Raw genomic sequence first — 55,030 nt, 5'->3', positions numbered from 1 at the left:
CCGGACCAGCAGGGAGGCCTGCAGGGCGAGGGCCATCCGCTCGACCAGCCGGCGGGCGCCCACCTGGTCGGTTTCGGCCAACTGCTGCCTGAGCGAGGCCACCGCCGCGTCCAGGCGGGCGTCCGCCCCGCGCGCGAGGGCGAGTTCGGCGAACAGGGCCTCGGCGGTGTCCGGCTCCCGGCCGAGGGCGCGCAACACGTCGAGCGCGTTGACGTTCCCTGAGCCCTCCCAGATGGACAGCAGGGGAGCCTCCCGGTAATGGCGGGGCATGCCGGAGTCCTCGACGTACCCGTTGCCGCCCAGGCATTCCAAGGCCTCCGCGGTGAACGCCGGGCCCCGCTTGGTGATCCAGTACTTGCCGACGGCGGTGGCGATCCGCCTGAAGGCCCTCTCCCCGGCGTCCCCGCGCACCGCCCGGTCCGCCGCCCCGGCCAGCCGCAGGGTGAGCGTCGTCGCCGCCTCCGACTCCAGCGCCAGGTCGGCCAGGACGTTGCGCATCAGCGGCTGGTCGAACAGCCGGGCGCCGAACGCGCTGCGGTGGCGCGCGTGGTGGCCCGCCTCGACGAGCGTCTTGCGCATCAGGGTCGCCGAGGACATCACGCAGTCCAGGCGGGTGCAGTTGACCATCTCGATGATCGTCTTGACCCCGCGCCCCTCGGGCCCGACCCGCCAGGCCACCGTCCGGTCGAACTCCGGCTCGGAGGAGGCGTTGGACCGGTTGCCGAGCTTGTCCTTCAGCCGCTGGATGCGGAAGGTGTTGCGGCTGCCGTCCGGCAGGATCCGAGGCACGAGGAAGCAGGTCAGGCCCCCCGGCGCCTGCGCCAGCACCAGGAAGACGTCGCACATGGGCGCCGATGTGAACCACTTGTGCCCGCGCAGCGTGTACACACCGGGCTCGCCGGTGGGCGTGGCCGTGGTGGTGTTCGTCCGGACGTCGGAGCCGCCCTGCTTCTCGGTCATGCCCATCCCCGCGAGCAGGCCGGGCTTCTCGGTGGGCACTCGCAACTCGGGGTCGTAGACGCGGCTGGTGAGCAGCGGCTCGTAGACCTTGGCGAGATCCGGCTCGGCGCGCAGCGCGGGCACCGCGGCGTACGTCATCGACGTCGGGCAGCCGTGCCCGGCCTCGGTGTGCCCCCACACCAGCCCGCCGGCGGTGCGGGCCACATGGGCGCCAGGCCGGTCGTCCGCCCACGGTGTGCCGGCCAGGCCCTCGGCGACCGCCGTCCGCATCAGGTGGTGCCAGCTGGGATGGAAGGCGACCTCGTCGATCCGGTGGCCGTAGCGGTCGTGGGTGCGCAGCTCCGGCTCGTGCCGGTTCGCCTGCTCGCCCCACTCCTGGGCCTCCTCGCTGCCGGCGTGGAGGCCCAGCCGCCGGATGTCGTCCTCGGCCCAGCCGGCACCCTCCCGGCCCAGCCCCTCCAGCAGGGCACGGTCTTCGGAGGCGTCGTAGGGGGCCAGGGGCGGGGCCTGGTTGGTGACGTCGTGGGTGGCGGACTGCGACGGCGACTGCGCGGGAATCGAGACCATACGGCCATGTTGCACTCTTCCTGCGGCTGTAGCAATGATGCAACAACGAGTGGCACGTACAGTACGGGGCCATGCGCATGAACGTGTCGGCCGAGCCGGGCGGAGTAGGGCTGCGTCCCCTGTCCGCGCGGTCGGTCGTACTGAGCCTGCTGCTGGGCGTGCATCCGCCCGAGCTGCCGGTGAAGGACCTGGTCCGGCTGGTGGAGCCGTTCGGTGTCGGCGGTTCCACGCTCCGGGCCGCGCTGAGCCGGATGGTGGCCGCTGGTGACCTCAGGCGCACGGACGCGGTGTACCGGCTCAGCGACCGGCTGCTGGCCCGCCAGCGTCGCCAGGACGACGCACTGCATCCGCGCACGCGCGCGTGGCGCGGCGACTGGGAGATGGTGGTGATCACCGCGACGGGCCGCGGCGCCGCCGAACGCGCCGAGCTGCGCGCCCGGCTGACCGCCCTGCGCCTGGCCGAACTCCGCGAGGGCGTGTGGCTGCGCCCGGCCAGCCTCGGCCGCTCCCTGCCCGGCGACCTCGCGCGCGTGGCCCTCTCGTACACCGCGCGCCCCGACGGTTCCCCGCAGGACCTGGTCGCGCGCTTGTGGCCGCTGGACACCTGGGCGGCCACCGCGCGCAGCCTCCTCACCCGGGCGGCCGATGCCCGCCACCCGGCCGACCGCCTCACCGCCTTCGCCGCGGTCGTGCGCCACTTGCTCACCGACCCCGTGCTGCCCCCCGAACTGCTGCCCGCGGACTGGCCGGGGGAGACCCTGCGGACGGCCTACGCCGGATACCGGCGGGAGCTGACCGCCTCCATGGGACGCCTGGAATGACCTCGGCGGCCCCGGGCGACGCCTCGCCGTGTCGGTGGGCCGTCGTCCGCAGCGGACGACGGCCCGTGGTGCTCACTTGTAGGTGATGTCCGAGGACGCGTACTTGCAGTACGTCCCGTCGGGCCCCGAGCCGTTCTTGGTCGGTTCCTTGCCGGTGTTGTTGCCGGTGTACTTCTGGCAGGGGACGATCTTCTTGCCGCTGTCGCCCACGATGGTGATATTCCGCAGTGTCACGCTGCCGCCGTAGTTGGTGTTGATGCCGACGATCGCGGTGCCCTTGTAGGTCGCCTCGATGGAGTTGAGGTTGATCGTGCGCACACGTTGGACGACGAGGATGCCAACAGTGACTCCGAGGGCGGTCAGGCCGCCCGGCAGGGCGCGTGAGGGTGCTCGTGAAGTCATGTCCCGAATGCCTTCTTCCGAGTGGGGGGTCAGATCTTTCCGGTGCCGGCCCCGGCCGTCACCGAGGCGACGACGCCGGACGCGGGCTCGGCGGTGTAGCTGTAGGGCGGGCTCGTGAAGGTGCCGGCCTGCGAGATCTCGGTCGCGGCTCCGCCGAGGTCGTTGCCGCGCAGGTTGGCGTAGCCGTCCCGGTCGCTGTCCCGGCTGGTGGTGACCGCGACCTGGGTGTCGCGGAAGACGTCGTTCTCCACCAGCATCTGGGCGCCCATGCGCGCATGCACGGCCGTCTCGGCGCCGACGGCGTAGTTGTCGTAGAAGTGCCCGGTGCCGAAACGCAGGCTCGGGATGCGGGAGTTGACGTTGTCGAACCAGTTGTGGTGGTACGTCACCCGCAGATGCCCGGTGTCCTCTCTCGCGTTGCTGTCGCTGTGGCCGGCGAGCGAGCCCTTGTAGTGGTCCTTGAAGGTGTTCCAGGAGACGGTGACGTAGTCGGACGCATGGGTGATGTCGACCAGGCCGTCGTAGTAGTCCTCGCCGTGATCGCGGTCCGAGGGCAGGGAGTTGTGGTCGATCCACACCTTCGTGGAGGCCTGCACGGTGATCGCGTCGGTCTTGACGGTCTTGCTGATGTTCAGGTTGCGCAGGACGACGTTGGTGACCTTCTTCAGGCGCAGTCCGCCGCCGGTGAGACCGGAGGACGAACCGGCGCCCAGCACCGTGGTGTTGGAGCCGATGTCGACCTGACCGCTCAGTGAGATCAGGCCGTTGACCTCGACCACCTTCGCCGTGCTGCCGGCGACGGCCGCCTTGAAGGCGTCCAGGGTGGAGACGGTCACCGCCGTGGCGCTGCCGCCGCCGGTCGTCCCGGCGCCGAACCCGACGGGTGAGGTGTCGGCCGCCCCGGCCGCCTGGGGCAGCGCGAGCACGGCCGTGGCCGCGAGGGCGACGGCGGCGGCCGCCGCACCACTGGAAGGGACGCACCCCCATGCGAACGCAACGACTCACCGGTCGGCGGGGAAGTGGTGTGGGAGCGCTTCCATGGCGTGCATGTCCATGCCACGATGCCGGTTGTTCTCCCCGCACGACGCCGCACGAGCCGCGATCAGAAGGGACGAAGGACGTGCCCCCCACAGTCGGCGCCATCCCCAACCATTCGAGAACACCGCTGCGTCCGGCGTTGGCAGCGCTCCTCGGCGCGCTGCTGCCGCTGCTCGCGGCGCTGACCCTCGCCGCACCCCCGGCCTCGGCCCGCACCGAGGCCGTCCCCACGGCCACCCTCACCGAGGTCACCGGCTTTGGTGACAACCCCAGCAACCTGCAGATGTACGTGTACGTCCCGAACAGCGTCACCGCGCATCCGGCGGTCGTCGTGGCCGTGCACTACTGCACGGGCTCGGGACCGGCGATGTACTCCGGCACCGAATGGGCCTCGCTGGCCGACCGGTACGGGTTCGTCGTCGTGTACCCGTCGGTGACCCGCGCCAGCAAGTGCTTCGACGTCTCCTCGCCGCAGGCGCTGCGGCGCGGCGGCGGCAGCGACCCGGTCGGCATCAAGTCCATGGTCGACTGGGTGACCCGCACCTACGCGGCCGACACCGGCCGGATCTTCGTCACCGGCATCTCCTCCGGCGCGATGATGACGAACGTCCTGCTCGGCGACTACCCGGACGTGTTCGCCGCGGGCGCTGCCTTCTCCGGCGTGCCCTTCGGCTGCTTCGCCACCACCGACGGCTCCGAGTGGAACAGCGCCTGCTCCGGCGGCACCCTCACGCACACCCCCGAGGCTTGGGGCGATCTGGTGCGCGCAGCCTATCCCGGATACACCGGCCCGCGGCCGCGCATGCAGCTGTGGCACGGCACCGCCGACGACACGCTGCGCTACCCCAACTTCGGGGAGGAGATCAAGCAGTGGACGGACGTGCTCGGCACCGGCCGGACCCCGGCCGCCACCGACACGCCCGCGGCGGGCTGGACCCGTACCCGCTACGGCGGCACCGGTGACCGCGCCCCCGTCGAAGCCATCAGCCTCCAGGGCGTCGGGCACAACCTGTACTCCTACGGCATGGCCTCCCGCGCCCTCACCTTCTTCGGCCTGGGCAGCGGCGGCAGCGCACCCCAGCCGCCGGCGGGCGGCTGCACGGTGACCGTCACCACCAACGCCTGGAACACCGGCCTGACCGCCTCCGTCACGGTCACCAACACCGGTACGACGACGGTGAGCGGCTGGAAACTCGGCTTCACCCTGCCCGCCGGCCAGACCATCACCGGCAGCTGGAGCGCCACGTACAGCCCGGCCTCCGGTGGGGTGACGGCGACCAATGTCTCGTACAACGGCACGATCGCGCCGCACGCGAGCGTCTCCTTCGGCTACCAGGCCACCCATACCGGCAACAGTGCGGCACCCGCCGCGTACACGCTCAACGGGACGGCCTGCACAGTCAGTTGACCTGACGGGTGTGCACCGAGCCCTTCCGGTGCACACCCGCCATCGCCCCCCTCCGACGTCAGAAAGGCACCTGTGAAGCCGCCCAGCAGAGCGTCGCTCGCCACCCTGTTCACCACGTGTGTCCTCGTCCTCGCTCTGGTCGTGGCGTCCTCGGCGCTCAGGGCGCTTCTCGACCGGCCCGACCCGGCACCGGCGCGGGCCACTGCACCCACCGAAGCGGGCCGGCACTGGGTCGACACATGGACCGGCATGCCGCAGCTGACCGAGCCGGCGAACCTGCCGCCCGCGCCGTTCACCGGTGAGAAGTCGGTGCTGGCCGACACCACGCTGCGGCAGACCGTGCGCATCACCACGGGCGGCCACCGCATCCGGCTGCGCTTCTCCAACGCTTACGGCGACACCCCGCTGCCGCTGACCGCCGTGACCGTGGCGCTGCCGAGGGGCGGACAGGCCGGGGCCGGGGCGATCACGCCGGGCAGCCTGCGGCGGGTGACGTTCGGCGGGCGAGGGGCGGCGGCGGTCCCGGTCGGCGCCCAAGTCGTCTCCGACCCCCTCGACTTCGGCCTGCCCGCCGGATCCGAGCTGACGGTGACGGCGTACACCGCACAGGGCCAGCCCTCGCTCGCCCTCACCTCGCATCCGGGCTCGCGCACCACCTCGTACCTGCTGCACGGCGACCACACCGGGGACGAGGACCTGCCGGGCGCGACCCCGGTCGACCACTGGTACCTGCTCAGCGACGTCGAGGTGCTCTCGCCCGGCCGCACCGGGGCGGTGGCGGTGGTGGGCGACTCGCTCACCGACGGCCGCGGTTCCACCACCAACGGCAACGACCGCTGGCCGGACCAGTTCTTCGACCGTCTCCAGACCCGCGCCGCCACCTCGGACATCGCCGTCCTCAACCAGGCCGCCGGCGGCAACCGTGTCCTCAACGACGGGCTCGGCCCCAATGTGCTGGCCCGCCTCGACCGCGATGTCCTCTCCCGCAGCGGGGTCTCCTGGCTGATCCTCTTCGAGGGCGTGAACGACATCGGCACCGCCGACGCCACCCCCGGGGCCCAGCGCGCGGTCGGCGACGACCTGATCGCCGGGTACCGGCAGATCGTGGTCCGCGCCCACGCCCAGGGCATCCGCGTCTACGGTGCGACCCTGACGCCGTTCGGGGCAGCGCCCTCTACGACGATGCGGCGGGGGAGCGGGAGGCGTCCCGGCAGCGGGTCAACGCCTGGATCCGCACTCCCGGCCACTTCGACGCGGTGATCGACTTCGACCGGGCGGTACGGGATCCGGCGCAGCCGAGCCGGCTGCTGCCCGGCCTCCAGGACGGGGACTGGCTGCACCTCAACCCCAAGGGGTACGGGGTGCTGGCCGGGGCGGTACCCACGGAGCTGTTCCGCAGGTGATGAGCGGGGCGCGCACAGCGGGGGCCGGTCAGGAGGGCCGGGCCCGGCGAGCCCTTCGGGACGGCTGCTCAGACCGACTTGGAGTACCGGTTCGGAACGCGGACCTCGGCGCCCGACTCCCGTGCCGCGTGCCGGGCCCACGAGGGGTTGCGCAGCAACTCCCGGCCCAGCAGGACCGCGTCGGCCTCACCGTTCGCCACGAGCTTCTGCGCGTGCCCGGCCTCGGTGATCAGGCCCACGGTACCCACCGGCAGCGGCGTCTCGGCCTTTGCCCGGGCGGCGAAGGGGACCTGGTATCCGGGCCCGGTCGGGATGTCGGCGCCGGAGACGTTGCCGCCGGTGGAGACGTCGAGGAGGTCGATGCCGTGGGCGTGCAGATCGCGGGCGAAGCGGACCGTGTCGTCCGGGGTCCAGCCGCCCTCCTCCAGCCAGTCGGTCGCCGAGATGCGGAAGAAGACCGGCTTGTCGTCGGGCCACACCTCCCGTACGGCGTCGACCACCTCGAGGGCGAAGCGGGTGCGGTTCTCGTACGAGCCGCCGTAGGCGTCGGTGCGGTGGTTGGAGTGCGGCGAGAGGAACTCGTTGATCAGATAGCCGTGGGCGCCGTGGATCTCCGTGATCTCGAAACCGGCGGCCAGGGCCCGGCGGGCGGCCTGGGCGAACTGGTCCACCAGAGCCTGGATCTGATCGATGGTCAGTTCGTCGGGAACGGGGTGGTCCTGGTCGAAGGGCACCGGGCTCGGGGCGAGCGGCTGCCAGCCGTACGCATCCGGGCCGACCGGTGCGCCGCCCTTCCAGGGCTGGTCGGTGGAGGCCTTCCGGCCGCCGTGCGCCAGCTGGATCGCCGGCACCGTGCCCTGGGCGGTGAGGAAACGGGTGATCCGGCGGAAGGTCTCCACCTGGGTGTCGTTCCACAGACCGAGGTCGTAGGGGGAGATCCGGCCCTCGGGCGAGACCGCGGTGGCCTCGACGACGATCAGGCCGGTGCCGCCGGTCGCCCGGGCTGGCACATCGGGGACATCCACACCCGGTTCGGGATGGTCACTTCGCGCAGGGTGATGGGCTCGAAGAGCGCGCTCACGACAGACTTCAATCATCACGGGACCGGTGTTCGGCTCGTACGATAACCCTCGTACTATGATGGATGTCAAACTACGAAGTCTCTCGTATAATGTGTCGCGCGGAGCGTTCCGTGACGAAGGGGAGCCGCCATGACCGACGTGACCAGTGCCGCAGCCGGGCGCGATCTTCCCCATCCGGATCGGGAGGAGATCCGGCTGGAGGCCGTGCTGCACGCGCTCTCCGATCCGATGCGGCTCAGGATCGTGCGCGAACTGGCCGCTGACGGCTCGGAGTTGTCCTGTTCCCACTTCGACCTGCCGGTGACCAAGTCCACCACCACGCACCACTTCCGGGTGCTGCGCGAGAGCGGGGTCGTCCGGCAGGTCTACCGGGGCACGGCCAAGATGAACGGCCTGCGCAGGGAGGACCTAGACGACCTCTTCCCGGGACTGCTCGACAGCCTCCTCGCCGCCGCCGGCCGGCAGTACCTGCGGCTCGGTGACCGCGCCTGAACCGGCCCTTGCGGGAAGGTGGTTGAAGAGCAGGTTCAACGCGATCGCGGTCAGACAACCCGCGCTGATGCCGCTGTTCATCACCGTCTGGAACCAGTCCGGGAACTTCGCGTAGACCGTGGGCACACCCACCGGCAGCATGCCGACCGCCACCGAAACGGCCACCACCGTCAGGTTGTTGTTGCCCTTGAAGTCGACGCGGGCCAGCGTGCGCAGCCCGCTCGCCGCGACCGTCCCGAACATCACCAGCCCCGCCCCGCCGAGCACCGGCGCGGGAACCGCCGCGACCACCGCGCCCAGCTTGGGCAGCAGACCGAGCAGCACGAGCAGGCCGCCGGCCGCCGCGACCACCCAGCGGCTGCGCACCCGGGTCATCCCGACCAGACCCACGTTCTGCGCGTACGCCGTGTACGGGAAGGTGTTGAACACCCCGCCGAGGACGGTCGACAGGCCGTCCGCGCGCAGCCCGTCGGCCAGCGAGCGCGGCTCGACCCGGCGGCCGGTCATCTCGCCGACCGCGATCAGGTCACCGGTCGTCTCCGTCATCGTCACCAGGGCCACCACCAGCATGGACACGATCGCGGACGCCTTGAACGCCGGAGCCCCGAAGTGGAACGGCGTGCTGATCCCCACCCAGTCCGCGTCCCCGACCCCGCTGAAATCGGTGAACCCGAAGGGCACGGCCACGGCCAGACCCACCGCGATGCCGATCAGCACGGCGATCCGGCCGAGGAAGACCGGCGCGAACCGCTGCACCCCGAGCACGACCGCCAGCACGAAACCCGCCAGCGCCAGGTTCCTCGGCTCCCCGAAGTCCTTCGCGCCGACGCCGCCCGCGGCCCAGTTGCCCGCGACCGGCAGCAGTGAGACGCCGATGATCAGGATCACCGTGCCGGTGACCAGCGGCGGGAAGAAGCGCAGGAGCCGGCCGAAGACCGGTGCGAGCAGCACGATCGCGAGCCCCGCGACGATCACCGAGCCGTAGATCGCGGGCAGTCCGCCACCCGTCGTCCCGATGAGCACCATCGGCGACACGGCCGCGAACGTACAGCCCTGCATGATCGGCAGCCGTACGCCGAACCGCCAGAACCCGACGCACTGGATCAGCGTGGCGATGCCGCACACCAGCAGGTCGGCGGTGATCAGATACGCCAGGTCGGCGGGCGACAGCTTCATCGCACCGCCCACGATCAGGGGCACGGCGACGGCGCCCGCGTACATCGCGAGCACATGCTGCAGGCCGAAGGCCGCCAGCTGCCGTACCGGTGGTATCTCGTCGACGGGGTGGACGTCTGCGGACGTGGCCATGAGGACTCCAGAGCGGCGGGTGGGGCGTGGCATCCGAACAGCACGAGACCGTAAGGGCCTTGAACAGTTTGTTGATTTCTGGGTTGTTGCCGGTGTGTGTCCTGCCCACCTGGGAGCCGTCGACTCTGCTACGTGGACCGCGCCGCCCCGAGCAGTGCGTCCCAGTCGGCCAGCTTGACCACGCTCCGCCCCAGCCGCGCGCCCAGCTCTGCCTCGGCCCGCTCGATCGCCAGCCAGCCCGCCCACGGCACCGGTTCGACGCCCGCCGCGTGCAGCGCCGCGAGCGGGTCCTTCGGAACTTCCTGGCGTACGAGGGCGGGCGCGTCCGCGAGCAGGGAGGTCGCCGTCTCCTTGGCGTCCGGCCGGTTGGTGCCGATGACGCCGGTCGGACCGCGCTTGATCCATCCGGCGACGTACTCGCCCGGGCAGGCGACGCCGTCGCGCAGTACGCGACCCTCCCGGTGCGGCACGGTGCCGCTCGCCGCATCGAACGGCAGCCCCTCCAGCGGCACTCCGCGATAACCCACCGAGCGCAGCACCAACTGGGCCGCCACGTCCTCGTACCGGCCGGTCCCCGTGACCCCGCCGCGCCCGTCCGGTGCCGTCCGCTCGAAGCGCACGGCACCGACCCGGCCGCCCTTTGCCAGCAGTTCCACGGGCCGCAGGAAGAACCGCAGCCGTATCCTGCGGTCCGCCGGCCGGGGCGGTTCGGCCGCCCAGCCGCGCAGCGCCTCCACGTTGCGGCGCTGCACCGCGGGCAGCGCAGAAGGGTCGGCGTATTCCGGATCGAGCGCCAACTCGCCCGGATCCACCGTCACTTCGGTGCCGGGCAGACCGCCCAGCTCGCGCAGCTCCTTGGTGGTGAAGCGGGCCTGCGAGGGGCCGCGCCGGCCGACCATGTGGACCTCGGCGACCCCGCTCGCCGCCAGCGTGTCCAGCGCCGCCTGCGGCATGTCCGTCGGGCGCAGCTCTCCGGCGCCCCGCACCAGCATCCGCGTGACGTCCACGGCCACGTTGCCCACACCGATGACCACCGCCGACCGGACACCGCGCACGAATCCCGCGTCGGCCGCGTCCGGGTGCGCGCTGTACCAGGACACGAACTCGGTCGCCGACCAGCTGCCCGGCAGCTCCTCGCCGGGGATGCCGAGGTGGCGGTCGGCGGCGGCGCCCACGCAGTACACGACCGCGTGGTACAGCGACCGCAGCCGCTGCACGGGCAGCCCGCCGGGTCCGCCCACCCGGACCCCGCCGAGGAAGCGCACCCGGTCGTGCTCCAGCACGGTGCGCAGGCTGCCCTGCAGGGACTTGATCTTCTCGTGGTCCGGAGCGACGCCGTAGCGCACCAGGCCGTAGGGGCACGGCAGCCGGTCCAGCACGTCCACACACACCTCGGGATCCAGCTGGACCAGGGTCTGGGCGGTGTAACACCCGCTCGGCCCGGAACCGACGACGGCGACACGCAGCACGGCGGTACTCCTTGCTCGAGGGACTCGAAGGGCTCGAAGGAGGAGATGAGTGTGCGGACGGCTCCAGCATGGCACCGCCGGACGCGCGACGGCAGGGGCCGGCGGGGTGACGCGGGCGCGTGTCCGCTCGTATGGAGTGTGATCATGAGGTTACGTTGCGTGTGTGCTAGAAGCATCCTTTCTTAATCTTTCGGACCGGCGTGCCGAAGACGGCGCGGTGTCCGTGCGGCCCGCCTGGAAGGTGCGGGAGCACGGGGGCGCCACGTCCTGGTTCCACGTCCGGCTGGCCTTCCCCGACGGGGCGCGCGTCGACGCCATGGCCGTGGTGACCGAGCGATGCGTGTCCATCGAGGACGTCAAGGCGCAGCCCGCCCTGGCCCTCGCCGACCTGACCGTGCTCGCCGACTGGATCGAGGAGCCGCTGTTCGAGGCGTGCGGGATGGCGGCCGAGGGGTCGTACGACGGCTGCGCAGGAGAGCCGGTCGAGTACGCGGGAGGGCGGCGCGCCCGCCCCGCCTGGCCACGGGGTATCGACGGGTGCCGGCTGGCCGCCCAGAAATACCGTGCGGCCCAGGAGGAGGGCGCCGATCCGGTCCTCGCGGTGATGTGCGCGACCGGGCACAGCCGCCGACGCTCCCTCGGGCTGATCGCCCAGGCACGGGACGCCGGTTTCCTGGCACCTCGTCGGGCCAGGCGGTGAAGGGGAGTTGAGCGACGGCAGGCTCGGGACCCGCTACTCGGCCCGCTCCTCCGTCGCGAAGAACCGGGACAGATCCTGCTCCCGCCCCGCCTCGGAGTCCGTGTCGCTCCCCGGCGGCGTGCCCTGCTCCCAGTCGAGCCCGTAGCGCTTGAACAGCTCGGCACGCAGTACCGGGACGGGCATCGGTACCCCCGGCACCAGCGCCGCGTACACCGCTCCCATCAGCAGGGCGCGCAGCAGGGGATAGTCGGCCGCCACGTCCTCGGAGCCGCACCGGGCGACCGTGTCGCTCAGCAGCTCCGACAGGCGCTGCTGCTCCGGGCACTGCACGAAGCCTTCGGCCTGGAGCAGCCCCGCCATGTGCTGGCGCATGAGCACCGGCCGGTCGCGGGCGAGTCCCAGGATCGCATCGACGGTCCGGGCCAGCCGCTCCCGGCCGTCCTCGGTGTGCGGCTCCCGCTCCAGCGCCTCCTCCAGCGTGCGGTGCATCAACCGGTGCACGGCGGACTGCACCAACTGGCGCTTGCCGGGGAAGTAGTACGACACCAGTCCGCGCGCCGAACCCGCCCGGTCCGCTATGTCGGACAACGTGGTGGCCTCGAACCCGTGCTCGTCGACCAGCTCGACCGCGGCCTGTAGCAGTCGCTCCCGGGAACGCCGCCGCAACTCTTCATTGACCGAGGCGCTGCGCGGGGACATGCTTGACTCCTGCGTTGACTGGCTGCCAGCCAACTATACTCAACGCCGAGGGCACCGCTGTGCGCGGGGTCCGTTCCGAGCTGCCGTCCGTCTGGGGCGACGCGGGGGATCGTCTCAGACGGACGGCGCGGGGAAGCCTGCCCCCGAGCAGGACCGGAGTGCGGGGTCAGCCCACCAGGTCCAGGACCGGCAGCAGCGCGTCGGGCCGCTGCGCCACCGGCAGATGGTCCACGAAGTGCACGCGGCAGCCCAGCGCGGCCGCACCGCCGTCCGCCGCCCTGCTGTCACCGACCATCAGCACCTGCCGCGGATCGGCGCCCAGTTCCGCGCAGGCGGCCGAGAAGAGCCGCGGGTCCGGCTTCTGCACACCGTGTTCGTACGACAGCACATAGGCGTCCACGTACGCGTCGAGCCCGTGCTCGCGGAAGACCGGGCGCAGGTCCCAGCCGATGTTGCTGACCACGGCGACGCCGATCCCGCGCTCGCGCAGCGTGCGCAGCACCTCGGCGGCGTCCGGGTACGGGGACCACGCGTCCGGGGACTTGTGACGGTCGTACAGAACGTCGTGCAGAGCGGGGTCGGGCAGCGGCACGCGCCGGGACAGCCCGGTGTAGGCGGCCCGGTGCAGCTCGGCGCTCTCGTCCCGTACCGCCCACAGACCGGCGAGGTCCTCCGGCAGATCGACCGGGTCCGCCCCGCCCGGCAGCGCACCGGCCGCCTCCAAGGCCTTCGCGGTGTCGGCGAGTTCGGGCTCGGCCAGGGCCAGGCCGGTCTCCTTCAGCGCGGCCCGCAGCCAGGACTCGGTGGACTGGATGCGGAACAGGGTTCCCGAGAAATCGAAGAGCACGGCAGTCATGCGCCGGACCTTACCGGGGCCGGCGTACCGGCGGGCGCGCCCTGCCGCCCCGCGGCCACTCGTACGCCATCACGGCCACCGCCACCACCAGCGCCCCGAACAGCCAGCCGCCCAGCACGTCCGAGGGCCAGTGGACGCCCAGCCACACCCGGGTCAGGCCCACGCCGGCCACGGAGACGGCGGCCACGGCAACGGCCGTACGCCACAGGGCGCGCCCCGCGCCGAAGCGGTGCAGCAGCCACAGCAGGAGCCCGCAGACGACCGTGGCCGTCATGGCGTGGCCGGAGGGGAAGGCCGCGTAGTGCGCACTGTCGACGGGATCCGGCCAGGTTGGGCGGGGCCGGTCGACGGCGGCCTTCGCGGACTGCTGCACGATCGTGGACAGGGCGACGGTGACCGCCAGCCACACTGCCGTCCACCAGGCCGCGCGGCGCCACACCAGCCACACCGCGGCGGCCGCGCACACCAGGCGCATGGTCAGCGGATCCCAGACCCAGTCCGTCAGGATGCGGAAGGTGTGGGTGAGACCGTGTTCGCGGACGGCCCAGCGGTGGGTGGGGCGGGAGACGGCGTCGTCCAGGGCGACCAGCGGATGCCACCGGGCCGCGACGAGCATGACCAGCAGCGCGGAACAGACGGCGAACACGGCCGCTGTGAGGGCCGCGGCGCGGTGCGCCCACGTGCGCGGCGGGGCCCCGGCGGGCTGACGGTACATGCCGCGATCTTCGCCGAGAGGCGGCGCCGGGGCCACTGCCCGGGCCGCGAGGGTCATCAGTCGCCGGTCCGGGGCCCGCCGCCTCGCGGCCGACTCGGGTGCGCGGGGGCGGGCGGCAGGCGGAGCAGGACGCTGAGGGCCCGCGCGCCGCCGTCGAACCGAGCGCCGCGCACATCGGCGGGCGAGCGCGGGCGGAGCCGGTCACTGGGTCTGGTGCCCGCGCGCCGACGTCGGTGGTCGTGGTGTGGGTGTCGGTGGGCGTGGTGCGGGCGTGCGTGGTCGTGGCGTGGGCGTCGGCGGTCATGGTGCGGGTGTCGGTGGTCGTGGTGTGGGCGTCGGCGGTCATGGTGCCGGTGGTCGTGGCGTGGGTGTCGGCGGTCGTGGTGTGGGTGTCGGCGGTCGTGGTGCGGGTGTCGGTGGGTGTGGCGCGGGCGTCGGCGGTCGTGGTGCCGGTGTCCGTGGGCGTGGCGCGGGTGTCGGTGGTCAAGGCGCGGGCGGGCGCTGCCGTGGAGCGCACCGCCGGGCGTACCGGGCTGTCCGGCCGCCGTCCGCAGCGCCTGCGTGCCGCGAGTGTCATCGGTGCCTGGGTGGTGAAGCCCCCGGGTGTGGGCGGCGGTGCCGGGGCTTGTCCCGCGGATCAGGTCGGCTCCGGTCAACGGTGCCTCATCAGTGCAGGTGAGCGGGGCCCGGTGCGTGCAGCAAGGAAGGCCCGGCGGTTCACATCGTGAGCAGCATTGCGACCATTCCTATCCCCATCGACAGCCGGCACGCCCGTGCCAGTTCGGGGCGGTCGCCCCAGCGCGGCGCCACCGCCCCGCCCGCGGGGGCGGCAGCGGGCACCAGACGGGCCCCGGAGACCAGGACGTAGCCGGTGAAGTAGAGCAGGAGTGCGCCGGTCACCAGCGGGACCCCGGCGCCGGTGTGGGAGTGGTGAGGGGAGGCGGGGGAGGCCGCCATGGCGAGGGACATGTAGATCATCGCCGCCGTTCCCACCAGATGGTGCAGATGGTGCGGGCCGCTGCGCGCGGCCCACAGGGCGCGCAGCGCCGCCGCACCGAACACGGCCGCGTACAGCGGCCACGCCCACCCCGGCGGGGTGAACGCCGTGGCGGGCACGGCCATCGCGGCCATGCCGAACCCCATCAGCGCCTCGCCGCCCGCGGCCCGGCGCTGCTCCTCGACCGTGCTGCGCATCCGCAGCAGGCAGTAGGCCCCGGTCGCCGCGCACAGCGTGACCAGCAGCCAGGCCGGCGACGTCGGTCCGTGCACGCGCACCTCCGCAGCTCGACGGTCGGTCGAGGGATGCGATGCCCACGGCATGCGGGGCGCACGCGAGCGCAAGGGTGTACATGGGGAGCATTCGCCGGAGCGCAGCAGGTGAGGGGCGGGCCCGGGTAGGTCTTTTACTGGTAAAACACATGTTAAATTGATGGGTATGAGCAGTGCGACCCTCCACCGTCTTCCCCTCGCCGGCACGCTCCGCCTCGGGCGGCCCTCCGACATCTGGTTCAAGCCCGCGCTGAGCGCGGTGGCCGCGGTCGCCCCGCCCAACCTGACCCTGCTGGCGCTCGGCCGCCTCGACCTCGCCGTTTACACGATGGCCGGATCCCTGTGCGCGCTCTACGGCCACCACCGGCCCTACGCCGCCCGGGCCCGGGCCCTCGCCGGGGTCGTGCTCGGCATGGCCGGCGGCCTCGCCGTCGCTCTGGCCGCCGCCTCGCTCACCGACGACGCCGTCGTGCTGGTCACCGTCGGCGCTCTCCTGGCGGCCGTGCAGAAGACGGTGTGCGACGCCACCCGCACCGGTCCGCCGGGGAACGTGGTTCTCACCTTCATCAGCTCCGCCTGCCTGTTCGTGCCGCAGAGCCTCGGCCAGGTTCCCGGCCACGTCGGACTGGCCCTGGCGGCGGGCGCCTGGGCCTGGCTGATCGCCATGGCACCCGGGCTGCTGCGCCCGCACGGCCCGGAGCGCCGCGCCACCGCCCAGGCCCTGAACGCCGCCGCCGCGTACGCCGATACACGCGGTACCGGCGAAGGCCACGCCCGGGTCCGCGCCGCGAGCGCCGCCGCCGTCCACGCCGCCCGGCAGTCCCTGCCGGCCGCAGGCGCCCGCCCCGACCGCACCCGGCGCGCCCTCGAACGGCTCCTCGTGCGCGCCGAGGTCGCCGTCGCCGCCCCCGCCGACACCGACCCCGAGCGGCTGCGCGCCTGGGCCCGCGACCTGCGCGGCACCGGCCGAGTCCCACGGGTCGAGTCCCCCCGCGACGCGGCCGGTGAACTGCTCGGCGTGGACACCGAACTCGCCTCCCCACGCCCTCCGTTGCGCCACCGGCTCGCGCCGCTCGCCCCCGTCGCCGCCCGCACCGCGATCGGCTGCGCCCTCGCCGGCTACGCCTCCCTCGCGCTCGGCGTCGGCCGCCCGTACTGGGCCCTGGTCACCGCGGCCTCCCTCTACCAGGCGAACGTCACCCTCACCTGGAGCCGGGGCGTTCAGCGTGTCGTCGGCAACCTCGTCGGCGTCCTCGTCTTCGCCGCCGTCGCCCCGCTCGCCCACCTCCACCCGGCCGCCCTGGTGCTGTGCTGCCTCGCCTTCAACTTCGGTGCCGAGGCGCTGATGGGCCGCAACTACTGGCTCGGCAGCATGTGCGTCACGCCGATGGCCCTGCTCGTCACCGAGTTCGCCCGCACCCAGGACCCCGGCCGGCTCATCACCGAGCGGGTCGCGGACACCCTCGTCGGCGCGCTGGTCGGCTTCGCCGCGGCCGTGGCCGTCACCAACCGGCGTGCGGGCGACCGCATCGAGCACGCGCTGACCGCCGTCGAACGCGCCCGCGAACAGGCCGCACGCCTGCTCGCCGAGCCGCACCCGGCACCCCGCGCCCTGGAGACCGCCCGCCGCACCCTCGGCGCCGCCCTGGTCGACCTGCGCGCCACGGCCGACGCCGCCTTGGGCGAATGGTGGCAGCGCGCCCTGCCCGAGGAGCGGGTCGTGCTCGCCGAACAGTCGGGACATCGTACGCTCGCCGCGACGGTACGACGCCAGGGGCTCGCCCCCCTGGAGCAGGACACGGGCAGGACGACGGAGGACATACGGCCATGACGGCGACGAACGGACGGCCGCAGGCCGGGGGCGACGCGGCGAACGGGCGGCCGGGGAACGGGAGCGACGCGGTGCACACGGACACCGTCTCCACCGTCGTCAGGCAGTGGCAGGCCGTGCACCCCGAACTGGACACCGGACCCATGGAGGTCATCGGCCGGATCAACCGCTGCGCCGCCCTCCTCCAGCAGGCCGAGGACGCTCCGCTGCGCCGGGCCGGGCTCAGCCGCCCCGAGTTCGACCTGCTCGGGGCACTGCGCCGTACCGGCCACGAGCTGACCCCGGGGGAGCTGGTCCGGGAGACCTTCTCCTCCGGGGCCGCCGTCACCAAGCGGCTCAAGCAGCTGACCGAACGCGGACTGGTGGAGCGGCGCGGTGACGCCCGGGACCGGCGCGTGGCCCATGTCCGTCTCACCGACGCCGGCCGTGACCTGGTCGACGGCATCCTCCCCGAGCAACTCGCCTACGAGACGACCGTGTTGTCCGCCCTCGCCCCCGAGGGCCAGGGCGAACTGGCCGCACTGCTCGGCGACCTGCTCAGCCGCCTGGAGGGCCGGACGGGTGTCCTGCGCGCCTGAGCGCTAGAGCACGTCGTGCACCGTACGGCGGTAGGTGGAGCGGCGGTCCTCGATCTGCTGCCAGCGGTCCCCGTAGACGTTGCGGGTGATGGGCGGCTCCCGCAGGAAGTCGTGCGGGAAGCCGAGCGGGACCGCGCTCACCTCGTCCAGGCGCGCCACCGCGTCGGCATCGAGACGGACCCCGGTGCTCGCCAGATTGTCGGCCAGCTGCGCCTCCTTGGTCGCCGCGACGATCGGTACGACGTTCCCCGGGCGGCCGCGCAGCCAGGCGAGGGCCACCTGTGCCGGACTCCAGCCGCCTTGCTCCGCGACCTCGGCCACGGCGTCGATGACGTCCTCCTCCCACGCCTCCGGCTCGCCCCCGAGCGTCGCGAGCCGACCCGCCTCCCCGCGCCGGTACTTCCCGGTGAGCTTGCCCGACGCCAGCGGCGCCCAGGCGAACAGGGCCTGGTCGAACGCCCGGGCCTGGGGCAGGAGTTCGCGCTCCGGAGTGCGCTCCAGCAGGCTGTAGCGCAGCTGCGAGCCCGCGAAACAGGTCCAACCGCGCAGCTCCGCAAGGGTGTTGGCCTGCGCGATCTCCCAGGCCGGCCAGTCCGAGACCCCGACGTACAGCACCTTCCCGGAGCGCACGAGGTCGTCCAGGGCCCGCATCACCTCCTCGACCGGGGTGAAGTTGTCGCGGGCGTGCACCCACAGGACGTCGAGCCGGTCCGTGCGCAGCCGCTCCAGGCTCGCCTCGAGCGACTGCACGAGATTCTTGCGGTGGCTGCCCGCGGAGTTGGGGTCCCCCTCGCGCATGCCGCAGGTGTACTTGCTCGCCAGGACGAAGGAGTCGCGCCGCCCGCTCAGCAGTTCGCCGAGGATCCGCTCCGAGCTGCCGAACGTGTAGTTGTTCGCGGTGTCGATGAAGTTGCCGCCCGCGTCGGCATAGGCGTCGACGATCCGGGCGCTGGTCTCCTTGTCCGCGCCCCACCCCCAGTCGTCGCCGATGGTCATCGCGCCGAGGGCCAGCTCGCTGACGCGCAGGCCGGTCCGTCCGAAGAGTGTGTAACGCACGAGTGCTTCCCTTTCCGAGCAGGTGCAGAGCAGGTCCCGGGGCCGTGTGCACGACGCTAGGAGCTGGAGTCCGCTCGAAGGCAAGCCGGCCGGTCAGCCCTCCTGGCCCGCCTGGTGCACGCCGAACGCCGCTCCCTGCGGGTCCCGCAGCACCGCGATGCGCGGGCCGTCCGGCACGTCCGTGGGCGCCATGACGACCGTGCCGCCCGCCTGCCCGGCGACCTGGGCCGTCCCGTCCACGTCGTCCACCGCGAAGTACGGCAGCCAGTGCGCCGGCACCTCGGGCGGGAAGCGGTCGCCCATGTCGGCCATCCCGCCGAAGTCCTCCCCGCCGATGCCCCACTGCGTGTACCACTGCGAGGCGTTGACGCTCCAGCCGAAGACCGTGGTGTAGAAGTCCCGGGCCCGGTCAGGGGCGCGGGTCGTCAGCTCCACCCAGCCGAGGGTGCCGGGCGCGTTGAACAGCCCGGCGCCGGGGAAGGCCCGCGCCTGCCACAGCTGGAACGCCGCGCCCGTCGGGTCGAGGGCCACGGCGAAACGGCCCACGTCGAAGACGTCCATCGGGCCGAGGATCACCGTCCCGCCCGCCTCCTCCACCCGCCGCACCGCCTCGTCCGCGTCCGCCACCGCGAACGACACGTTCCAGGCGACCGGCTGGGACTCCTGGTAGAGCGGGGTGAGCGCGGCGACCGCCGCGTCCCCCAGGTGCGCCACGGTGTACCCGCCCGCCTCCTGCCGCGGATCCGTCTCCGGCCGCCAGCCGAACAGCTCGGTGTAGAACCGCTTCGCCCCCTCCAGGTCGCTGGTCCCCAGCTCGGTCCAGCAGGGGCCGCCGATCACCGGCTTGTCGAACTTCATGGCGGTTCCTTCCGGGCGCGGCCGCACGGGGCAAGGGGCATCCGTGCGCGGGCGGGGTCCTTACCTCGCACGCTAGCCCCGGCCGCGCGGCCCGGCCATCCGGGGCCGATGCCGGTGCGACGGCCCCGCATCCGTCGGGCCTCCCCGGGCGCCCGGTCACCGGTCGTCGGCGGCACGCGTTCCCGGCATCCCGGCGCGGAAATCGCTTGTCCGAGTCCGGCAGGGCAGGCGAGGCTGCGTCCATGGAGACGGATCACGCAGCGGCGGCCGAGGGCCCCGGACTTGCCGAGGAGATCGCGGAGTACTACGAACGGGACCAGGAGGACGGCCGGCTGCGCTCGGGCGCCGGACGCCTGGAGCTGTGGCGCACGCAGGACGTCCTGCGCCGCCTCCTGCCGCCCGCTCCGGCGCGGGTCCTCGACGTGGGCGGCGGCAGCGGCGTCCACGCGCAGTGGCTGGCCGCCGACGGCTACGCGGTGGACCTCGTGGACCCCGTGCCGCTGCACGTCGAACGAGCGGCCCGTCTGCCCGGCGTCACCGCACGCCACGGCGACGCCCGCGCCCTCGCGGCGCCGGACGCGTCCGTGGACGTGGTGCTGCTCCTCGGCCCCCTCTACCACCTGCCCGAGCGGGTGGACCGTGTCCGGGCGCTCGCCGAGGCCCGCCGGGTGCTGCGGCCCGGAGGGCTGGTGGTGGCCGCCACGATCAACCGGTACGCGGCCCTGCACGACAACCTGAGCACGGGGCTGTACTTCGACGCCGAGCACCGTCCGCAGATCGAGGCGGCGATTGGCGACGGGCGGATGCGACCGACCGGCGGGCCGAAGTCCCTCTTCACGACCGCCTACTTCCATGAACCCGCCGACGTCCCGGCCGAGTTCGCCGACGCCGGCCTGACATCCCGCGGCCAGTACGGCGTGGAGGGCGCCGCATGGCTGGTGGGCGACATCTCCGCCTCGCTCGACGACCCCGCACGCCGCGAGCTGGTCCTGCGCGCGCTGCGCCGGACCGAGTCCGTGCCGTCCCTGCTCGGCGTCAGCGGCCACCTGCTCACGGCGGGCCGCCGGCCCTAGATGCCGGGCCGGTACCGCAGCGGATGGTCCGACGGGACTTCCACCAGCACGATCCGGATGCCGTCCGGGTCGGCGATCCACATCTCGATCAGGCCCCACGGCTCCTTCACCGGGGGCCGTACGATCTCGACCCCCTTGGCCAGCAACTCCTCGTGGGCGCCGGTCACATCCTCGACCTGGAGCCACAGCTGTACCGCGGGCGACGCAGGGCTCTGCGCGCGTCCGGAGACCTCCAGGAACCCGCCGCCGAGGAAGTAGACGGTTCCACGCTCCGGACCCGTGCCGAACTCGCGGTAGACGGCCAGGCCCAGCTGCTCCCCGTAGAAGATCCGGGTGCGCTCGGGGTCCACGGGGCGCAGAAGTGTCCGGCTGCTGAGTACGTGCACCATGCATCCGGAGCCTAGGGCCTGTCCGGCGGATCGGGCCGGAGGAAACGCGCAGCGCCTGACCGTCCCTGCGCCCGTGGGCCGTCCTGAGGTGCCACCGGCCGGTCGGCGGCGGAAGTGGCGATCCCGTCCCGGGCTTTGTGGACACGACCCGGCCCACTGGTTGATCAAAGGGGAATGTCACCCGCAGCCGGATGCGGTCGCGGCCAAGCGCCTGCGCCCGCGCGTTGGCCTCCCCGCACTCCAGCACTCCGCCGGTGAGCCCGTCCGCGTGCAGCCGCCGCACGAACGCCTCGTGCAGCAGGCCGAGTCCGCATCGGCCGGCTTCTTCGCCGGCAAGCCACCCGCCGCGCAGTACGCCGTGCGGGTGCGGGTGCGGAGCGCGGCCAGGGCCCGGGCAGACTACGCGGCAAGTCCTGCGACGCGGCCCGCCTCTCCTCGTTCGGCTTGACCTTACCCTCAAGGGCAAGGTTTAGCGTTCTTCGAGGTGAGAGGCATGCGAATCAGTGAGCTGGCCCGTCGGGCGGGCGTGACGACCAAAGCGGTGCGCTACTACGAATCGCTGGGATTGCTCATGCCCGAGCGGCTGGCCAACGGCTACCGGGACTACGACGAGCACGACGTACGACTCACACGCGAGATCCGGGCGCTCGGCAGCCTGGGAATCCCCGTTGAGCGCACCCGGCCGTTCCTGGACTGCCTCACGGCCGGCCATCTACACGCCGACGACTGCCCGGCATCGCTGGCCGGGTACCGGGACGCGATCGACGAGCTCACAGAGCGGATCGAGGGACTCACCGCCCGCCGGGCAGTCCTGAGGGCACACCTGCAGGAGGCCGCCCACCGCAACAGCCGCGTCTCACCGGCCGACGAAGGAGAGGACCTGATGACCGACCACACGAGCCTGCCCGGAGATCTGCCCGTCCCCGAGGACGACGGCGCCGCCACTCATCTGCCCGGCATGACGGTGCCGCACCTGGAACTCCAGGGCACCGGCGGCGCGACGATCCGCCTCGACGCGCTCGGCTCGGGCCGGACGGTGATCTACATCTACCCGCTCACCGGCCGCCCGGGCACCGACCTGCCCGACGGCTGGGACTCGATCCCCGGAGCGCGCGGCTGCACCCCCGAGGCGTGCGGCTTCCGGGACCACCATCAGGACCTGCTCGCCGTCGGCGCGGTCGGCCTGTTCGGCCTGTCGAGCCAGGACACCGACTATCAGCGCGAGGTGGTCGAGCGGCTCCACCTGCCGTTCCAGATGCTCTCCGACCCAACGCGGAGCCTGGCCCGGGCGCTCGATCTGCCCACGTTCGAGACCAGCGGGCTGACGCTGTACAGGCGGCTGACTCTGATCATCCGCGACGACGTGATCGAGCACGCCTTCTACCCGGTCTTCCCGCCGAACGAGCACGCCGAGCAGGTCCTGACCTGGCTACGCGCCAACCCTCGGTAGCGGTCCGCGGTCAGCGGACCAGCGGCGCAAGCGTTCTTTGCGGACACGACAGGTGGCAGGGTTACCCTCAACCTGGCTCAGCCGCGCCCGAGATCGGAGACCGCCCCATGGACACCGCCGCCACCCGACCGACCTTCAAGGACGCCACCGGCGCCGACGTCGACGCGCTGGTCGCGTTGATCGAGTCGGCCTACCGGGGCGATGCCAGCCGGGCTGGATGGACCACCGAGGCGGACATCCTGGAGGGGCAGCGGACCGACCCGGAGGGTGTCCTCCAGGTGATCACGTCGCCCGCCAGCCGGCTGCTGACCGTCGAGCAGGACGGCCGGATAGTCGCCTGCTGCCAGCTCGAACACCGGGGCAACCACGCCTACTTCGGGATGTTCGCGGTCAGTCCTGACCAGCAGGGCGCCGGCCTCGGCAAGGTGATCATGGCGGAGGCGGAGCGCCAGGTCCGTGAGACCTGGGGCGTCACCGAGATGCACATGACCGTGATCTCGGTGCGCGACGACCTGATCGCCTGGTACGAGCGCCGCGGCTACCGCCGTACGGGAAAGATGACCCCGTTCCCGTACGGCGACGAGCGCTTCGGTATCCCGCAGCGCGACGACCTCCAGTTCGAGCTGCTGGTCAAGCCGCTGGTGTGACGTTCGGGCGGGAGATCGCGCGCCGGGTCAGGCGGTGAAGCGGCCGGTGCGCTTGATCTCCGGGTAGTCGGTCGTCGCGCCGTCCAGTTGGAGAGCACGGACCAGCCGCAGGTGGTCCTGCGTGTTGACCACCCAGCCGATGATCTTCAGATCGGCCGCGCGCGCGTGCTCGACGACCTCCAGGGACAGCCGGCGGATGTTGAGACAGACCGTCGCGGCCCCCACCGCGGTGGCGCGCTCCACCACGTCGGTGCCGTATCTGCTCGCGATCAGCGCGGTGCGCACGCCCGGCACCAGCCGGGCGATCTCGGCGATCGCCTCGTCGTGGAACGAGGACACCTCCACCCGGGAGACCAGGTCCCGCCGGTGCATGACCTCGGCCAGCGCCCGGGCGGCCGCCACATCCTTGATCTCGGCCTGCAACGGCGTCTTCACCGCGTCCAGGACCTCCTCGAAGACCGGCACCCGCTCCCCGCGGCCCGCGTCCAGGGCGCGTAGTTCCGCGAGGGTCTTCTCGGCGATCGGGCCGGTGCCGTCGGTCGTGCGGTCCACCTCGGCGTCGTGCATGACGACCAGGGCGCCGTCCTTGCTCAGGTGCAGATCGAGTTCGATCAGGTCGAGGCCGGCCTGCTGGGCGGCGACGAACGAACGGAGGGTGTTCTCGGGCTCGACACCCATGACCCCGCGGTGACCGATGGTAAGGAAGTTCAAGGTTCGACTCGCTTCCGTCGACGGCGGCTCGGCGGCGCGCGGACCGGACGGCGGACGTCACTGTCCACGCGGCAGGGTCGCAGCCTAATGGCCTGGTCCCGCGATGAACCCGCACCTGCGCGGGGGGATCGGGGCGCGTCGCGCGCGGTGCCTGGCTCGTATCCGCCCCTGCCGTCACCCTGGGGTGGGCGAGTCCCCCGAGGCGTTGACCGGCCGGATCTGATCGGTGTCTCAGCCTCCGCGCTCCCTCCACCGCCACGACCAAAGTGAGCGTCGTCACGGTTTACCGCAGGAAAAATGTCGGTGACCATGTGGCTGGACAGAATATTTTCCCGGGCCCCCTCTTGCTGGCGGAAACCGGGTATGCATACGGTGTCCATACGCGAGGTTCTCCCGTGGAGGATGGGAAATGACGGAAATTCTTGTGCAGGCGGGTACGGAGAAGCAGGCTTCTCCGCTGACCAGGGTGGTCGAGCACCCGGCCTGGCCCGTGCTCAAGGATGCCGTGGAGCAGATCCGGCCATGGCAGTCCAAGGACGGATCGATCGACTTCGAGGCCGAGGGCGCCCCGGGCCGGGCCGACGCCGAGGCGGTCGTGGGCCGTGTCGTCGAGGCGGTCGAGCAGCTCTCCGCGCTGCTCCCGCACGACGCCGCCTACCACCAGGCCCTCGTGAAGGACCTGCGCCGCTGGGTCGAGGACGGCTTCCAGGTGCCGGACTTCCTGGACTCGCTGCTGGCCTTCCAGCCCGCCGCGGACCGGGCCGACGGCCTGCAGCACCTGGTCGTCTTCCCGATGTACACGCAGAACGGCAACCCCGACCGCAACCTCGAGGCGGTCGTGCTGCGCATGGTGTGGCCGGAGTGGCTGGCGGAGCTGGAGCGCACCCGCTACGACAACCCGCTGTTCTGCGGCATCACGTTCGAGGACTTCACGTCCGGCTACGACACCAACTCCGCCGTCCTGTTCCCGGAGACGATCGCCGTACGCGAAGCGCCGGAACGTTTCTCCTGGGGTGGCATCTTCTGTGACCGCGAGGCGGCCCGCTTCCGCCGGGTCACCGACGCGGCCGTCGACATCCTGGGCCTCGAGCTGCCTGAGGACATCGCCGCGATGGTCCACGACCAGAAGCGCTGCGAAGAGGCCTTCGTGCTGTGGGACATGGTCCACGACCGCACCCACAGCCACGGCGACCTGCCGTTCGACCCGTTCATGATCAAGCAGCGCCAGCCGTTCTGGATGTACGGCCTGGAGGAGCTGCGCTGTGACCTCACCGCCTTCAAGGAGGCCGTGAAGCTCCAGGCGGACGGCGTCCCGCAGGCCCGTGACGTGCAGTACGCGGTGCTCTTCGACCGCATGTTCCGCTTCCCGGTCACCGGTGACCGGGTGCGCAACTACGACGGCGTCGGCGGCCAGCTGCTCTTCGCCTACCTGCACAAGCACGACGTCATCCGCTGGACCGACAACAAGCTCGCGATCGACTGGGAGCGCGCCCCGCAGGTCACCAACCAGCTGTGCGCCGAGATCGAGAAGCTGTACAAGGACGGCATCGACCGGCCGAAGCTCGTGCACTGGTTCGCCGGCTACGAGCTGGTCTCCACCTACCTCGCCCCGCACCCCGGCTCCAAGTGGGCCAAGGGTCCGGACGCCCTGGATCTGACGCTGCCGCCGCGCAAGCTCGTGGACGACGTGCTTCCGGACGAGTTTCCGCTGAGCATGTTCTATGAGGCCCTGTCCAAGAAGCTGAAGAATGTGATCGCCTCCACCAAGGGCATCACGGCGGACAGCGCCGAGCGGATCGCCGCGTGAGCGACCGCGTCCAGAACACTGCTGCATCAGAGGGGAAGAACGTGGGGAACAACGGGTCTCTCAGCGGTTTGGTGATCGCGGTGGCCGGTGCGGGCGGACCCGCCGGGCACGCGACGCTGGTCCGGCTCGCCGAGGCCGGCGCGGTCGTCGTCGGTGCCGACAACAACCCCGAGCGCCTGGCGGAGGCCGTGGACGCGGCCCGCTACGCGCGCGGCGGTGCCACGGTCACCGGGGAGACGGTGGACCTGCTTGACCTGGAGTCCACCCGGGCCTGGGCCGACCGCATCGAGAAGGACCACGGCCGCATCGACGGCCTGGTCCACCTTGTCGGCGGCTGGCGCGGCAGCGCCACCTTCGCCGAAACCGACCTGGCCGACTGGGACCTGCTGGAGAAGCTGCTTGTCCGCACGGTGCAGCACACCTCCCTGGCCTTCTACGACGGCCTGCAGCGCAGCGACCGCGGCCGGTATGTCCTGATCAGCGCCGCAGGCGCTTCGCAGCCCACGGCGGGCAACGCGGCGTACTCCGCCGCCAAGGCCGCCGCCGAGGCCTGGACACTCGCCATGGCCGACGGCCTCCGCAAGGCCGGCGGCGACGAAGGGCCGCGCTCGGCAGCTGCCATCCTGGTGGTGAAGGCGTTGGTGCACGACGCGATGCGCGCCGAACGCCCCAACGCGAAGTTCGCGGGTTTCACGGACGTCAAGGACCTGGCCGAGGCCATCGAGGGCGTCTGGGGCAAGTCCGCCGCCGAAGTGAACGGAAACCGTCTGTGGCTGACCGAGAAGCCGTGAACCCTGCCAAGACCGACGCGCGTCGCCATCACGACCCGCAGGTCCGCGGTTTCGCCAGTGACAACTACGCCGGGGCGCATCCGGAGGTGATGGCCGCCCTGGCCCTGGCCAACGGCGGCCACCAGGTGGCGTACGGCGAGGACGACTACACCGAGAACCTCCAGGGGATCGTCCGCAGCCACTTCGGGGCCACCGCGGAGGCCTTCCCGGTCTTCAACGGCACCGGCGCGAACGTGGTCGCGCTCCAGGCGGTCACCGACCGCTGGGGCGCGGTGATCTGCGCCGAGAGCGCGCACATCAACGTCGACGAGGGCGGCGCCCCCGAGCGGATGGGCGGCCTCAAGCTGCTCACCGTGCCCACGCCCGACGGCAAGCTCACGCCCGAGCTGATCGACCGGCAGGCGTACGGCTGGGAGGACGAGCACCGTGCGATGCCGCAGGTCGTCTCGATCACCCAGAGCACCGAGCTGGGCACGCTCTACACGCCCGAGGAGATCCGCGCGATCTGCGAGCACGCCCACGCGCACGGCATGAGGGTGCACCTGGACGGCTCCCGGATAGCCAACGCCGCCGCCTCCCTGAACGTGCCGATGCGGACGTTCACCAACGCGGTCGGCGTCGACATCCTCTCGCTCGGCGGGACGAAGAACGGCGCCCTGTTCGGCGAGGCGGTGGTCGTCCTCAACCAGGACGCGGTGCGGAAGATGAAGCACCTGCGGAAGATGTCGATGCAGCTCGCTTCCAAGATGCGCTTCGTGTCGGTGCAGCTGGAGGCCCTGCTCGCCAAGGACCTGTGGCTGCGCAACGCCCGTCACGCCAACGAGATGGCCCAGCGGCTGGCCGAGGGCGTGCGCGCGGTGCACGGCGTGGAGATCCTCTACCCGGTGCAGGCCAACGGCGTCTTCGCCAAGCTCCCGCACGACGTGAGCGAGCGCCTGCAGAAGCGGTTCCGGTTCTACTTCTGGGACGAGGCCGCGGGTGTTGTGCGCTGGATGTGCTCCTTCGACACGACCGAGGAGGACGTCGACGCGTTCGTGGCGGCGCTCAAGGAGGAGATGGCGCGCTAGCCCGAGCTGTGCATAGATATGCGGTCACCTGAAAAGTCATTGACTGTCGGGTGATCGCATTCCTATGCTCTGCGGGCATGGAGCTGATCCAGAACACCGCCGACCTGTCCGCGTACTTGGCCGCCGACGAGGTCATCGACCATCATCACCCCGTGGTGCGGGAGGCGGCCGCCCGCCTGGCCGAGGGCGTCGCGGACTCGTATGCCTATGCGCGGGCCGCGTACGAATTCGTGCGCGACACCATCCCGCACTCCGAGGATGCCGACGATCTGCGCGTCACCTGGCGCGCCTCCGACGTCCTGGAGAAGCGCACGGGCATCTGTCACGCCAAGTCCCACGCGCTGGCCGCGCTGCTGCGGGCCGAGGACATCCCCACGGCCCTCTGCTATCAGCGGCTGATGTTCGACGACGGCAGTGCTCATGCCGTGCACGGTCTGGTCGCCGTACGCTTCCGCGGAGCCTGGCACCGGCAGGATCCCCGCGGCAACAAGCCGGGCGTGGACGCGCAGTTCTCCCTGGACGGCGAACGGCTGGCCTGGATCCCCGACCCCGCGTCCAATGAGATGGACTATCCGGTGCTGTACGCTGAACCACACGCGGCCGTCCTCGGTGCCCTGCAAGCCGCCCAGGACCGGCCGCATCTGTGGCAGACGCTCCCCAGCACCCTCTGAGGCGAGGAAGATGACCTTCACGCTCACCGTGTCCGACGAGGTCCGCGCCCTGGCGCCCGGCTTCACCCATGTGGCGATCGAGGCGTACGACCTCGTCAACGGGCCCAGCACCGAAGAGAGTTCGGCACTGCTGGACGAGGCGGCCCGGCGCCTCGCCGAACGCCTGGCGGGACGGGCGCCGCACGAGGACCCGCACATGGCCGCCTGGCGCGAGGTGTACACCGCCTTCGGCGCCAGGCCGTCGCGCACCCGAAACTCGGCCGAGGCGCTGGCCAAGCGGGCCCTGTCCGACGCCGGTCTGCCCCGGATCAACCTCCTCGTGGACCTCTACAACGCGATCAGCGTGGCCCACCTGATCCCCGTCGGCGGCGAGGACATCGACCGCATCCAGGGCGGCATGCGGCTGGTGCGGGCCACCGGCGAGGAGGACTTCGTGACGGTCGCGGGCGGCGAGGACGTGGTCGAACACCCCGACGCTGGAGAGGTGGTGTGGCGCGACGACGCCGGCGTGACCTGCCGCCGCTGGAACTGGCGCCAGGGCCCGCGCACCCGGCTCACCGAGGAGACGGTCTCCGGCGTCTTCCTGCTGGAGACCCTCGCCCCGATGCCGGTCGCGGCGGCGGAGTCGGCGGCCGCGGAACTCGCCGAACTGCTGGAGAAGTTCAGTCCCGGAGCGGGCGTCCGGGTGCACCCTCCGCTCTCGGCCGGGACCCCCGCCTGACCCACGTACCGTCGCAGTCGCTAATCTCCCGGTCATGAGTGACGGGGGAGCAGGGGACGAGGGGACGGCCGGGCAGGGCGGGCCGTCCGACGCGGCCGCGCAGACAGCCGAAGAGGGGTCGTCCATGGAGGGCGGCCCGAGTGCCGCAGGTGCCGTCGGCAGGTTCGCCCGGCTGCGGGAGCACCGGGTGCTCGCCTCGGCCGTCGCGCTGGCCTTGGCCGCGGGTGCCGTCGCGGTGCCGCTCGCGCTCGTCGGCAGCGACTCCTGCACGGAACTTCCCACCGCCACACGGGCGTTGGCGAAGAACCCGGCGGCCGCGACCCGCGCCCTCGACCCCGGGGACGACATGTCCCACTTCTACGCGGCGCGCGCCCTTCTGCCGTCCGGCACCCTGTGCGGTGACGGCGGGCGCGTGCTCGGCCAGGTCGTGGACGCCGCTACCCGGGCCACCGCCCCCGGCAGGCCGCACACCACGGCCCAGGCCCGCGCCGTCTACACGGTCACCGTGGCCTACCACTACGCCGACGTGCCACCCGGCACGGCGCCGGGCCTGGCCCGCATGCTCGCCGGGTACGTCGTCGACACGACCGGCTTCATCGACCACGACAGCGGGGTGAACACGCCGGCGGTCTCCGGCGACCTGGCTGCACCCGACGAGTCGGGCTACTCCCCTTACGGCCGCTTCCTCGACCCCGCCGACGCCCACCCGGCCTTCGGCTTCGAGTACACCGCCTCGCTGCCCGCGGAGCCCTCCCCGCTCTTCGCGGAACTGGCCGAGGACCCCGAGGCGTTCGCGATCCTCTACGACGCGGAGCGGGCCTACCTCGCCCACTACCTGGAGCGGCTCACCCCTCAGGGCGGCGACCCGGACTTCCACCCCGAGAAGGAGCGGGGAGGGACGAGCTCCACGGCCACCACCTGGCCCGACAACGACCTCCAGGGCATCGCCCGGGTCATCGGCGCCCTGATGAGAGCCAGGGCGAGCGGCGCCCGTGACGGCACCGTCTCCGATCTCGCCGCCTTCGACGCGGCCGTACACCGGCACACCCGGGGCGCCTACCGGACGGCCTCCCGGCAGCTGACCAGCCGCCCGCCGATGAGCGGCATCGCCGGCCGGCCGGTGAGCGGAGCCCTGTGCGGCGATCCGATGGACGGGCGCCACGAGCTCTTCACCGTGCTGGAGACCTGGGCCAAGGCCCGGAAGGTACCGGCCGGGCGAGTGTCGGCCATGCGGCAGAACCTCGACGACGCGTACGTGGAGGGGATGCACTCCGGGGCGCTGTGAGCCGCCCCGGGCTCAGCCGGTCAGCCGCAGCCCGGAGCAGCCGCGCCGCTCGACCTGGTCCTCGGCGAAGGCCTTCAGCAGCCTGCGCTGTTCCGCCTTCCCGACGCCCGGGGTCCCGCGCGCGGCGTCCGCATCGACGGCGAAGTTGGCGGCCTCGCCGGCGCAGCGGGCCGTCGCCGTCAGGGGGCGGCGCACACCGTCGTAGGAGACCACGCGGTTGCTCCAGTCGCCGTACCAGGCGGCGAAGCGCATCTCCGTCCAGGAGGCGTCGCTGCCGGCCGACAGGTCGCAACGCCCGGTCGGAGCCGCGTTGTTCATCAGCACCGCGACACTCCAGCGAGCGGCCTGGGGCACCTGCGCGCGGGCCGCCCAGCCGCAGGCTGTGTCACCGGCCCGGGAGAGGGGGATCGTGGGCGGCCGCTCTCCGGAATCCGGCGGCGTGACGTCGCCCTTCGGCACCGCCAGCGGTCCGGCACCGCAACCGAGCCGGTCCGAGGCGGAGTTGACCAGGGCGACGGCGGTCTCGTACGCGGCATGCGTGGTGTAGGCCGAGTTGCGGCCCAGGAAGACGCTCGCCAGCAGCTTTCGCTGCCTGCCTTCGGCGTCCTTGCCCAGGTCCGGGCACCGCAGCAGGAAATGGAGGTCGCCGAAGTCGTCCATGAACCCGGGCAGTCCTTCGGCCAGCGGCCGCTGGGCGGCGAACCCCTCCTGCGGGAAGGTGCTCAGGAACTCGCTGTCCTGGTCGTCCCGCCGCGTGTAGGCGTTCACGCGGACCACCAGCGTGTTGTCCCCGTGCCCCTCGAACCGCAGGCTGCATCCGTAGTCGCCCAGACGCTCGTGGGACGCCGTATCCGCCTTGGTCAAGTGGCCGCCGGGCGCAGCCAGTTGCCGTACCGCACCGGTGGGCAGCGCCCCGTCGCAGGCGGTGCGCACCAGCCACCAGTCCTTGACGTACGGCGCGGCGATCCACCCGCTCAGGGCCAGGACGGCCACCGCCGTTGCTGCCGCCTTCATCCAGCGCCGCATCGATACGCCCCCGTAGCGCAGTCGTCCGACAGGAGTCGCCGAGGCTCTCCCGTTACGACCGCGAACCCTATCGGCCGCCGTGCGCCGCCCCGCAGCCGGGTGTCAGCGTGCCTCGGCGGCCTTCAGCTGCTCCACCGTCGGCGCCGTACCGCCGAGGTGGGCCGGCAGCCACCAGGTGTCCTCCGCGCCCTTGGGGCGCGTGGGATAGGCGCGCTGCGCGGCCTCCAGCATCTCCTGGACGCGCTCGCGCAGGCGGCGGCTGATGGCCCCCGCGTACTGGTCGCGCGGGGCCTCGACCGGCTCGCCGACCCGGATGGTGATCGGGGTGTGGCTGCGCTTGAAGTTGCGCGGCTGGCCCTTGGTCCACAGCCGCTGCGTGCCCCACACCGCCATCGGGACGAGCGGCACGCCCGCCTCCTGGGCGAGGCGGGCCGCGCCCGACTTGAAGCTCTTCAGGGTGAAGGACTGCGAGATCGTGGCCTCCGGGAAGACCCCGATGACCTCACCGGAGCGCAGCGAGTCCAGTGCGTGCGCGTAGGCCGCGTCGCCCTGCTTGCGGTCCACCGGGATGTGCTTCATCCCGCGCATCAGCGGCCCGGACACCTTGTGGCGGAAGACCGCCTCCTTCGCCATGAAGCGCACCAGACGCTTCTGCGGCAGGGCCGCCAGGCCGTTGAAGATGAAGTCCAGGTAGCTGATGTGATTGCTCACCAGCACAGCGCCGCCCGAGCGCGGGATGTTCTCCGACCCCTGGCAGTCGATCTTCAGGTCCCAGGCCTTGAACAGCGTCTTGGCGAGACCGATGACGGGACGGTAGACCAGCTCTGCCATGGGCGGGGTGGACCCTTTCTGCTCTGCTCGGGAAAGGGGCTCCCGGCGGGAAAGTTACGCAGCCGTAGGTTTACGGCGTCTCGCAGATCGTGCCCGAAGAACGGACGGGTAGCCAGTCCTGGTGCCTGGAGGCGGCGAGATCCTCGTCACGTCGGCCCAGCGCCCCACCTCGGTTCTTTAAGCCTCCTTTACTCTGCGCGTACCGTGACCCTCTTCAGGAGCAGGAACATCTCGCACCCCAGGCAGTACCCGAATGCAGCATTGAGGAAGGCGGCCGCGAGCGCGGCCCCGGTCGCCGCGAGTCCCAGCCACGCCGGACCCACCGTGAACCCGACGAGCCCGAGCCCGGCGAACAGCAGGCCCACCGCCTGCGCGAACCGCGGCGGCTCCGGCGCCTCGAACTCCGTCGGCGGCCCGAGGCGCGGCCGCACGAGTGTCCGGAACAGCAGGCCGTAGGGCGAGCGGCCCACCCCGCCTGTCGCACCCAGCGCGAAGGCCAGGGTCTGCCAGGCCAGCACCCAGGCGCTCTGCGTGACGAGTGCCACGACCAGCACGACCGTCGTCGCGGCCGCGCCGAAGCGCGGCCCCCTCACATCGATGTCCATGGCTGAAGCATTCCCCAGCGGAAACTCTTGCGGGGGCGGGAATCTTTGCAGTCTCGTGAATGCTTGTGCAGGTGATGACCGGACTGGTGGTGTGCGTGGCGGTGCTCGCCGTGGCGAGCGCCTACGGAGTGCTGCACAAGCGGCACAGCGGGAGGGTACGAGTGCGCGGGCGGGACGACGGCAAGCGGCTCGGGGCGGCCGAGCTGGGCGGCGAACTGGGTGAGCGGGCCACGCTCGTGCAGTTCTCCAGCGCCTTCTGCGCACCCTGCCGGGCCACCCGGCGCGTCCTCGGCGAGGTGGCCGGGATGGTCCCGGGCGTGACCCACGTCGAGATCGACGCCGAGGCCCGTCTGGACCTCGTACGCGAGCTGGAGATCCTCAAGACGCCCACCGTGCTGGTCCTCGACGCGGACGGCCGGGTGGTGCGGCGCGCCACCGGACAGCCCCGCAAGGCCGACGTCATCGCGGCCCTGGGGGAGGCGGTGTGAGGCCCCTCGCGCGCACGGTGAGGCATCTCCCAGATCCCGGAACGAACTTGACTGTGCGCGTCACCTATCGTCAGCCTGACCGTATGCCGACCGAACTCCTTCTCTTCGGGCGGGTCCACGTCGACCTGGCCCGCACCGCGAGCGCGCGCTGTCCGGGCTGCTGAACAGCCACGGAACTGCTCCTCCCCCTCGTAGAAGGACAATTGCATGACGGCCACGCCCGACCTCGGCACCTTCCAGCTCGCCTCTCCCGACCTGCTGCGCTCCACCTTCCGCCGGCACGCCGCCGGTGTCGCGGTGATCACCGCGCGCGGCGCCTCGGGCCCGGTCGGCTTCACCGCCACCTCCCTCACCTCGGTCTCCGCCGAGCCCCCGCTCGTCTCCTTCGGCATCGGCACGGGGGCCTCCAGCTGGCCGGCCGTCGCCGAGACCGAGTACGTCGGCATCCACATACTCGGCGAGCACCAGAGCGACCTGGCCGCCACCTTCGCCCGCAGCGGCGCCGACCGCTTCGGCGCACCCACCGCCTGGCGGGAGGGCCCGGAAGGCGTACCCGTCCTGGACGACGTGCCGGCCTGGCTCGTCTGCCGGATCGTCGGCCGTGTCCCGGCCGGTGATCACCGGATCGTGCTCGCCGAGGTGGTCCTCGGTGACTCCACGGGCGCCGGGCGCCCCCTCCTCTACCACCAGGGCCGGTTCAACGGCCTGCGGGATTGATCACGCGCGCTCCTCCTGCGAAGCCGTCGAGTTCCGGTTACGCTGCGTTGCGAAGGTCACAGTTCAAAGCGCTTGCTTAGCGGGCAGGAACTGGGTGTACTGACGAGTAATATTTCGGTCGGAGCGCGCGGACGCCCCGACCGGGATCGGCCGCTTGAGGCGCCTATGCTGCCTGCAAGAGGCAGCCCGGAAATGACGATGCAGTAGGAGAGCCGGCGTGAGCTTGAGGATCGTTGTCACTGTGAAGTACGTGCCCGACGCCACTGGCGACCGGCACTTCGCCGATGACCTGACCGTCGACCGCGACGACGTGGACGGTCTGCTCTCCGAACTGGACGAGTACGCGGTCGAGCAGGCCCTCCAGATCGCGGAGAACGCGGACGACGCCGAGGTCACCGTGCTCACGGTCGGCCCCGAGGACGCCAAGGACGCGCTCCGCAAGGCCCTCTCCATGGGTGCCGACAAGGCCATCCACGTCGAGGACGACGACCTGCACGGCACCGACGCCATCGGCACCTCGCTGGTACTGGCCAAGGCGATCGAGAAGGCCGGCTTCGACCTGGTCATCTCCGGCATGGCGTCCACCGACGGCACCGGCGGTATCGTCCCGGCGCTGGTCGCCGAGCGCCTCGGTGTCCCGCAGGTCACCCTGCTCTCCGAGGTCTCCGTCGAGGACGGCACGGTCACCGGCCGCCGGGACGGCGACGCCGCCTCCGAGCAGCTTCAGGCGCAGCTCCCTGCCGTCGTCTCCGTCACCGACCAGTCGGGCGAGGCGCGTTACCCGTCCTTCAAGGGCATCATGGCGGCCAAGAAGAAGCCGGTTCAGTCCTGGGACCTGTCCGACCTGGACATCGAGGCCGAGGAGGTCGGTCTCGACGGCGCGTTCACCAAGGTCGAGGTCGCGAACGAGCGCCCGGCCCGCACGGCCGGCACCATCGTCAAGGACGAGGGCGAGGGCGGCAAGCAGCTCGCTGAGTTCCTCGCGAGCCAGAAGTTCATCTAAGGGCTAGGGGGTGCCTTCTGGATCAGGTTGGCCGCCAGAAGCGGCGCCTGATCAGCCGACCCGAGCGGGGTCTGGTGCGTGCAGCTGCAAGGCGGAGGAGGGCGTCGACGCGGAGCGTCGGCAACCGACGACAACGCGGCAGATGTGCGTGCCAGGGCCCGCGACGCCGACATGATCCAGAAGGCGCCCTCTAACCCCCGCTGACCGCCCCTCAACTTCGTTACGCAGGAGTGCAATCCCATGGCTGAAGTCCTCGTCTACGTCGACCACGTGGACGGTGCCGTCCGCAAGCCCACCCTGGAGCTGCTGACCCTGGCCCGCCGCATCGGCGAGCCCGTCGCCGTCGCGCTGGGCAACGGCGCCGCCGGCACCGCCGCCGCGCTCGCCGAGCACGGCGCGGTGAAGGTCCTCACCCACGAGGCCGCCGAGTACGCCGACTACCTGGTCGTCCCGAAGGTGGACGCCTTGCAGGCCGCCTACGAGGCCGTCTCCCCGGCCGCCGTGCTGGTCCCGTCCTCCGCCGAGGGCAAGGAGATCGCCGCCCGCCTGGCGCTGCGCATCGGCTCCGGCATCATCACCGACGCCGTCGACATCGAGGCCGGTGACGAGGGCCCGGTGGCCACCCAGTCGGTGTTCGCCGCGTCCTTCACCACCAAGTCCCGGGTCATCAAGGGCACCCCGGTCATCACGGTCAAGCCGAACAGCGCGGCCGTCGAGGCCGCCCCGGCCGCCGGTGCCGTCGAGGCCCTGTCCGTGTCCTTCTCCGAGAAGGCCACCGGCACGAAGATCACCGGCCGTACGCCGCGTGAGTCGACGGGCCGCCCGGAGCTGACCGAGGCCGCGATCGTGGTCTCCGGCGGCCGTGGTGTCAACGGCGCCGAGAACTTCTCGATCATCGAGGCGCTCGCGGACTCCCTCGGCGCGGCCGTCGGCGCCTCGCGTGCCGCGGTGGACGCCGGCTGGTACCCGCACACCAACCAGGTCGGCCAGACCGGCAAGTCGGTCTCCCCGCAGCTGTACATCGCCAACGGCATCTCCGGCGCCATCCAGCACCGTGCCGGTATGCAGACCTCGAAGACGATCGTGGCCGTCAACAAGGACTCCGAGGCCCCGATCTTCGACCTGGTCGACTACGGCGTGGTCGGCGACCTGTTCGACGTCGTCCCGCAGCTCACCGAGGAGATCAAGGCCCGCAAGGGCTGATCGCCGCCAGGCTGTACGAGGCCCCCGTGACCGCGCGCCGGTCACGGGGGCCTCGGTTCATCCCAGGGTCACCCATGCCTGCACGGGGAGGTGATCGCTCGGGAACTGGCCGTTCCTGGAGAAGGTGTTGACCGACGCCCGCTGGACCGTGACCCCCGGCGTGGACAGGATCCAGTCGATGCGGTCGCCGTTGCGGGTGAGCCGCCTGTAGCCGTGGAACGTGCCGTACAACGCGCTGCGCTCGGCGGCGGTCTCCCAGGTGTCGACGAGACCGGCGCCCAGCATCACGTCGTAGACCGGGCTCTTGTGCGCGGCGACGTTGAAGTCGCCGGTCACCACGAGCGGCAGCGAGCGGTCGAGGCCGGCGATCCGCTGGGCCATGAGGCCGGCACTGCGTTCGCGTGCGTACCGGCTCGCGTGATCGAAGTGGGTGTTCAGGACGTAGAACTCCCGCCCGTCGTCGTGCAGGTCGCGGAAGCGGACCCAGGTGACGATGCGGGGGAATGCGGCGCCCCAGGTGTTCGAGCCCATCACTTCCGGGGTGCCGGAGAGCCAGAAGGTGAAGTGCTCGGCCGGGGACAGGCGCCGGGTGTCGTAGAAGATCGCCGCGGACTCGCCGCGGCTGCCGCCCGCACGGCCGGTCCCGATCCAGTCGTAGTGCGGTCCGAGGTCGCCGTCGATGTCGCGCAGCTGCTGGTAGAGGCCCTCCTGGGTGCCGATGACGTGGGGGCGCTCGCGGTGCAGCAGTGCGCGCATCACCGGTCTGCGGACGGTCCAGCTGTGGGGCTCGGCGGTGCTCGCGAAGCGCAGGTTGAAGGACATGATCCCCAGGCGGTGGGCCTGGTGTTCCCCGGACGAGGCGGACGAGGCGGGCAGTGCTGTACTGGACAGGGGAGCGGTGACCGCTGCGGCCAGCGCGGCCCTGAGCCCCCGACGGCGCGTGACTCGGCTGTGGTTCGGCACGAAGGCTCCTTCGGTGGAACGGCCGGGCGAGTCGTGCGAAGGAAAGTGTGACATCGCACTACGAGATGGGCGTGAACATGGCGAGATGACGGAGTGGCGCTCCGTGGACATGGTGTTGACCATCCCGAAGGTCGCCGGATAACTTCATTCTACGGATTATTGATTCCGTAGAGCGGAAACTTGGAGGGTGTCGGATGGGTCAGCAAGAGAAGGTGGCGACGAGCCTCGCGGGTGCCGTCAGCGAGGAGATCAGCGCCTCCCTCGCCCCGGTCGACGCGGAGCTGGAGCGCCGCTACCCCGGCGACCCCGGCACCCGGCAGCCCGTCCACACCGTCTACGTCCCCGGTGACGCCTTCGCCGCCGACACCATCCGCTCCTGGGGCGACCAGGCCCTCGCCGCCCTCGACGAACACGCCCCGGACCCGGCCTCCTTCGCGGCCGTCCTCGGCCTGTCCGACGACCTCGCCGAGCCCGTCTACTCCCGCGTCCGCGCCAAGCTGGAGCGCGAGCCGATCGAAGACCTGCGCGTCGACTTCGAGGACGGCTACGGCCCCCGCCCCGACGCCGAGGAGGACGCGAGTGCCGCCCGCGCCGCCCGCCTGATCGCCGAGGCGTACAAGAACGGCACGGCGGCCCCGTACATGGGCATCCGCATGAAGTGCATGGAGGCCGCCGTACGCGACCGGGGCATCCGTACCCTCGACGTCTTCCTCACCGGCCTCATCGAGGCGGGCGGCCTGCCCGAGGGGCTGGTGCTGACCCTGCCGAAGGTGACGTACCCCGAGCAGGTGGCGGCGTTCGTCCGTCTCCTGGAGGCCTTCGAGAAGGTCCACGGCCTGGAGGCCGGCCGCCTCGGCTTCGAGATCCAGATCGAGACGAGCCAGTCCATCCTCGCCACCGACGGCACCGCCGCCGTCGCCCGCATGATCCAGGCCGCCGAGGGCCGCGCCACCGGCCTCCACTACGGCACCTTCGACTACAGCGCCTGCCTCGGCGTCTCCGCCGCCTACCAGGCCAGCGACCACCCGGCCGCCGACCACGCCAAGGCCGTCATGCAGGTCGCCGCCGCGGGCACCGGCGTACGCGTCTCGGACGGCTCGACCAACGTCCTGCCGGTCGGCCCGACCGCGAAGGTCCACGACGCCTGGCGCCTGCACTACGGCCTCACCCGCCGGGCCCTCGCCCGCGCCTACTACCAGGGCTGGGACATGCACCCCGGCCACATCCCGACCCGCTACGCGGCCGTCTTCGCCTTCTACCGCGAGGGCTTCGAGCAGGCGGCGGGCCGGCTCGCCCGGTACGCCAACCGGGCGGGCGGCGACGTCATGGACGAGCCCGCCACCGCCAAGGCCCTCAGCGGCTACCTGCTGCGTGGCCTGGACTGCGGCGCCCTCGACATCGCCGAGGTCGCCCGGCTCTCCGGCCTGACCCGGGCCGATCTGGAGGACTTCGCCGCCCCCCGGCGCGGCGACCTGACGGCCTCGGGCAAGTAGCGGCCCTGCCCCAGCGACGGCCACCGGCTTGAGCGGTCACCGCCGCCCCATGGTCTGCACAGGGGGCTGAAGGGACGGGGCGGCGGTGCTTCGGGGGAGCCCGGGCCGGAAGAGCACGGACCGGGCGGGTACGGATCGACGGCGCCCTGAGGGGCCGAGCGGCGGAGCACCAGCCACCGGCCGGTCACGGCCCCGTGGAGGACGGGCACACGGACGGGGCCGGCCGGCTGCTCACCGGGCGCCACCGGGTCACCGCCCGGCTCCGGCGCGGTGGCACGGGTGTCGTGCGGCGGGCGGTCGCCGTCAAGGAGCTGTGCATGCGGCGCGAGGCCCGCGCCGCCGCCCGGTCCGCCACCCCGGCGCCGTTGCGCCATACCTCCGCCCACGGCGCCGGAGGGGCTGTTTCCACTGCCGGGCGAATCCGGGCCGCAGGGAGACCTACGGCCGGTGGGCCGACGTCCGGCGGGCGAAGACCGGCGACGACACGTCAGCGCGACGCCCCGGTCCCGGGACTCCCCGGTTGCTGCCCCCGGGCGTACGGCTCCAGCCCGGACTCCGTCACCCACTGGTGCTCCGCGAACAGCCGCGTGCCCCGCGCACACAGGGCGACGTCGGCACGGGCCCGGGCACAGAACTCCTCCGGCGTGTCGCCGAACAGTTCCCTCAACGGGGCCGAATCCACGAGGAGTTCGGTGATCAGGGCGCGCTGGCCGGCATGCCGGCGCGGCGCACCGGCGCCGTTGTGCAGCACCCCGTGCCGGTTGACGTACGAGTGCGCCCCGGGCAGGACCTGACCGTCCGCCAGCTCGATGTGTACGTCCGGTGCGGGCAGCCAGGCCCGGTGGAAGTTGCCCTCGCTGGCGTCGATCGCGGCCAGTTGCCGTGGGTTCAGCCAGATGACGAACAACTCGCGTAACGCGCGAGGCGACTTGACCGGCGAGGCGGAGACATAGCCCAGCGGGCTGACGTGTGCCGAGACGCCCACGTCGACCCCGCGCACCCGTGCCCGCACCATCGGCAGCGGGGCGCTGATCCCGAACTCCGCCATTTTGTGGCGCAGTTGACCGGGGCAGGCGTTGGAGCCGACCGCGAGGACCGGCACCCGGTCGTCGTGCACCAGGTGCTCGAGCGGCAGCATCCGGTCGCCGTGCAGCAGCCCGGAGTCGGCGGGCCAGGCGCCCGGATAGAGCAGCGGATGGTCGCGGGGTGCCTCGGCGAGCCCCAGTTCCTCCAGGGTGCGGCCGGTCATGGGCGGCTCACCCGGCGGGCGGCAGCTCGCCGGAGCCGCGGGTGATCAGGCGGGTCGGCAGCTCGATGCGCTCCGGCGCGACGAGGCTGCCGTCCAGCTGCCGGAAGAGGCGCTCGGCGGCGGTCCGGCCGAGGGCTGCCGCGTCCTGGGCGACGACCGTGACACCCGGCTGGAGCAGATCGGCCAGCTCGATGTCGTCGAAGCCGACGAGGGCGACCGGACGGGACTGCTCGGCGAGGACCCGGATCACGGTGACCGTCACCCGGTTGTTGCCCGCGAAGATCGCGGTGACGGGGGTGGGGCCCGAGAGCATGTCCTCGGCCGCCCGGCGCACCCGCACCGGATCCGTCGCCCCGAGGGACATCCACTGCCCCTCGACGGGTATCCCCGCGTCCTCCATGGCGGCCCGGTAGCCACGCAGCCGCTCGGCCGCGGTGTGGATGCGGGGCATGTCGCCGATGAACCCGATCCGGCGGTGGCCGTGCGCGATCAGGTGGGAGACGCCGTCGCGGGCGCCGCCGTAGTTGTCGGACAGCACGACGTCGGCGTCGATCTTCCCGGCGGGGCGGTCCACGAACACGGTGGCCACGCCCGCCCTGATCTCCGGCTCCAGGTACCGGTGGTCGTCCCCGGCCGGGATCACCACCAGACCGTCCACCCGCCGGGCGCACAGCGCCAGCGCCAGCTCCTGCTCCCGCTCCGGGTCCTCGGCGCTGGAGCCGTTGATCAGCAGCGCGCCGTGGGCGCGGGCCACCTCCTCGACCGCGCGGCTCAGCGGGCCGTAGAAGGGGTCGGCGAGGTCCTCCAGGACCAGGCCGATGCTGGCCGTACGGCCCTTGCGCAGGACGCGCGCGCTGTCGTTGCGGCGGAAGCCGAGCGCGTCGATCGCCTCCTGGACGCGGCGCTCGGTGTCGGGCGTGACGCCGGGCTCGCCGTTGACCACGCGGGACACCGTCTTCAGGCCGACCCCGGCGCGCGCGGCCACGTCCTTCATCGTGGGACGGTTGCCGTAACGGGTCCCGGAGAGGCGGTCTGCGTGGCGGTCTGCGCGGCGGGTGGTCTCGGGCACGATGCGCTGTCCTGTCCTGTCGTCCGTCATTTCCACCGAGGTGGTGCGACGATCCATGGATTTGTATGAGGATGTGGCGTCGAGCATAGAGCCTGGACAACGTTGTCAGATGCGCGAGAGACTGTCCAGCGCTGTCTCCGGCCTGCGTCCCCACCGCTTGACCGGCCTGCCTCATTTTCTGGTTTCTGGTTCTCAAGCTTTCAACGGGGAGATCTGACACTGATGCACACCGACCTCGTGGCGGCCCTGGACATCGGCGGCACCAAGATCGCCGGCGCGCTGGTGGACGGCCACGGACGGATCCAGGCGCGCGCACAGCGCGCGACACCTGCGCAGCAGGACGGCGAAACGGTCATGCGGGCCGTCGAGGAGGTGCTCGGCGACCTCGCCGGGTCGCCCCTGTGGGGACGCGCCGGCTCGATCGGTATCGGCAGCGCGGGCCCGGTGGACGCCTCGGCGGGCACCGTCAGTCCGGTGAACGTGCCGGGCTGGCGCGACTTCCCGCTGGTCGAGCGGGTGCGCGCGGCCACCGGTGGCCTGCCGGTCGAGCTGATCGGCGACGGCGTGGCGATCACGGCGGCCGAGCACTGGCAGGGCGCCGCCCGCGGCCACGACAACGCGCTGTGCATGGTGGTCTCCACGGGCGTCGGAGGCGGCCTCGTCCTCGGCGGCAGGCTGCACCCCGGCCCCACGGGCAACGCCGGGCACATCGGCCACATCAGCGTGGACCTCGACGGCGACCTCTGCCCGTGCGGTGCGCGCGGCTGCGTGGAACGCATCGCCAGCGGGCCCAACATCGCGCGCCGCGCCCTCGACGGCGGCTGGCGGCCCGGCTCCGACGGCGACACCTCGGCCGCCGCCGTGGCCGTCGCCGCCCGCGCGGGCGATCCGGTCGCGGTCGCGTCCTTCGAACGTGCCGCCCAGGCCCTGGCCGCCGGGATCGCCGCGACGGCGACCCTCGTCGAGATCGACATCGCCGTGATCGGCGGGGGAGTGGCCAAGGCGGGCGACATCCTCTTCGCGCCCCTGCGACGGTACCTGCGCGACTACGCGACGCTGTCCTTCGTACGGCGCCTGACGGTGGCGCCCGCGTCGACGGGGACGGACGCGGGGCTCGTGGGGGCGGCCGCGGCGGCCTTGGCGTCGCCGCGTCCGACGTCCGTGTGACAAGCGGCGGTTAGCCCTCCGTTGGCCGGCTGTTGGAACCGGCTCGGAAGATCCCTCATGTGCGGCGAACGCTGCACATGAGGGAGGGAACGGAACATGAACGCACGCAGCATCGTGCGCCGGGCCGCCGTCGGGGCCGGCACGCTGGCCGGAGTCGCCACGCTGGTGCTGGGCGGCAGCGGGGTCGCCTCCGCAGAGACCGCCCGGTACACGGTCTGGAGCAACAGATGCTCGGGCACCCTGATGACTCAGTACGTTTCGGGCGGCGGGGGCTGGCAGGTCCGGAACTACGTGAACAACAACAGCGGTGGCACCACCTGTTCGGGCTGGATCGACTGGGCCGCGGACGGCGACACCAACCACTTCTACGGTCTGCAGAACCGGATCTGGGTCGACCCCTACCACTCTCAGGAGTCCACCTACATCCCGGACAACGACCCCGCGCTGGCCCGGGTCTGCGTGCAGGCGAACGGCGACAACTACGCGCGCTGCACCGCGTGGTGGTAGGCCGATGACGGTCACCGCGTGATCATCGGGGGTGGTCGACCCCCGACGGTCGCGCGGTGACCTCGGCGCGCCCGTCGCTCAGCAGGTGAGCTTCGGGTCCGCCCAGTCGGCGTGGTCGTAGTCGATGCCGTCGCCGCCGTCGGTGGCGACGAGGCGGACGACCTGGGCCCCGGTCACGTCGGCCGAAACGGCTCGGGCGGGCGTCGCGTGGGTGAGGACGCCGGTCGAGGCGGCCTTCCTGCCGTCCGCCCAGATCTCGAAGGCGACGGTCCCCCGGGTGCCGGTCTCGTCGTCGAGGCCCACCCGGGCGGTGACCGCCGAGCACCTGCCGCCGGTGTAGAACTCGACGGCGCTTTCGGCATGGACACCGAGCCCCTTGGCGTACGTGGTTCCGCCGATGGTGATCGGGTGGCCGTCACCGGCGGCGCTCTCGCCGTTGCTGGTGTCGCGTTCGACCGGGCCCCAGCCGTTCGTCGCCGACAGCCAGGGCAGATCGCTCGCGTACGAGGTCCCGGAGGGCGGCGGCAGCACTACGGACGCGGTCAGCGGGAGAGCGCCGGTGACGCGTTGCCCGGACGGCGAGCGGTAGCTCGCCTGCACGATGAGGGCGTAGGAGCCGGTCGGCGTCCCCGCCGGGGCGGTCACGCTCCAGCCGGTGCGCAGGGACTTGCCCGTCGCGAGGGCGGCGGCCGTGGCCGCCGAAGTCGGCCGTACGGTCCACCCCTCGGGGCCGGTCAGTGACACGGACACCTGGCGTGCGGCCGTGCGGCCGAGGTCGGTGACGGCGGTGGTCAGCGTGGCCGGGGTGCCCGCCTCCACGAACGGGCTGCCGTCCAGGCCGAGTTCCGCGGCGGGCGGGTTGGCGGCCCAGTCCGGGTCGGCCGCGACGCGCAGCAGGACCGTGCCGTGGGCCGGGACGGTCGCCGCGAGGGTGCCCGCGGTGTTGTAGCTGCGATGCTGCCACAGGTCGCGCAGGGTGTAGGCGGGGGCGTCGGGCAGGCCGACGGCACCGGCGGTGGTGGCGATCCGCTGGGCGGTGCCCGACTCGTTGAACAGGGCGACCGCGCGGCTGCCGTCCTTCATCTCCTTGGCGACGACCCAGCGCCCGCCCGCGGAGGACACGACGGTGCCCTGCTTGCCCAGCGGGTCCTGGTCGACGGCGACGACCTCCTTGTTGTCCAGGATGTCGAAGGTCGCCGGGGAGGCCTTGCGCAGGTCGGTGCCGATGAGCAGGGGCGCGGCCATGACCGACCAGAGGGAGTAGTGCGAGCGGTACTCGGTGTCGGTCATGCCGCCGTTGCCGACCTCCAGCATGTCGGGGTCGTTCCAGTGGCCGGGACCCGCGTAGGGGGCGAGGGGCAGGTTCTGCTTGAGGATCGACACCATCGAACCCCAGCTGTCGCTGATGTCACCGGTGGTGCGCCACAGCTGGCCGTCGTCCGCCGCCCACTCCCAGGGCTTGTTCTCGCCCCATTCGCAGATGCTGTAGACGATGGACCGGCCGGTCGCTCTGAGCGCGTCGCGCATGGTCCGGTAGCGCTGCTTGGCGTCGACGCCGAGGTTGTTGCAGTTGTCGTACTTGAGGTAGTCCACGCCCCAGTCGGCGAACTGCCGCGCGTCGCTGTACTCGTGGCCGAGCGCGCCCGGGAAGCCCGCGCTGTTGCAGGTCTTGGTGCCGGCGCTGGTGTAGATGCCGAGCTTGAGGCCCTTGGCGTGGACGTAGTCCGCGACGGCCTTGATGCCGTTCGGGAAGCGGGCCGGGTCGGGCACGAGCTTGCCGTTCGCGTCCCGGTTCGGCAGCGCCCAGCAGTCGTCGAGATTGACGTACCGGTAGCCGGCGTCCTTGAGGCCCTTGTCCACGAAGAGGTCCGCGATCCCCTTGACCATGGCCTCGTCGAAGTCGGCGCGGCAGTGTGTGGAGTTCCAGTTGTTGAAGCCCATGGGCGGGGTGAGGGCGAGGCCGTCGGCCAGGGCGGGGGCGGCGACGGGGTCCTGGGCGGGGGCCGCTGTCGCGGGGGCGGCGAGGCCCGCCGCACACAGCAGCCCCGTGGTGAGCGCTCCGACCACTCTTCGGCGGGTTGTGCGGGTGTGAGGGTGACGCATCGTTGACGTTCCTCCGACTCGCGAACGGTGAGATGGGGCATGACGGCATGTACGTGTCACCGGTGCGCGTTTACGGTAGGACGTGTCGGACTGTGTTGGAAGGGTGCGTCCGGATTGTTCGATATTCCGTCACACCCCTTGACGGCAGCGGATTTTGCTGGACGACGGAGAGGCCGGGCGTTTGATTGTGTTGATTCGCCCGGCCTCCCGTGGCATCAGCGGAACTCGTGTACGACCTCGATACGGCCGACGATGTGGGCGTTGAACTCGTCCAGTTCCTCGGCGGGGACCCACAGTTCCAGGATCGTCTCGCCGCCGGCCTGCTGCACGGGATAGCGGCCGGCGAACTCCGCGTCGACCTCGAAGCGCGTCACGAAGCCGGCACCGTCGTGCTTGACGTTCCAGTCCCGGGCGATCCTGATCGCGTAGTCCTCGTTGAGAACCGGGTAGAAGATCGGCTGTTCGGGCAGCCGCGGCGGCCACGCCCTCCAGTCCAGCTCCCGGACGAGATCGAGCTCCTTGGGGCCGGTGGGGCGCCAGAGGGTCGTCGTCGGGCGGGTGCTGGTCATGGCCGTGGTGCTCCTGGTCGTGATCCACCGGCTTCCGGCAGACCGGGATCCCGACGATACCGGCCCCGTGATCACCCGGCCACGGGGTTTCGCCGCGGCCGGCCGTGCCGGTCTGCCGCTCCGGTGCCCTCGGCCCGAAGGGCGCAATCGATGCGATCCGCGTGACCCCCGGCCGGTTCGGCAGTTCATCACGGCATGAAGAAGCGCAGCATGCTCGCCCTCGCCTCCCTCGCCACCGGATTCGTCGTGGCCGCCGTCACCCCGTCGCACGCCGAGGACCACGGACGTCTCGGTGACCTCAAGGTCTCGGGCGCCCTCGACAAGGCCGACCACCCGGCCGGCCAGGACGGCCCGGCCGTCGACGACAACGCGCCGGTGCACGAATAGCCCGTGGCGCACAGTGCCGGTGCCCCGCTGCAAGGGGGCACCGGCACTCTCGTGTGCGCGCCCTCAACGGGATGTGGTTTCCGTGGCAGGGTGGAGCGGGCAAGCCCCAGGGGGCCAACAGAAGAGGGGGAACCGTGACCGTCGTCTGGATCAACGGCGCGTTCGGTGCGGGGAAGACCACCACCGCACGCGAACTGATCGAGCTGATCCCGAACAGCACGCTCTTCGACCCCGAGGTCATCGGCGCAGCGCTCCCGCACCTGCTGCCGCCCAAGCGCCTCGCCGAGGTCAGCGACTTCCAGGATCTGCCGATCTGGCGCCGGCTCGTGATCGACACGGCGGCCGCGATGCTCGCCGAGCTGGGCGGGACCCTCGTGGTCCCCATGGCCCTGCTGCGCCAGGAGTACCGCGACGAGATCTTCGGCGGCCTCGCCGCCCGCCGGATACCCGTACGGCATCTGCTCCTCGCCCCGGCCGAAACGATACTGCGCGAGCGGATAGCCGGGCGGGAGATCCCGCCGGACCTGCCCGACGGCGAGATGCGCGTCCGGCAGTGGTCGTACGACCACATCGAGCCCTACCGGGCCGCCCTCGCCGCCTGGCTCACCGCCGACGCCCACCTGATCGACACCAGCGCCCTCACTCCGTACGAGACCGCCGTCCGCATCGCCGACGCGGTCGGCAGCGGGGCCGTACCCCCCTGCGACATCGTGCAGACCCCCGAGCCCACCGCCGAGACCCTTGCCGCCGGGGTGCTGCTCTTCGACGAGCACGACCGGGTGCTGCTCGTCGACCCCACCTACAAGCCCGGCTGGGAGTTCCCGGGCGGTGTGGTCGAGCGCGGCGAGGCCCCCGCCCGCGCCGGCATGCGCGAGGTCGCCGAGGAGACCGGGATACGGCTGCGGGAGGTGCCGCGCCTGCTCGTCGTGGACTGGGAGCGGCCCGCACCCCCCGGCTACGGCGGACTGCGCCTGCTCTTCGACGGCGGCCGGCTGGACTCCGCCGAGGCGTCCGGGGTGCTGCTGCCGGGACCCGAGCTGCGCGGGTGGCGCTTCGCCACCGAGCAGGAGGCGGCCGGGATGCTGCCGCCGGTGCGCTACGAGCGGCTGCGCTGGGCGTTGCGGGCCCGCGAGCGCGGAAGCGCGCTCTATCTGGAGGCCGGCGTCCCGGTCGCCGGCCAGGCCGCCTGAGGGGTCCCCGGACGCCCGCCTCATGGGTGATCCCGGCGAGGAAGGCGCCGTTTTTGGGGCGTCGGCGTTCCCCCGTTGTCGTGCGCGGCCGGCTCCCGGTCGGCGAGCAGGGCGAGGCAGACCGGGACGCGGGCGCGGGCGGTGAAACGGGCGGCGGTCAGGCCCCCGAGATCAGCCGACGGCCGGGTGGCTGTCCGCCGCCGTCCGAAGAGCCGCCGCCGCGTGGCCCACAACCGGGTCGCCGTGCCCGAAACACGCCACGTCCGCGTCGAGGGACGCCAACCGGCGGACGGAAGAGAGGAGTTGGCCACGGTCGAGGTTGAACACGCCCGGCATCACCGCCCCGTCGACCGGTGAGGCCGCCACCGTGTCGCCCGTGAACAGCACGCCCTCGTCGGGGACGAACAGGGCGATGCTGCCGTCCGTGTGCCCGGGGACGTGGAACACCCGGGCACCGCCGCCGAAGCCGAGCACATCGCCGTCGGACACGGGCGTCACGTCCCGCGGGGGCACCGGCTCGCCCTCGGGCAGATGCCGTGACACCTCCGCGTGGATCGGCAGCTCCCAGTCCTCGAACCGCGGCGGCGGGCCGGGGCGTTCACCCCGGACGAACGGCGCGTCCAGGCGGTGCGCCAGCACCTCGGCGCCGCTCAGCGCGGCGAACTCGCCCGCCCCGCCCGCGTGGTCCTCGTGGAAATGGGTCAGCACGATGCGCCGTACGTCCTTGGGGGCGCGGCCCAGCGACGTGATCGCGTCGGCGATCGTCCGGCCCGAGCCGGGCGTTCCCGCGTCGATCAGCGTCAACTCCTCGTCGTCGCGCCAGAGATAGGCCTGCCCGACGGCGAAACGCAGGAGGTGGAGGCGGGGGAGCAGTTCGATGACGTCCATGCGCCGACCGTAGGCAGGGCCCCCGCCCGCGGGCGAGGGGCCTCTGCCGTGGGCAGAACGGTTCAGCCCGCCGCGTAGTTGCGCAGGAACAGCGCCTCGGCGACCGACAGCCGCTCCAGTTCCTCGGGGGACACGCTCTCGTTGACCGCGTGGATCTGCGCCTCCGGCTCGCTCAGGCCGATCAGCAGGATCTCCGCCTGCGGGTAGAGACCGGCGAGGGTGTTGCACAGCGGGATGGAGCCGCCCTGGCCGGCGTACTGCATGGTCTCGCCCGGGTAGGCGACCGCCATCGCGTCGGCCATCGCCTGGTAGGCCGGGCTGGAGGTGTCGGCACGGAAGGCCTGGCCCTGGCCGATCTGCTCGGTCCGCACCCGGGCGCCCCACGGGGTGTGCGCCTCGACATGGGCCTGGAACAGCTTGGTCGCCTCCGCCGCGTCCACGCCCGGCGGCACGCGCAGGCTGACCAGGGCGCCGGCGCTCGACTGCACCGACGGGGTCGCGCCCACCACCGGCGGGCAGTCGATGCCGAGGACCGTCACCGCCGGGCGGGCCCAGATGCGGTCGGCCACCGAGCCGTCACCGATCAGCCCGACCCCGTCCAGCACCTTGGCGTCCTTGCGGAACTGCTCCTCGGTGTACTCCAGGCCCTCCCACCCGGCGGTGGCGTCGAGCCCGTCGACCGTGGTCGAGCCGTCCTCGGCGCGCAGCGAGTCCAGGACGCGGATCAGCGCGGCCAGCGCGTCCGGGGCGGCGCCGCCGAACTGGCCCGAGTGCAGGTTGCCGGCGAGGGTGTCCATCTGGATGCGGACCAGCGTCATGCCGCGCAGCGTGGTGGTCACCGTCGGCAGTCCGACACGGAAGTTGCCCGCGTCGCCGATGACGATCGTGTCCGCCTTCAGCAACTCCGGGTGCTGCTCGGCGTACCGCTCAAGGCCCCCCGTGCCCTGTTCCTCGGAGCCCTCGACGATGACCTTGACGTGTACGGGGACGCCGCCGTTCGCCTTCAGGGCGCGCAGCGCGAGCAGGTGCATGATCAGGCCGCCCTTGCAGTCCGCGCTGCCGCGGCCGTACCAGCGGCCGTCGCGCTCGGTCAGCTCGAACGCCGGGGAGGTCCAGCCGGCCTCGTCGAGGGGCGGCTGGACGTCGTAGTGGGCATAGAGGAGAACCGTTTTTGCCCCCTCCGGTCCCGGCAGCAGGCCGTATACCGACTGCGTGCCGTCCGGGGTGTCGAGGAGGGCCACGTCCACGAAGCCCTCGGCGCGCAGTGCGTCGGCTATCCAGTTCGCGGCGCCCTCGCTCTCGCTCTTCGGGAACTGCGCGAAGTCCGCCACCGACTTGAAGGCGACCAGTTCGGTCAGCTCTGCCTTCGCCCGGGGCAGCAGCGAGGCGACGGTCTCGGCGACCGGATTCGACGACATGGGCACGCTCCTCGTGGGTGCGACGTTGAACTGCTGAGGTAGACCGATCCTCCCACAGCTGCCTGCGACGACGGCCGCCGTAGGATGCGGGGGGACAGGTGCGGCAGCGGCTTGATCGGAGCAGTAGACCATCGTGAGCGGCGAGAACTCTTCGGCGGACGACGTGCAGCGGGTGTGGGACGTCGTCGTGGTGGGCGCGGGACCCGCGGGGGCCTCGGCCGCCTACGCGGCGGCGGTCGCGGGGCGACGCGTGCTGTTGCTGGAGAAAGCCGAGCTGCCCCGCTACAAGACCTGCGGCGGCGGCATCATCGGCCCCTCGCGCGACGCGCTGCCGCCCGGCTTCGAGCTGCCCCTCCAGGACCGCGTGCACGCGGTCACGTTCTCGAACAACGGGCGCTTCACCCGCACCCGCCGTTCCCGGCAGATGCTGTTCGGGCTCATCAACCGGCCCGAGTTCGACCAGCAGCTGGTCGAGCACGCGCAGAAGGCGGGCGCCGAGCTGCGCACGGGCGTCACGGTGCAGCGGGTCGAGCAGCACGGCTCCGCGGTGCCGGACCGGCGTACGGTTGCCGTGGTCCTGCAGGGCGGCGAGACGGTGCTGGCCCGCGCGGTCGTCGGCGCCGACGGGAGCGCCAGCCGGATAGGGGCGCACGTCGGGGTGAAGCTGGACCAGGTCGACCTCGGCCTGGAGGCGGAGATCCCGGTCCCGGACACGGTCGCCGAGGACTGGAAGGGCCGGGTCCTGATCGACTGGGGCCCCATGCCGGGCAGTTACGGCTGGGTCTTCCCGAAGGGCGACACGCTGACGGTCGGCGTGATCTCGGCCCGCGGCGAAGGCGCCGCCACCAAGCGGTACTTGGAGGACTTCATCGCCCGGCTCGGGCTGGCCGGCTTCGAACCGGGCATCTCCTCCGGGCACCTGACCCGCTGCCGCGCCGATGACTCCCCGCTCTCCCGCGGCCGGGTGCTGGTCTGCGGTGACGCGGCGGGCCTGCTGGAGCCGTGGACCCGCGAGGGCATCTCCTTCGCGCTGCGCTCGGGCCGGCTGGCGGGGGAGTGGGCGGTCCGGATCGCCGAGGCGCACGACGCCGTCGACACCCGTCGCCAGGCCCTGAACTACGCGTTCGCGATCAAGGCGGGGCTCGGCGTCGAGATGAGCGTCGGCAAGCGCATGCTGGCCGCGTTCGAGCGCCGGCCCGGCATCTTCCACGCGGCCCTCACCGGCTTCCGTCCCGCCTGGAGGGCGTTCAAGGACATCACGCAGGGCTCGACGTCCCTGGGCGAGCTGGTCCGCTCCCGCCCGATCGCCCAGCGCGCCCTGACCGCGCTGGACCGGGGGCCGGCCGTTCCGGCCGAGGACGCCGTCACTTCGTGACGGTGATCCGGAAGACCGGGTGGTCGGGGGCGATCGCGAGGATCTCCGCGTCGGAGGAGGCGGCCGTCACGCCCGCGAAGTACTGCTTGACCTCCCAGCCCCACTTCTCCAGGTAGGTCCGCAGGATCGGGAGCTTCTCCGTGTCGGGAAGCTCCACCGCGGTGAACGCGCGCACCTTCCTGCCCACCCGCAGCTCGCCGTCGCCCGCGGCCCGCATGTTGCGCACCCACTGGGAGTGGCCGCGCGCCGAGACGAGGTACTGCTCGCCCGCGCAGGTGTGCGGGTTGACCGGGACGCGCTGCAGCGCGCCGCTCCTGCGGCCGCGCACCGACAGCTCGGCGCTCCCTGCGAGGCTGAGCCCGTGCCGGGCGAGCCAGCCGACGATCCCGTTCAGGCGCACGGTCATCGGGCTGCCCTTGAGGTAGTACGGCGAAGACGACGACATGGTGACCCCCACGGTTTGGGAGAGCGGTGCTCTCGCTTGACTCCAGTGTGGGGGACACAGGTGCTCCAAAGCAAGAGCACTGCTCTCGGTTTTGTTCGCCGCTCTTGTTTGTGTGCACCGCTCTCCTCCGTGGCACACTGCCGGTATGAGCACCGCACAGGGCGCCCGCGCGCGGGCCAGGGTCGAAGTCACCGCCGCCATCAAGGACGAGGCCCGCAGACAGCTCGCCGCGGAGGGTGCCGCCAAGCTCTCCCTGCGGGCCGTCGCCCGTGAGCTGGGCATGGTCTCCTCCGCGCTCTACCGCTACTTCCCCAGCCGCGACGACCTGCTGACCGCGCTGATCATCGACGCCTACGACTCCCTCGGCGAGGCGGCGGAGGCGGCCCACGCGAAGGCGGCCGACGCGGACTTCGTGCGGCGCTGGACGGCCGTATGCGAGGCGGTGCGCGGCTGGGCGCTCGCCCGTCCGCACGAGTACGCGCTGATCTACGGCTCGCCGGTGCCCGGCTACACCGCGCCCGAGACCACCGTTCCGGCCGCCTCCCGCGTCGGCCTGCTCCTCATCGGCATCGTCCGTGACGCCCACCAGGGCCCCGGCCTCGCTGCCCTGCCCCTCCCCGCCGAGCTGCGCCTCGAGGGCGAGCGGATGGTGGCGGACTTCGCGCCGGATCTGCCTTCCGAGGCGGCGGTGGCGCTGGTGGCGGCCTGGGCCCAGCTGTTCGGGCTGGTCGGGTTCGAGCTGTTCGGGCAGTTCCACCGGGTCGTGGAGGACCGGGAGACGTTTTTCCGGCATGCGGCCGCCCGGCTCGCCCGGGATGTGGGCCTGATCCACCCCTGACGCCCTCGGGCCGGGCCCGGCTCCCGGCGGCACCTATGCCTCGGGAATCAGGACGACCTTCCCGGTCACCGTGCCGGACTCGGCCGGCCGCATCGCCTCCGCGACCTCGGTGAGCGGCAGCCGGGCGGCGATCCGCGCGGTGACCTCGCCGCGCTCCAGGGCGTGGAACGCCTGGGTGAGGCCGGCGCGCAGCCGGGTCCGGAAACGGTCCTTGCTCAGGGTGCGGCCCGCCCAGACGTTGAAGAAGCAGGCGTGGCGGCCGTTGGGCAGCGCGTTCCACCACCACACCCGGCCGAGGATCTTCAGGACGGGCCACTGCTTGGAGCCCGTGTCGTCCCGGGTGGTGGCGCTGCCGTAGGCGACGAGGGTCCCGCCGGGAGCGAGCAGCCGCCAGGAGTCGGTGACGCTGCGCCCGCCGAGGTGGTCGAAGACGGCGTCGACCCCGCCGGGGGCGAGTTCCCGGACCCGGGCCGGGATGTTCTCGGTGCGGTAGTCGAGGGGGTGACACCCGGGTCGCGCAGGGCCTGGTGGTGGCGCGCGGACGCCGTGCCGATCACCTTCAGGCCCGCTGCGCGCGCGAGCTGGACCAGGACCGTGCCGACACCGCCGTTCGCACCGTGGACCAGGACCGTGCCGCCGCTGCGCACCCGGGCCCTGCGGTGCAGCATCTGCCACGCGGTGATCCCGTTGACCACCAGCGTCTCCGCCTCCGCCGCGCCGATCCCGGCCGGCACCTCCACCGCGTCGGCCGCGTCGAGAACCACATGACTGGCTCAGCCGCCGACCTTCACCAGCGCCGCCACCCGCTTGCCGACGAGGCCCGGGGTGACGCCGATGCCGGCCGAGGAGCCCCGGGCCGCGTCGGCCGACGCGCTCGAGACCCACCTCGCCGACCACCGCGGATGGGCGGGCGACCACCCCGCCCCACCGCCCGTCCTGCGCCGGGCCCTGGCCTTCTGGACCCGCCTGCACGGAGTCCTCTCCCTGGAACTCGCCGGCCACTTCACGGGCATGGGCTTCGACCCGGAGCTGCTGTTCACCGCCGAGGTGGAGGGACTGGCCGGCGGGAGCTGAGCGCACGGGCGGTCGTACTCCCCGGGGAGTATCCGTGATCACCTCGTCCGGCTGACGTCCGCACGGCCCGCCGGCGTCTAGCGTGGCGGGCATGGAAGAGCAGCGCGAGCGCGGTCCCGCGCAGTGGTGGCGGTACGGGCCCCCGGGGTGGAACCGCTCCGCGGACCCGGAGCCGCACTCCGCCGGCCTGCCCTGGCGCTCCACCGTGCTGCTCACCGCGTTCGTGCTCGCCGGCTCGAACTTCGCCGCGCACGCGCAGCCCCACCGGGAGCAACTCGACGTGTACGCGCGCGTGCTGCTGTTCGTGGCCTCGGTGCTGCTGCTGTGGCGGCACCGCCACCCGGTGGCCGTCGCCTTCGGTACGGCGACGGCGGCCCTGGTCTACCTGGGCGCGGGCTACCCCTACGGCCCCGTCTTCCTGGCCGTCGCGCTCGGCTGCGTCAGTGCCGTCGTCGCCGGGCACCGGCGGGCCGCCTGGGCGGCCCTCGGCCTGCTGTGGGCGGGGCACGCCCTGGTCGCCCTCTGGCTCTATCGCTGGCTGCCGCCCCGGGGCGACAAGGCGGCGAGCGTGGGTCAGGAAATCGTCGTGGCCACCTGGGTGCTGGCCATCGTCGCGGTCTGCGAACTGGCCCGGATACGGCGCGAGCAGTGGGCACGGGAGCGCGCGGACCGGGCCCAGGCCGCCCGGCGGCGCGCGGACGAGGAACGGCTGCGGATCGCCCGCGAACTGCACGACGTGCTCGCGCACAGCATCTCCGTCATCAACGTGCAGGCGGGCGTGGGCCTCGCCCTGCTGGACAGCGATCCCGAGCAGGCCCGTGCAGCGCTCACCACCATCAAGGCCGCCAGCAAGGAGGCCCTCGGCGAGGTGCGCCAGGTCCTCGACACCCTGCGCGCACCGGGTGCCGCGCCGCGCGCCCCCGCGCCCGGTCTGGACCGGCTGCCGGAACTGGTCGAACAGGCGGCGGCCGCCGGGCTGACCGTCGACGTCCAGGGCACGCCCCCGCACCTGCCGCCCGGCGCCGACCTGGCCGCCTTCCGTATCGTGCAGGAGGCCCTGACCAACGTCGTACGGCATTCCGGCTCGCGGCACGCGCGCGTGCGGTTCGACCACGACGGCACCGCACTGCGGCTGCGCATCGACGACGACGGGCCCGCGACCGGAGCCGACGCCGGGGGCAGCGGCAACGGACTGGCCGGCATGCGGGAGCGGGCGGCCGCGCTGGGTGGCACGATCGAGGCGGGCCCGCGCCCCGACGGCGGCTTCCGGGTGCTCGCCGTACTGCCCCTGCTCACCAGGGAGGACCAGTGATCCGGGTACTGCTCGCCGACGACCAGTCTCTCGTGCGGGCCGGTTTCAAGGCGCTGCTCGACGCCCAGCCGGACATCGCGGTGGCCGGGGAGGCGGCGGACGGCGAGGAGGCCCTGCTCAGGGTGCGCGAACTACGGCCCGACGTCGTCCTGATGGACATCCGCATGCCCCTGCTGGACGGGCTGGCCGCGACCCGGCGCATCACCGGGGACACGGAGCTGAAGGATGTGAAGGTGGTCATGCTGACCACCTTCGAACTCGACGAGTACGTCTTCGAGGCGATCCGGTCGGGCGCCTCCGGGTTCCTGGTGAAGGACACCGAACCGGACGAACTCGTGCGCGCGGTCAGGACGGTGGTCGAGGGCGACGCGCTGCTGTCCCCGGGCGTCACCCGGCGGCTGATCGCCGAGTTCGCGGCCCGCTCCAAGCAGCCCGCGGCCGCCGACGCCCTGGCCCGGCTCACCGAGCGGGAACGAGAGGTGATGGCGCTGGTCGGCATCGGCCTGTCCAACGAGGAGATCGCCCGCCGCCTGGTGGTCAGCCCGCTCACGGCGAAGACCCATGTGAGCCGCACGATGGTGAAGCTGGGCGCCCGGGACCGCGCCCAACTCGTCGTCCTCGCCTACGAGTCGGGGTTGGTGCGGCCGGGCTGGCTCGGCTGAGACTCCCGCCGGAAGCGGACCAGCACGCTCACCACCCGGGCCACGAAGACCACCGGCGCGAGGACGAGGCCGAGCCGCACCAGGGCCGCCGACAGCAGATGCGGCAGCGGGAAGAGCAGAGCCGGCCCGGCGACGGCCCCGAACAGAACGGCGGCCGCGAAGGCGGCGCTGACCAGCGCGTACCCGATCTCCACCGTGGCCGCATCCTGCTCGGCCTTGCTGCGTCGTCCCCCGGATGCGTCCATGCCTCCCAGTCTCACAGGTGTGCGCCCGGCGGGGCAATCCAACACCCGCCGGGCGCACACGTGGAGGCGTTTCCCCCTT

General features: G+C 72.3%; 52 protein-coding genes and 6 pseudogenes (1 of these 58 cut by a window edge). 31 read left to right on the top strand and 27 right to left on the bottom strand.

Annotation, left to right across the window (positions count from 1 at the left end):
* Nucleotides 1-1,527, bottom strand: the 5' portion of a protein-coding gene (locus AQI88_RS27660; protein ID WP_067004284.1) for an acyl-CoA dehydrogenase family protein. 135 nt of this gene lie to the left of the window's left edge; 1,527 of the gene's 1,662 nt are visible here — the first part of the coding sequence; its start codon is at nt 1,525-1,527; the stop codon falls past the left edge of the window.
* Between the two features lie 71 nt (nt 1,528-1,598).
* On the opposite strand from AQI88_RS27660, the gene AQI88_RS27655 reads away from it, so the two are divergent.
* On the top strand, nt 1,599-2,348 hold the full coding sequence (locus AQI88_RS27655) for a PaaX family transcriptional regulator C-terminal domain-containing protein (protein ID WP_067004282.1): 750 nt from the start codon (nt 1,599-1,601) through the stop codon (nt 2,346-2,348).
* Nucleotides 2,349-2,420: 72 nt separating this feature from the next.
* Here AQI88_RS27655 and AQI88_RS27650 read toward each other — a convergent pair.
* Both AQI88_RS27650 and AQI88_RS27645 read right to left on the bottom strand, forming a co-directional pair.
* Nucleotides 2,421-2,672 (bottom strand): annotated as a pseudogene (locus tag AQI88_RS27650) (pectate lyase); the annotation flags it as partial.
* A gap of 107 nt (nt 2,673-2,779) precedes the next feature.
* Nucleotides 2,780-3,718, bottom strand: a pseudogene (locus AQI88_RS27645) (pectate lyase family protein); the annotation flags it as partial.
* 152 nt (nt 3,719-3,870) lie between these two features.
* Between AQI88_RS27645 and AQI88_RS27640 the strand changes: the two are divergent.
* Nucleotides 3,871-5,196, top strand: coding sequence for an extracellular catalytic domain type 1 short-chain-length polyhydroxyalkanoate depolymerase (locus AQI88_RS27640; protein WP_208615916.1), 1,326 nt, complete (start codon nt 3,871-3,873; stop codon nt 5,194-5,196).
* A gap of 72 nt (nt 5,197-5,268) precedes the next feature.
* Nucleotides 5,269-6,599, top strand: a pseudogene (locus AQI88_RS27635) (SGNH/GDSL hydrolase family protein).
* Between the two features lie 68 nt (nt 6,600-6,667).
* On the opposite strand, the pseudogene AQI88_RS27630 reads toward AQI88_RS27635, so the two are convergent.
* A pseudogene (locus tag AQI88_RS27630) lies at nt 6,668-7,680 on the bottom strand (NADH:flavin oxidoreductase/NADH oxidase).
* Between the two features lie 130 nt (nt 7,681-7,810).
* Here AQI88_RS27630 and AQI88_RS27625 point away from each other — a divergent pair.
* The gene (locus AQI88_RS27625) at nt 7,811-8,173 is read left to right on the top strand and encodes an ArsR/SmtB family transcription factor (RefSeq protein WP_067004278.1); all 363 of its coding nucleotides are present in this window, start codon (nt 7,811-7,813) and stop codon (nt 8,171-8,173) included.
* On the opposite strand, the gene AQI88_RS27620 is transcribed toward AQI88_RS27625, so the two are convergent.
* On the bottom strand, nt 8,090-9,481 hold the full coding sequence (locus AQI88_RS27620; protein ID WP_067004276.1) for a nucleobase:cation symporter-2 family protein: 1,392 nt from the start codon (nt 9,479-9,481) through the stop codon (nt 8,090-8,092). The two genes, AQI88_RS27625 and AQI88_RS27620, sit on opposite strands and share 84 nt — an antisense overlap.
* Before the next feature lie 128 nt (nt 9,482-9,609).
* Nucleotides 9,610-10,950 (bottom strand): FAD-dependent oxidoreductase, encoded by a 1,341-nt coding sequence (locus tag AQI88_RS27615; RefSeq protein WP_067004274.1) that lies wholly within the window; start codon nt 10,948-10,950, stop codon nt 9,610-9,612.
* Nucleotides 10,951-11,167: 217 nt separating this feature from the next.
* On the opposite strand from AQI88_RS27615, the gene AQI88_RS27610 reads away from it, so the two are divergent.
* Nucleotides 11,168-11,650 (top strand): DUF6214 family protein, encoded by a 483-nt coding sequence (locus AQI88_RS27610; protein ID WP_067004272.1) that lies wholly within the window; start codon nt 11,168-11,170, stop codon nt 11,648-11,650.
* A gap of 33 nt (nt 11,651-11,683) precedes the next feature.
* On the opposite strand, the gene AQI88_RS27605 is transcribed toward AQI88_RS27610, so the two are convergent.
* The 3 genes from AQI88_RS27605 to AQI88_RS27595 form a co-directional block, all read right to left on the bottom strand.
* Nucleotides 11,684-12,349, bottom strand: a complete 666-nt coding sequence (locus AQI88_RS27605) for a TetR/AcrR family transcriptional regulator (protein WP_067004270.1) — start codon at nt 12,347-12,349, stop codon at nt 11,684-11,686.
* Nucleotides 12,350-12,515: 166 nt separating this feature from the next.
* Nucleotides 12,516-13,205 carry an HAD family hydrolase gene (locus AQI88_RS27600; RefSeq protein WP_067004267.1) on the bottom strand — a complete coding sequence of 230 codons (690 nt, stop codon included), beginning with the start codon at nt 13,203-13,205 and terminating at the stop codon, nt 12,516-12,518.
* A gap of 10 nt (nt 13,206-13,215) precedes the next feature.
* Entirely contained in the window at nt 13,216-13,920 is a 705-nt protein-coding gene (locus tag AQI88_RS27595) for a phosphatase PAP2 family protein (protein WP_079057843.1), read from the bottom strand.
* 98 nt (nt 13,921-14,018) lie between these two features.
* Between AQI88_RS27595 and AQI88_RS27590 the strand changes: the two genes are divergently transcribed.
* A complete protein-coding gene (locus AQI88_RS27590) occupies nt 14,019-14,648 on the top strand; it encodes a hypothetical protein (protein ID WP_159050407.1) in 630 nt (209 codons plus the stop codon).
* Here the strand turns inward: AQI88_RS27590 and AQI88_RS27585 are convergent.
* Complete coding sequence (locus AQI88_RS27585; protein WP_067004263.1) at nt 14,638-15,189, bottom strand: DUF5134 domain-containing protein; 552 nt, start codon at nt 15,187-15,189, stop codon at nt 14,638-14,640. The two genes, AQI88_RS27590 and AQI88_RS27585, sit on opposite strands and share 11 nt — an antisense overlap.
* 166 nt (nt 15,190-15,355) lie before the next feature.
* Between AQI88_RS27585 and AQI88_RS27580 the strand changes: the two genes are divergently transcribed.
* Nucleotides 15,356-17,020: an FUSC family protein gene (locus AQI88_RS27580; protein WP_067004261.1), complete on the top strand. Its 1,665-nt coding sequence runs from the start codon at nt 15,356-15,358 to the stop codon at nt 17,018-17,020.
* Nucleotides 17,017-17,598 (top strand): MarR family winged helix-turn-helix transcriptional regulator, encoded by a 582-nt coding sequence (locus AQI88_RS27575; RefSeq protein WP_067004259.1) that lies wholly within the window; start codon nt 17,017-17,019, stop codon nt 17,596-17,598. The genes AQI88_RS27580 and AQI88_RS27575 overlap by 4 nt, the downstream gene beginning before the upstream one ends.
* A 3-nt stretch (nt 17,599-17,601) precedes the next feature.
* On the opposite strand, the gene AQI88_RS27570 is transcribed toward AQI88_RS27575, so the two are convergent.
* Nucleotides 17,602-18,654, bottom strand: coding sequence for an aldo/keto reductase (locus tag AQI88_RS27570; protein WP_067004257.1), 1,053 nt, complete (start codon nt 18,652-18,654; stop codon nt 17,602-17,604).
* A gap of 93 nt (nt 18,655-18,747) precedes the next feature.
* Nucleotides 18,748-19,512, bottom strand: a complete 765-nt coding sequence (locus AQI88_RS27565) for a VOC family protein (protein WP_067004255.1) — start codon at nt 19,510-19,512, stop codon at nt 18,748-18,750.
* A gap of 242 nt (nt 19,513-19,754) precedes the next feature.
* Between AQI88_RS27565 and AQI88_RS27560 the strand changes: the two genes are divergently transcribed.
* Entirely contained in the window at nt 19,755-20,585 is an 831-nt protein-coding gene (locus AQI88_RS27560; protein ID WP_067004253.1) for a class I SAM-dependent methyltransferase, read from the top strand.
* Here AQI88_RS27560 and AQI88_RS27555 read toward each other — a convergent pair.
* The gene (locus tag AQI88_RS27555) at nt 20,582-20,974 is read right to left on the bottom strand and encodes a VOC family protein (RefSeq protein WP_067004251.1); all 393 of its coding nucleotides are present in this window, start codon (nt 20,972-20,974) and stop codon (nt 20,582-20,584) included. The genes AQI88_RS27560 and AQI88_RS27555 overlap by 4 nt on opposite strands.
* Nucleotides 20,975-21,467: 493 nt before the next feature.
* On the opposite strand from AQI88_RS27555, the gene AQI88_RS27550 reads away from it, so the two are divergent.
* Nucleotides 21,468-22,424, top strand: a complete 957-nt coding sequence (locus AQI88_RS27550; RefSeq protein WP_067004249.1) for a redoxin family protein — start codon at nt 21,468-21,470, stop codon at nt 22,422-22,424.
* A 107-nt stretch (nt 22,425-22,531) separates the two neighbouring features.
* Nucleotides 22,532-23,071 carry a GNAT family N-acetyltransferase gene (locus tag AQI88_RS27545; RefSeq protein ID WP_067004247.1) on the top strand — a complete coding sequence of 180 codons (540 nt, stop codon included), beginning with the start codon at nt 22,532-22,534 and terminating at the stop codon, nt 23,069-23,071.
* Nucleotides 23,072-23,098: 27 nt separating this feature from the next.
* Here AQI88_RS27545 and AQI88_RS27540 read toward each other — a convergent pair whose 3' ends face one another.
* Entirely contained in the window at nt 23,099-23,782 is a 684-nt protein-coding gene (locus AQI88_RS27540) for a glycerophosphodiester phosphodiesterase (protein ID WP_079057835.1), read from the bottom strand.
* A gap of 409 nt (nt 23,783-24,191) precedes the next feature.
* Here AQI88_RS27540 and AQI88_RS27535 point away from each other — a divergent pair, with 409 nt between their 5' ends.
* The 6 genes from AQI88_RS27535 to AQI88_RS27510 all read left to right on the top strand — a co-directional run bounded on the left by AQI88_RS27535 (nt 24,192) and on the right by AQI88_RS27510 (nt 30,124).
* Nucleotides 24,192-25,589: a DUF6421 family protein gene (locus AQI88_RS27535; RefSeq protein WP_067004243.1), complete on the top strand. Its 1,398-nt coding sequence runs from the start codon at nt 24,192-24,194 to the stop codon at nt 25,587-25,589.
* The gene (locus AQI88_RS27530; protein ID WP_067004242.1) at nt 25,586-26,380 is read left to right on the top strand and encodes an SDR family NAD(P)-dependent oxidoreductase; all 795 of its coding nucleotides are present in this window, start codon (nt 25,586-25,588) and stop codon (nt 26,378-26,380) included. Before AQI88_RS27535 ends, AQI88_RS27530 begins: the two co-directional genes overlap by 4 nt.
* Entirely contained in the window at nt 26,377-27,447 is a 1,071-nt protein-coding gene (locus AQI88_RS27525; protein ID WP_067004241.1) for a threonine aldolase family protein, read from the top strand. The genes AQI88_RS27530 and AQI88_RS27525 overlap by 4 nt, the downstream gene beginning before the upstream one ends.
* A 77-nt stretch (nt 27,448-27,524) precedes the next feature.
* Nucleotides 27,525-28,118 carry a transglutaminase-like domain-containing protein gene (locus AQI88_RS27520; RefSeq protein WP_067004240.1) on the top strand — a complete coding sequence of 198 codons (594 nt, stop codon included), beginning with the start codon at nt 27,525-27,527 and terminating at the stop codon, nt 28,116-28,118.
* Between the two features lie 10 nt (nt 28,119-28,128).
* Entirely contained in the window at nt 28,129-28,839 is a 711-nt protein-coding gene (locus tag AQI88_RS27515; protein WP_067004239.1) for a B3/B4 domain-containing protein, read from the top strand.
* Nucleotides 28,840-28,873: 34 nt separating this feature from the next.
* Nucleotides 28,874-30,124, top strand: a complete 1,251-nt coding sequence (locus AQI88_RS27510; RefSeq protein ID WP_159050406.1) for a hypothetical protein — start codon at nt 28,874-28,876, stop codon at nt 30,122-30,124.
* 12 nt (nt 30,125-30,136) lie between these two features.
* Here the strand turns inward: AQI88_RS27510 and AQI88_RS27505 are convergent, their stop codons facing one another.
* The 3 genes from AQI88_RS27505 to AQI88_RS27495 all read right to left on the bottom strand — a co-directional run bounded on the left by AQI88_RS27505 (nt 30,137) and on the right by AQI88_RS27495 (nt 32,586).
* On the bottom strand, nt 30,137-31,138 hold the full coding sequence (locus tag AQI88_RS27505) for a hypothetical protein (RefSeq protein WP_208615915.1): 1,002 nt from the start codon (nt 31,136-31,138) through the stop codon (nt 30,137-30,139).
* Nucleotides 31,139-31,252: 114 nt separating this feature from the next.
* Nucleotides 31,253-31,981, bottom strand: a complete 729-nt coding sequence (locus AQI88_RS27500) for a lysophospholipid acyltransferase family protein (RefSeq protein ID WP_067004236.1) — start codon at nt 31,979-31,981, stop codon at nt 31,253-31,255.
* A 188-nt stretch (nt 31,982-32,169) separates the two neighbouring features.
* A complete protein-coding gene (locus AQI88_RS27495) occupies nt 32,170-32,586 on the bottom strand; it encodes a DUF4395 domain-containing protein (RefSeq protein WP_067004235.1) in 417 nt (138 codons plus the stop codon).
* Nucleotides 32,587-32,660: 74 nt separating this feature from the next.
* Here AQI88_RS27495 and AQI88_RS27490 point away from each other — a divergent pair, with 74 nt between their 5' ends.
* The 4 genes from AQI88_RS27490 to AQI88_RS27475 all read left to right on the top strand — a co-directional run bounded on the left by AQI88_RS27490 (nt 32,661) and on the right by AQI88_RS27475 (nt 35,997).
* Entirely contained in the window at nt 32,661-33,074 is a 414-nt protein-coding gene (locus AQI88_RS27490) for a TlpA family protein disulfide reductase (protein WP_067004462.1), read from the top strand.
* A gap of 207 nt (nt 33,075-33,281) precedes the next feature.
* Complete coding sequence (locus tag AQI88_RS27485) at nt 33,282-33,791, top strand: flavin reductase family protein (RefSeq protein WP_067004234.1); 510 nt, start codon at nt 33,282-33,284, stop codon at nt 33,789-33,791.
* A gap of 217 nt (nt 33,792-34,008) precedes the next feature.
* Nucleotides 34,009-34,794 (top strand): electron transfer flavoprotein subunit beta/FixA family protein, encoded by a 786-nt coding sequence (locus AQI88_RS27480; protein WP_067004233.1) that lies wholly within the window; start codon nt 34,009-34,011, stop codon nt 34,792-34,794.
* A gap of 240 nt (nt 34,795-35,034) precedes the next feature.
* On the top strand, nt 35,035-35,997 hold the full coding sequence (locus tag AQI88_RS27475; protein ID WP_067004232.1) for an electron transfer flavoprotein subunit alpha/FixB family protein: 963 nt from the start codon (nt 35,035-35,037) through the stop codon (nt 35,995-35,997).
* Nucleotides 35,998-36,054: 57 nt separating this feature from the next.
* On the opposite strand, the gene AQI88_RS27470 is transcribed toward AQI88_RS27475, so the two are convergent.
* Complete coding sequence (locus AQI88_RS27470) at nt 36,055-36,960, bottom strand: endonuclease/exonuclease/phosphatase family protein (protein WP_067004231.1); 906 nt, start codon at nt 36,958-36,960, stop codon at nt 36,055-36,057.
* A gap of 194 nt (nt 36,961-37,154) precedes the next feature.
* Between AQI88_RS27470 and AQI88_RS27465 the strand changes: the two genes are divergently transcribed.
* The gene (locus tag AQI88_RS27465) at nt 37,155-38,453 is read left to right on the top strand and encodes a DUF6986 family protein (protein ID WP_067004230.1); all 1,299 of its coding nucleotides are present in this window, start codon (nt 37,155-37,157) and stop codon (nt 38,451-38,453) included.
* A 487-nt stretch (nt 38,454-38,940) separates the two neighbouring features.
* On the opposite strand, the gene AQI88_RS27460 is transcribed toward AQI88_RS27465, so the two are convergent.
* A complete protein-coding gene (locus AQI88_RS27460) occupies nt 38,941-39,702 on the bottom strand; it encodes a hypothetical protein (protein ID WP_067004229.1) in 762 nt (253 codons plus the stop codon).
* Nucleotides 39,703-39,709: 7 nt separating this feature from the next.
* The gene (locus AQI88_RS27455; protein WP_398698694.1) at nt 39,710-40,828 is read right to left on the bottom strand and encodes a LacI family DNA-binding transcriptional regulator; all 1,119 of its coding nucleotides are present in this window, start codon (nt 40,826-40,828) and stop codon (nt 39,710-39,712) included.
* Nucleotides 40,829-40,993: 165 nt separating this feature from the next.
* On the opposite strand from AQI88_RS27455, the gene AQI88_RS27450 reads away from it, so the two are divergent.
* Together AQI88_RS27450 and AQI88_RS27445 are read left to right on the top strand one after the other, a co-directional pair.
* Complete coding sequence (locus AQI88_RS27450) at nt 40,994-41,938, top strand: ROK family protein (protein ID WP_067004228.1); 945 nt, start codon at nt 40,994-40,996, stop codon at nt 41,936-41,938.
* A 96-nt stretch (nt 41,939-42,034) separates the two neighbouring features.
* Nucleotides 42,035-42,445 (top strand): hypothetical protein, encoded by a 411-nt coding sequence (locus tag AQI88_RS27445; RefSeq protein ID WP_067004227.1) that lies wholly within the window; start codon nt 42,035-42,037, stop codon nt 42,443-42,445.
* A gap of 78 nt (nt 42,446-42,523) precedes the next feature.
* Here the strand turns inward: AQI88_RS27445 and AQI88_RS27440 are convergent, their stop codons facing one another.
* Nucleotides 42,524-44,548, bottom strand: a complete 2,025-nt coding sequence (locus AQI88_RS27440; RefSeq protein ID WP_208615914.1) for an NPCBM/NEW2 domain-containing protein — start codon at nt 44,546-44,548, stop codon at nt 42,524-42,526.
* Between the two features lie 215 nt (nt 44,549-44,763).
* Nucleotides 44,764-45,117, bottom strand: a complete 354-nt coding sequence (locus AQI88_RS27435; protein ID WP_067004225.1) for a hypothetical protein — start codon at nt 45,115-45,117, stop codon at nt 44,764-44,766.
* Between the two features lie 195 nt (nt 45,118-45,312).
* Between AQI88_RS27435 and AQI88_RS46100 the strand changes: the two genes are divergently transcribed.
* A complete protein-coding gene (locus AQI88_RS46100) occupies nt 45,313-45,504 on the top strand; it encodes a hypothetical protein (RefSeq protein WP_159050404.1) in 192 nt (63 codons plus the stop codon).
* A gap of 134 nt (nt 45,505-45,638) precedes the next feature.
* Nucleotides 45,639-46,694 carry an NUDIX hydrolase gene (locus tag AQI88_RS27430; RefSeq protein ID WP_067004224.1) on the top strand — a complete coding sequence of 352 codons (1,056 nt, stop codon included), beginning with the start codon at nt 45,639-45,641 and terminating at the stop codon, nt 46,692-46,694.
* A 171-nt stretch (nt 46,695-46,865) separates the two neighbouring features.
* Here the strand turns inward: AQI88_RS27430 and AQI88_RS27425 are convergent, their stop codons facing one another.
* Complete coding sequence (locus AQI88_RS27425) at nt 46,866-47,582, bottom strand: MBL fold metallo-hydrolase (RefSeq protein ID WP_067004223.1); 717 nt, start codon at nt 47,580-47,582, stop codon at nt 46,866-46,868.
* 62 nt (nt 47,583-47,644) lie between these two features.
* Nucleotides 47,645-49,000 carry a dipeptidase gene (locus tag AQI88_RS27420; protein WP_067004222.1) on the bottom strand — a complete coding sequence of 452 codons (1,356 nt, stop codon included), beginning with the start codon at nt 48,998-49,000 and terminating at the stop codon, nt 47,645-47,647.
* Nucleotides 49,001-49,133: 133 nt separating this feature from the next.
* Between AQI88_RS27420 and AQI88_RS27415 the strand changes: the two genes are divergently transcribed.
* The gene (locus AQI88_RS27415) at nt 49,134-50,375 is read left to right on the top strand and encodes a geranylgeranyl reductase family protein (protein ID WP_067004221.1); all 1,242 of its coding nucleotides are present in this window, start codon (nt 49,134-49,136) and stop codon (nt 50,373-50,375) included.
* Here the strand turns inward: AQI88_RS27415 and AQI88_RS27410 are convergent.
* The gene (locus AQI88_RS27410) at nt 50,365-50,820 is read right to left on the bottom strand and encodes a nitroreductase family deazaflavin-dependent oxidoreductase (protein ID WP_067004459.1); all 456 of its coding nucleotides are present in this window, start codon (nt 50,818-50,820) and stop codon (nt 50,365-50,367) included. The two genes, AQI88_RS27415 and AQI88_RS27410, sit on opposite strands and share 11 nt — an antisense overlap.
* Nucleotides 50,821-50,965: 145 nt before the next feature.
* Here AQI88_RS27410 and AQI88_RS27405 point away from each other — a divergent pair, with 145 nt between their 5' ends.
* Entirely contained in the window at nt 50,966-51,658 is a 693-nt protein-coding gene (locus AQI88_RS27405) for a TetR/AcrR family transcriptional regulator (RefSeq protein WP_067004220.1), read from the top strand.
* A 33-nt stretch (nt 51,659-51,691) separates the two neighbouring features.
* Here the strand turns inward: AQI88_RS27405 and AQI88_RS27400 are convergent.
* A pseudogene (locus tag AQI88_RS27400) lies at nt 51,692-52,503 on the bottom strand (zinc-binding dehydrogenase); the annotation flags it as partial.
* A 31-nt stretch (nt 52,504-52,534) separates the two neighbouring features.
* On the opposite strand from AQI88_RS27400, the pseudogene AQI88_RS45230 reads away from it, so the two are divergent.
* The 3 genes and pseudogenes from AQI88_RS45230 to AQI88_RS27390 all read left to right on the top strand — a co-directional run.
* Nucleotides 52,535-52,732 (top strand): annotated as a pseudogene (locus tag AQI88_RS45230) (TetR-like C-terminal domain-containing protein); the annotation flags it as partial.
* Between the two features lie 91 nt (nt 52,733-52,823).
* Nucleotides 52,824-54,044 (top strand): sensor histidine kinase, encoded by a 1,221-nt coding sequence (locus tag AQI88_RS27395; protein WP_107118676.1) that lies wholly within the window; start codon nt 52,824-52,826, stop codon nt 54,042-54,044.
* Nucleotides 54,041-54,706: a response regulator transcription factor gene (locus tag AQI88_RS27390; RefSeq protein ID WP_067004218.1), complete on the top strand. Its 666-nt coding sequence runs from the start codon at nt 54,041-54,043 to the stop codon at nt 54,704-54,706. Before AQI88_RS27395 ends, AQI88_RS27390 begins: the two co-directional genes overlap by 4 nt.
* On the opposite strand, the gene AQI88_RS27385 is transcribed toward AQI88_RS27390, so the two are convergent.
* Nucleotides 54,667-54,951 carry a DUF6332 family protein gene (locus tag AQI88_RS27385; RefSeq protein WP_067004217.1) on the bottom strand — a complete coding sequence of 95 codons (285 nt, stop codon included), beginning with the start codon at nt 54,949-54,951 and terminating at the stop codon, nt 54,667-54,669. The genes AQI88_RS27390 and AQI88_RS27385 overlap by 40 nt on opposite strands.
* Between the last annotated feature and the right edge of the window lie 79 nt (nt 54,952-55,030).

Origin of the sequence: Streptomyces cellostaticus (genome assembly GCF_001513965.1) — a bacterium.
In the GTDB taxonomy this organism is placed as follows: Bacteria; Actinomycetota; Actinomycetes; order Streptomycetales; family Streptomycetaceae; genus Streptomyces; species Streptomyces cellostaticus.
Note: the sequence above shows the minus strand (reverse complement) of the source record. Positions and strands in the feature narration are given on the sequence as shown.

Excerpts from the sequence above, each read along its gene's own strand:
- AQI88_RS27515 (WP_067004239.1), top strand. The coding sequence starts at position 28,129 with ATGACCTTCACGCTCACCGTGTCCGACGAGGTCCGCGCCCTGGCGCCC.
- AQI88_RS27385 (WP_067004217.1), bottom strand. The coding sequence starts at position 54,951 with ATGGACGCATCCGGGGGACGACGCAGCAAGGCCGAGCAGGATGCGGCC.
- AQI88_RS27520 (WP_067004240.1), top strand. The coding sequence starts at position 27,525 with ATGGAGCTGATCCAGAACACCGCCGACCTGTCCGCGTACTTGGCCGCC.
- AQI88_RS27440 (WP_208615914.1), bottom strand. The coding sequence starts at position 44,548 with ATGCGTCACCCTCACACCCGCACAACCCGCCGAAGAGTGGTCGGAGCG.
- AQI88_RS27625 (WP_067004278.1), top strand. The coding sequence starts at position 7,811 with ATGACCGACGTGACCAGTGCCGCAGCCGGGCGCGATCTTCCCCATCCG.
- AQI88_RS27575 (WP_067004259.1), top strand. The coding sequence starts at position 17,017 with ATGACGGCGACGAACGGACGGCCGCAGGCCGGGGGCGACGCGGCGAAC.
- AQI88_RS27555 (WP_067004251.1), bottom strand. The coding sequence starts at position 20,974 with ATGGTGCACGTACTCAGCAGCCGGACACTTCTGCGCCCCGTGGACCCC.
- AQI88_RS27465 (WP_067004230.1), top strand. The coding sequence starts at position 37,155 with ATGGGTCAGCAAGAGAAGGTGGCGACGAGCCTCGCGGGTGCCGTCAGC.
- AQI88_RS27395 (WP_107118676.1), top strand. The coding sequence starts at position 52,824 with ATGGAAGAGCAGCGCGAGCGCGGTCCCGCGCAGTGGTGGCGGTACGGG.
- AQI88_RS27600 (WP_067004267.1), bottom strand. The coding sequence starts at position 13,205 with ATGACTGCCGTGCTCTTCGATTTCTCGGGAACCCTGTTCCGCATCCAG.
- AQI88_RS27510 (WP_159050406.1), top strand. The coding sequence starts at position 28,874 with ATGAGTGACGGGGGAGCAGGGGACGAGGGGACGGCCGGGCAGGGCGGG.
- AQI88_RS46100 (WP_159050404.1), top strand. The coding sequence starts at position 45,313 with ATGAAGAAGCGCAGCATGCTCGCCCTCGCCTCCCTCGCCACCGGATTC.
- AQI88_RS27535 (WP_067004243.1), top strand. The coding sequence starts at position 24,192 with ATGACGGAAATTCTTGTGCAGGCGGGTACGGAGAAGCAGGCTTCTCCG.
- AQI88_RS27505 (WP_208615915.1), bottom strand. The coding sequence starts at position 31,138 with ATGAAGGCGGCAGCAACGGCGGTGGCCGTCCTGGCCCTGAGCGGGTGG.
- AQI88_RS27485 (WP_067004234.1), top strand. The coding sequence starts at position 33,282 with ATGACGGCCACGCCCGACCTCGGCACCTTCCAGCTCGCCTCTCCCGAC.
- AQI88_RS27425 (WP_067004223.1), bottom strand. The coding sequence starts at position 47,582 with ATGGACGTCATCGAACTGCTCCCCCGCCTCCACCTCCTGCGTTTCGCC.
- AQI88_RS27475 (WP_067004232.1), top strand. The coding sequence starts at position 35,035 with ATGGCTGAAGTCCTCGTCTACGTCGACCACGTGGACGGTGCCGTCCGC.
- AQI88_RS27495 (WP_067004235.1), bottom strand. The coding sequence starts at position 32,586 with ATGGACATCGATGTGAGGGGGCCGCGCTTCGGCGCGGCCGCGACGACG.
- AQI88_RS27450 (WP_067004228.1), top strand. The coding sequence starts at position 40,994 with ATGCACACCGACCTCGTGGCGGCCCTGGACATCGGCGGCACCAAGATC.
- AQI88_RS27420 (WP_067004222.1), bottom strand. The coding sequence starts at position 49,000 with ATGTCGTCGAATCCGGTCGCCGAGACCGTCGCCTCGCTGCTGCCCCGG.
- AQI88_RS27455 (WP_398698694.1), bottom strand. The coding sequence starts at position 40,828 with ATGGATCGTCGCACCACCTCGGTGGAAATGACGGACGACAGGACAGGA.
- AQI88_RS27605 (WP_067004270.1), bottom strand. The coding sequence starts at position 12,349 with ATGTCCCCGCGCAGCGCCTCGGTCAATGAAGAGTTGCGGCGGCGTTCC.
- AQI88_RS27445 (WP_067004227.1), top strand. The coding sequence starts at position 42,035 with ATGAACGCACGCAGCATCGTGCGCCGGGCCGCCGTCGGGGCCGGCACG.
- AQI88_RS27655 (WP_067004282.1), top strand. The coding sequence starts at position 1,599 with ATGCGCATGAACGTGTCGGCCGAGCCGGGCGGAGTAGGGCTGCGTCCC.
- AQI88_RS27545 (WP_067004247.1), top strand. The coding sequence starts at position 22,532 with ATGGACACCGCCGCCACCCGACCGACCTTCAAGGACGCCACCGGCGCC.
- AQI88_RS27580 (WP_067004261.1), top strand. The coding sequence starts at position 15,356 with ATGAGCAGTGCGACCCTCCACCGTCTTCCCCTCGCCGGCACGCTCCGC.
- AQI88_RS27565 (WP_067004255.1), bottom strand. The coding sequence starts at position 19,512 with ATGAAGTTCGACAAGCCGGTGATCGGCGGCCCCTGCTGGACCGAGCTG.
- AQI88_RS27550 (WP_067004249.1), top strand. The coding sequence starts at position 21,468 with ATGCGAATCAGTGAGCTGGCCCGTCGGGCGGGCGTGACGACCAAAGCG.
- AQI88_RS27560 (WP_067004253.1), top strand. The coding sequence starts at position 19,755 with ATGGAGACGGATCACGCAGCGGCGGCCGAGGGCCCCGGACTTGCCGAG.
- AQI88_RS27620 (WP_067004276.1), bottom strand. The coding sequence starts at position 9,481 with ATGGCCACGTCCGCAGACGTCCACCCCGTCGACGAGATACCACCGGTA.
- AQI88_RS27490 (WP_067004462.1), top strand. The coding sequence starts at position 32,661 with ATGACCGGACTGGTGGTGTGCGTGGCGGTGCTCGCCGTGGCGAGCGCC.
- AQI88_RS27405 (WP_067004220.1), top strand. The coding sequence starts at position 50,966 with ATGAGCACCGCACAGGGCGCCCGCGCGCGGGCCAGGGTCGAAGTCACC.
- AQI88_RS27410 (WP_067004459.1), bottom strand. The coding sequence starts at position 50,820 with ATGTCGTCGTCTTCGCCGTACTACCTCAAGGGCAGCCCGATGACCGTG.
- AQI88_RS27500 (WP_067004236.1), bottom strand. The coding sequence starts at position 31,981 with ATGGCAGAGCTGGTCTACCGTCCCGTCATCGGTCTCGCCAAGACGCTG.
- AQI88_RS27460 (WP_067004229.1), bottom strand. The coding sequence starts at position 39,702 with ATGACCGGCCGCACCCTGGAGGAACTGGGGCTCGCCGAGGCACCCCGC.
- AQI88_RS27595 (WP_079057843.1), bottom strand. The coding sequence starts at position 13,920 with ATGTACCGTCAGCCCGCCGGGGCCCCGCCGCGCACGTGGGCGCACCGC.
- AQI88_RS27435 (WP_067004225.1), bottom strand. The coding sequence starts at position 45,117 with ATGACCAGCACCCGCCCGACGACGACCCTCTGGCGCCCCACCGGCCCC.